This window comes from Sphingomonas endophytica (genome assembly GCF_014199415.1).
Taxonomy (GTDB): domain Bacteria; phylum Pseudomonadota; class Alphaproteobacteria; order Sphingomonadales; family Sphingomonadaceae; genus Sphingomonas; species Sphingomonas endophytica.
Genome location: NZ_JACIJN010000005.1, coordinates 225489 through 279147, shown reverse-complemented (window position 1 = coordinate 279147; position 53659 = coordinate 225489). Strand labels below are relative to the sequence as shown.

Genomic DNA, 53659 nt, shown 5'->3' with positions numbered 1-53659 from the left:
CCGGCGCGCCGCGCGGCGGCGTGCGCCTCGGCACGGGTCAGCAGCGCGTCGAGATCCTCGGGCGCGATGTCGAACGTCTCGTGCAGATCGGCGAGCGCCGCGTCGATATCGGCGGCGTGCAGCCCCGGGGCGGGCGCGGTGCCCGGTGCGGCGGCGCGGTGCGGATAGCTGTGGCGGGTCATGCGATGATAGAGGATGCCCAGCGCGACCAGCGCGACCGAGTTGACCCCGACCGGCGCGAACGCGAAGGTCCAGCCGGCGGCATGGATGCCGGGGCTGCCGATCACCGCGGTCAGCGCCGCCGCGCCGCCCGGCGGGTGCAGGCAGCGCAACAGCGACATCGCGAGGATCGCGCCGCCCACCGCGACGCCCGCCGCCAGCGCGGTCTGCGGGATCAGGTGATAGGCGGCGACTCCGACCAGCGCCGAGACGACATTGCCGCCGATCACCGACCACGGCTGCGCCAGCGGGCTGGCGGGCACCGCGAAGACCAGCACCGCCGAGGCGCCGAGCGGCGCGACGATGATCGGCAGATCGGCCTGGCTCAGCGGCAGCCGTGCGCAGACGAGAAAGGTCAGCGCGAGGCACAAAGCCGCGCCGAGACAGGCCAGCAACCGGGCCGGCCAATGCGCGCCGGCGAGCAGGAGCGAGAAGAACGGCGTCATGTGCGCGCCCGTAGCGCAGCGCCGCCGCGTCGTCACCGCCGACGGAGCATCATGGACGCGCGGAAACGCGAAAGGTCCCCGAAGGGGAAACGCATCTGTCTGTCGGAAAACTGGAGCGGGCGAAGGGATTCGAACCCTCGACCCCAACCTTGGCAAGGTTGTGCTCTACCCCTGAGCTACGCCCGCTCTGGCGCCGTGACCGGAAGCATTTGGCTGCTCCCGCCGGGTGAGGTGGCGCCACTAGCAGCGGTGTCCGTACCCCGCAACAGCTTTTTTCGCGGCGGTCGCGTTTTTCGAGCTTCGATTGACCGGGTCCGGTACGGTCCCTACGTCCTAAGGCCATGACCGCCCCTACGATCCTGCTTGTCGAGGACGATCCGTCGCTCCGGATGCTCACCGCGCGCGCGCTGCAGGAGAATGGCTTTGCCGTCCGTCCCGCCTCGGCCGCGCCGGAAATGTGGCTGGCGCTCGAATCGGGGCCGGTCGATCTGGTGCTGCTCGACATCATGTTGCCGGGGACGAGCGGGATCGACCTGTGCCGCTCGCTGCGACAGAAGAGCGACGTGCCGATCATCTTCATGTCGGCGCGCGCCAGCGAGACCGATCGGGTCGTCGGGCTCGAGCTGGGTGCGGACGATTATATCGCCAAGCCGTTCGGGACGCGCGAACTGGTGGCGCGGGTCCGCGCGGTGCTGCGCCGCCCGGCGCTCGACCGGCGCGCGGGGGCGGGCGATCAGGGCATGCTGACCTTCGACGGCTGGACGGTGAACCTGCCGCGTCGCGAACTCGCCTCGCCGAGTGGGGCGATCGTCGATCTGACCGGGGCGGAATTCGATCTGCTGGTGGTGCTCGCCGACCATGCGCAGCGCGTGATCGCGCGCGAGCGGCTGATCGAGCTGAGCCGGACACGGCTCGGCGACAGCTCGGACCGCTCGATCGACGTGTTGGTCAGCCGCTTGCGCCGCAAGCTGGGCAGCGCGGGCGCGCCGGCGCCGATCGTAACGGTGCGGGGCGTGGGCTATATGCTCAACGCCCCGGTCGAGCGCAGCTGAGCGCATGACCTTCCTGCGCCGCCCGGCAGTCGGCCTGCTGGGGCAGGTGCTGGGTATCCTGTTGCTGACGCTGGTGATCGAGTTCGGCGCCAGCACCTTGCTGTACGAGCGGGCGAGCGGGTTTGCGGTGCGCGACGACGAGGCCAATCGCCTCGCAGAGCATCTGGTCATCAGCCGCCGATTGATCGCCGAGCGTCCGCAGCTCGAACGTCCGGCGATGGCGGCGGAACTGACCACCGATCGCTATGCGCTGCAATGGAGTGCGACGTTGCCGGCGGTTCCGGCGATCGCGCCGGCGCTCGACGAGATGCACCGGCAGGTGCTCGAATGGGAGCCGTCGCTGGCCGCGACCGAGCTGTGGCTGCGGCTGCAATCGCCGGGGCGCCGTTCGGTGGTGACCGGCGGATTGCGGCTAGACGACGGAAGCTGGCTGTTTTTCCGGACGCGCCAGCCGATCGCGAACCTCAATTTGTCGGTCGAGCGGATCGCGTTGGCGATGGTGCCGGCGATCGCATTGATGCTGCTCGGCGCGCTGCTGCTGCGGCGCGTGCTGCTGCCGTTGCGGCGGCTGGCGACCGCGGCCGATCGCGTCGGGCATGGACTTGTCGAGCATGTCGAGGAGGATGGGCCGGGCGAGGTGCGGCGGGTGATTACCGCGTTCAACCGGATGCAGGATCGCATCCAGGCGCTGATCGCGGGGCGGACGCAGGCGCTCGCCGCGGTCGGACACGACCTGCGCACCCCGCTCGCGCGGCTTCACCTGCGGACCGAGGCGTTGCCCGATATCGACACACGCGACGCGATCGTCCGCGATGTCAGCGAGATGGAGGCGATGATTACCTCGCTGCTCGCCTTTCTCGGCGGGTCGGCGGAGCCGGAGCCGACCAGCGTCGTCGATCTGGCGGTGCTGTGCGCGACGCTGGCCGACGATGCCGAAGATCGCGGGCGGGTGGCGCATTATGACGGACCGGATCACTGCGAATGGCGGCTGCGGCGCGTCGGATTCAAGCGCGCGTTGGTCAATCTGGTCGAAAATGCCCTTCATTATGGCGACACGGTCACGATCCGGCTCGTCACCGACCGGCCCGGTGCCGTGATTCGCATCGAAGACGACGGACCGGGAATCCCGGACGATGAGCTGGAGCATGTGCTGGAGCCGTTCGTGCGGCTCGACCCGGCGCGGTCGCGCGACACGGTCGGGTTCGGGCTAGGGCTGTCGATCGTCCAGCTCGCGGTGGCGGAGGAGGGCGGGCGGTTGACGCTGGCCAACCGCACCGGCGGCGGGCTGTGCGCGGAGATCGCGCTGCCGCCGCAGGAAACGAAATGACACGCACCCGCCGCACGCGGGCAAGAAGCCGACCGTAGGACCTGAACGATTGGCATCAGGAGAGTCGACGTGGCTATCGCAGGCGAACGCCCCCATGTGATCGCCGCGCGATCATGCCGGCTGGCCGCGTGATGGCCGGCGCGGTCCCCCCGCCGGACGCGGCGATGACCCGTCCGGGTGTTTCGGTGCCGTCGGTCGCGCTGCTCGGGCGCGACCTGACCGCCTCGATCGTCGTGTTCCTCGTCGCGATGCCGTTGTGCATGGGGATCGCGATCGCCTCGGGCGTTCCCGCCGAGAAGGGGCTCATCACCGGCATCATCGGCGGGATCATCGTCGGCGCGATCGCGGGATCGCCGTTGCAGGTGAGCGGCCCGGCGGCCGGCCTCGCGGTGATCGTCTACGAGCTGGTGCGCGATCAGGGACTCGCGGCGCTGGGGCCGATCCTCGTGCTGGCCGGCGCGGTGCAGGTCGTGGCCGGCGTGTTCCGGCTCGGCGGGTGGTTCAAGGCGATCTCGCCGGCGGTGGTGCACGGGATGCTGGCGGGAATCGGCGTGCTGATCGTCGTCGGTCAGTTTCACGTCCTGTTCGATCACCGCCCGTTGCCGAGCGGGCTCCAGAATCTCGCCGCGATGCCGACCCGCCTGTTCGGCCTGTCGCCGACCAACCTGCAGGCGACGGAGTTCGCGTTCGCGATCGGCGTGGTGACGATCGCGGCGATGATCGGCTGGGAGAAGTTCCGGCCCGCCGCGCTGCGGCTGCTGCCGGGCGCGCTGGTCGGGGTGCTGTTCGGCACGATCGTGTCGCTGCTGTTCGGGCTGGAGGTCGCGCGGGTACAGGTGCCCGACTCGATCGTCGCGGCGATCACCCCGCCTGGTGGCGACGGCTTTGCGCGGCTGCTCGATCCGGCGGTGATCGCCGCGGCGACTGCGATCGCGTTCATCGCCTCGGCCGAGACGTTGCTGTCGGCAGCCGCGGTCGACAAGATGCACAACGGCGTCCGCACTGATTACAACAAGGAGCTGCGCGCGCAGGGGGTTGGCAATCTGCTGTGCGGCTTTGCCGGCGCGCTGCCGATGACCGGGGTGATCGTGCGCAGTTCCGCCAACGTGCAGGCGGGCGCGGCGACGCGGCTGTCGGCGATGCTGCACGGCGTGTGGATCCTCGCCTTCGTCGCGGCGCTGCCGTTCGTGCTCAAGCTGATCCCGATGGCCGCGCTCGGCGCGATCCTCGTCGTCACCGGCTTTCGGCTGGTCAGCGTCAAGCACGCCACGCACCTGTTCCGCGATTACGGGGTGTTGCCGGTGCTGATCTGGGCGGCGACGCTGGTGACGGTGGTGTCGACCGACCTGCTGACCGGCGTGCTGGTCGGGATCGGGCTGACGATGCTCGAGCTGATCCCCAACCTGCACCGGCTGCGGTTGCGCGTCTACGAGGGGCAGGAGGCGGACACCCATGCGATCACGCTGGACGGCACCGCGACGTTCGTGACGTTGCCCAAGCTCTCCGAGACGCTCGACCGCGTGCCGGCCGGCACGCCGGTGCGGATCGACGCGACGCGGCTCAGCGCGGTCGATCATACCAGCGCCGAGATGCTGCGCGACTGGTTCCAGCGCCGCCGTGCCGCGGGACAGTCGGTCAAGGTGACCGGCGCGCGTGGCCGGATCGCCACACTGAACGACGATCCCCACTGACGGCCTGACACAGCAATCTTTTGATGCATTATCGAAACATTGCTGCAATGCGGTGTAAATAGGTTAGGAGGGTGGGCCAGCCATCGCCCTCCCGTCGCATGCGCCGGGGGAGAGCGAAGCGGACCGCAAGCAGGAGGAGCCTCTACCATCAGGAGGTTCCATGAAGTACGCATTCCTTCTTCCCGCCGCCATGCTGGCGCTGGCCGCCGTTCCTGCCGCCGCGCAGGAAGAGGCGCCGCCCAAGCCGGTGACCGTCTCCGGCTCGGTCGGTCTGGTCAGCGACTATCGCTTTCGCGGCGTCTCGCAGTCCGACGAAAATCTCGCCGTGCAGGGCGGCTTCACGATCGCGCATGAAAGCGGCGTCTATATCGGCACCTGGGGGTCGAACCTCGCCGGCTGGGGCACGTTCGGCGGCGCGAACATGGAGCTGGACCTGATCGCCGGGTTCAAGACCCCGATCGGCGACGGCGGCACGCTCGATATCGGCGCGACCTGGTACATGTATCCGGGCGGGTTCGATAACACCGACTTCATCGAGCCCTATGCGAAGCTGTCGGGCACCGCCGGGCCGGTCAGCCTGACCGCGGGCGTCGCCTATGCGCCCAAGCAAGAAGCACTCGGTGCGTGGTATGCCAATGGTACGTCGGCGGCGAACGGCGTCTACGACCGGCCCGGCGCGAAGGGCGACAATCTCTACGTCTGGGGCGATGCCGCCGCGGGCATCCCGGGCACCGGGCTGACCGCCAAGGCGCATATCGGCGCGTCGAGCGGCAACAAGGGGCTCGGCCCGTTCGCGACCAGCGTCGCGCCGACCGGTGCCTATGCCGACTGGCTGCTGGGCGTCGACTATACGATCCCGAGCACGCCGCTGACGGTCGGGGTCGCCTATGTCGACACCAATATCTCCGACCGGGAGGCGGCGTACCTCCAGCCGAGCTTCAGCCGCGGGCAGGACGGCACGGGCTCGATCGCGGGCGCCAAGGTAGTGTTTGCGCTGACGGCGGCGTTCTAGGGGCGATCGACTCCCCGTTCGTCGCCCCGGACTTGATCCGGGGCCTCGCTTCCTCACGACCGTGGAAGAAGAAGCGGGATCCCGGATCAAGTCCGGGATGACGGATGATGAGTGGCTATCAGTCTGATCGCGTTCCGACCAAAGCGGGTGGGGCGGGGGGTTTGTATCCCCCGCCGCCATCCCACATAAGGGGGCAAGCAATTTCAGGAGTGCCCCCTTGGCCACGTTAGGCATGTCACCCGCCGAGAAGGAAGCCGTCCAGCGGTTCCGCGCCGACGTCGTCGACCCGTCGATGACGCAGCTCGTGATCGTCGATTTCTGGGCGGAATGGTGCGGGCCGTGCAAGGCGCTGACGCCGGTGCTGGAAAAGGTCGCCGCCGACTATGCCGACAAGGGCGTGGTGCTGGCCAAGGTCGATACCGACAAGGACCAGTTCATCGCGGCGCAGTTCCAGATCCGCTCGATCCCGACCGTCTATGCGATGTTCCAGGGGCAGCTGGTCGCCGACCTGACCAGCGCGCGCACCGAATCGCAGCTCAAGGCGATGCTCGACCAGTTGCTGCGCCAGCTGCCGATCAGCGGCGAGGCGCAGTCGCAGGAGGCCGAGCTGGAGCCGTTGATCGCGATGGGCGAGCAGGTGCTGGCCGAGGGCGACGCCGAGCGGGCGCTGTCGATCTTCGACCAGCTGGCCGAAATGGCGCCCGAGCATCATGCGGTGCTGTCGGGCCGTATCCGGGCGCTGGTCGCGGCGGGGCAGGTCGAGGAAGCGGAGGCGGCGATCGCCGCGCTGCCCGAGGATGTCGCGAAGCTGCCGGACGTGCAGCGCGCGGCGGCGGCGCTGGCGCTCGCCAGATCGGCCCCGGCGGTCGACGATCTCGCCCCGCTCGAGGCGGCGGTGGCGGCGAACCCCGACGACCTTCAGGCGCGCTTCGATCTCGCCAATGCGCGGATGGCGGCGGGGGATCGCGAGGCGGCGGCGAGCGGCTTCCTGTCGATCGTCGCGGCCGATCGCGCGTGGAACGACGATGCGGCGCGGCAGCAATTGCTCAAGCTGTTCGAGGTCGTCGGGCTGGAGGATCCGTGGGTGTCGGCGCAGCGGCGCAAGCTGTCGGCGATCCTGTTCGGATGACCGAGACGACGCGGCTCTCGATCTTCCCGCTGCCGGGCGCGTTGCTGTTCCCGCAGCTGCACCTGCCGCTGCACATCTTCGAGCCGCGCTATCGGGCGATGGTGTCCGACGCGATGGCGCGCGACCGGCGGATCGCGATGATCCAGCCGCGTCCCGACAGCGAGGATGCGGACACGCCCGACCTGTTCGAGATCGGCTGCGTCGGGCGGATCGCCGAGGTCGAGGCGCTCGACGACGGGCGCTATAATCTGATCCTGCAAGGGCTCTCGCTGTTCCGTGTGCGGCGCGAACTGGTGGTGACGACGCCGTTCCGGCAGGTCGAGGCCGAGCTGTTGCCGGTGGCCGAGGACGAAACGCTGTCGCTGGGCGCGCGCGCCTCGCTGGAGATGGAGTCGCGACGGTTCGCGGAGGCGCATGGCTATAGCGTCGACTGGAAATCGGTCGGGCGGCTCGATGACGTGAGTCTGGTCAACGGCGTGGCGCAGATCGCGCCGTTCGACGTCGCGGCCAAGCAGGCGCTGCTGGAGGCGCCCGATCTGGCGACCCGCGCCGAAATGCTGGTGCAGTTGATGCAATTCTTCGGCCGCCACGACGGCGAGGACCGGGTGACGCTGCAATGACGATCGACGCATGGTTGCTCGAACGATTGGTGTGTCCGGCGACGCGCACGCCGCTGCGATACGACGCCGAGCGGGAGGAGCTGGTGTCGGAGGCGGCGGGGGTCGCCTATCCGGTGCGCGACGGCGTGCCGGTGTTGCTGGTCGAGGCAGCGCGGCCGCTGGACACCGCGTCATCCCGGACTTGATCCGGGCTCCCGGTTCTTTTCCGCCGAAGTAAGAAGCGTTGCTCCGGATCAAGCCCTGGCGACGGCGACCTACCGCATCGCCAATTGCGGGAAGGCGGCGCGAAAGCCGGCGACCTTCGGCTTGTCCCAGTGCACGATATAGGGATGCGTCGGGTTCCGGCGGAAGAAATCCTGATGGTAGGATTCGGCCGGGTAGAAGCGCCCCGCCTCCAGCCGCGTCACGATCGGCTGCGCGAACGCATGGGCCTGTCCGAGCTGCGCGATATAGGCGGCGGCGACCGCGCGCTGTTCCGGAGTCTGCGGGAAGATCGCCGAGCGATAGCTGGTGCCGCTGTCCGGCCCCTGCCGGTTCAGCTGCGTCGGGTCGTGCGCGATCGAGAAGTAGACGCGCAGCAACGTCGCGTAGCTGACCACGCGCGGATCGTAGCTGATGCGGATCGCCTCGGCATGGCGGGTCGTCTCGCTGCTGACCGCCTGATAATTGGCGGTCTGCGGGGTGCCGCCGGCATAGCCCGCCACGACGTCGCGGACGCCCTTCACCTGCTGGAACACCGCTTCCATGCCCCAGAAGCAGCCGCCCGCGAGCACGGCGGTCTGCATCCCGGCGGTCGCGGGCACGTCGCGCGCCGCAGCGGGGATCGGGACGGCGCGCTCGGCCTGGGCGGTGCCGCAGCCGGCGAGCAGGAGCGGCAAGGCCGCGGTGAAGGCGAGAAAGCGCGTCATGCGCCTGATATGGGTCGGAAAGGGCCGCTCCGCCAGAGCGACCCGCCGCGGATCAGCGCGTGGCGTGGGTCGCCGCATAGGGGTTGGTCGGCAGCTCGGGCTGGGTGGCATGGATCGCCAGCATCCCGGCGGCGCCGATCAGGAAACCACCCGCGAACTGCCATGCGAAGCTGGACTTGATGAAGCGGATCATCAGTTGCTCTCTTTTCCTTGGCCGCCCATGCGGCATGTCGCTCGATCGTCGTCACGTCATTGCCGCGGGGCAGCAGCGGTGACGACCACCGCAACATCGGCTCCGACGCCTGAACGGCGGCTTGGCCGGCCGTTCATCTGGCGTCGATATACGGACAGCAAGGCTGACGTTCCATCGCAGGGTGCGAAAGCGATCGTTTCGCAAAAGCGCCTATTTGAGCGCGGCGCAGGCCGCCTGGATGCGCTGGCACGCCTCGGTCAGCAGCGCCTCCGAGGTGGCGTAGCTGATCCGCATCGCCGGCGAGACGCCGAACGCCACACCCTGCACCGCCGCGACCTTGGCGTCGTCGAGCACATAGCCGACGAAATCGCTGTCGGTCGCGATCCGCTTGCCCGCCGGGGTCGACTTGCCGATTACGCCTGCCACGCTGGGATAGACGTAGAAGGCGCCCTCGGGCTTCGGGCAGGTGATCCCCTCGGCGGCGTTGAGCATGTCCACGACCAGATCGCGGCGGACCTGGAACGCCTGCGCACGCTCCTTGAGGAACGACTGGTCGCCGGTCAGCGCCGCGGTGGCCGCGGCCTGCGCGATCGAGCACGGGTTGCTGGTCGACTGCGACTGGAGCTTGGCCATCGCCTTGATGAGCCAGGTCGCGCCGGCCGCAAAGCCGATCCGCCAGCCCGTCATCGCATAGGCCTTGGAACAGCCGTTGACGGTCAGCGTCCGCTCGTAGAGCGACGGGCAGACCTCGGCGATCGTCGCGAAGCGGAAATCGTCATAGACGATATGCTCGTACATATCGTCCGCGAAGATCCACACGTGCGGATGCCGCTCGAGCACCGCGCCGAGCGCCTTCAGCTCGTCGACCGTGTACGCCGCGCCGGTCGGGTTCGACGGCGAGTTGAGGATCAGCCACTTGGTCTTCGGCGTGATCGCCGCCTCGAGCATCGCCGGGGTCAGCTTGTAGCCGACGTCCGCGCCGGCCGCGACGATCACCGGGGTCGCGCCCGCGAACTGCACGACATCGGGGTAGCTGACCCAATATGGCGCGGGGACGATCACCTCGTCGCCCGCATCGAGCGTCGCGACCAAAGCGTTGAAGAGCGTGTGCTTGCCGCCGACGTTCACGCTGATCTGCGCCGGGGTATAGTCGAGGCGGTTGTCGCGCCTGAACTTGGCGACGATCGCGTCCTTCAACTCGGCGGTGCCGTCGACGTTGGTGTACTTCGTCTTGCCGGCGCGGATCGCCTCGATCGCGGCCTCCTTCACGAAGTCGGGCGTATCGAAATCGGGTTCGCCCGCGCCCAGACCGATCACGTCGACGCCGGCCCGCTTCAGCTCCAGCACGCGGCTGGTGATCGCCAGCGTCGGCGAGGGATTGATGCGGTCGAGCGCGGCGGAGGTCTGCATGATGAGCGCCTTTGACTAGGAAGCGCTGCGCCTATGCGACGGTCGGCCTCATTGTGCAACCGCGAGCGTGGCACGCATTAGTCCGCGCAACGCATTCCCCACGAACAGCCCGTCGCGCAGGTCCGCCGCGACCAGATCGCCCTCGACCGCCTTGCCGGTGTCGAGCAGCTCGCCGCGCAGGACTCCGGGCAACAGCGGACCGGCGCGGGGGGTGACCAACGTGTCGCCGCGCGGCACGAACAGGCTGGTGAAACTCCCCTCGGTCAACCGTCCGTCGGGGGTGAAGAACAGCACCTCGTCAGCGCCGCTCGCCGCGCGCGCATCGTCGTAGAAGCGCCGGTCGCTGGTCTTGTGGCGCAGCCGCCAGTCGCGCTCGCCGACCGGGAGCGGCGCGAGCGCGACGCGCAGCGGGCGGTCGGGCGCCGGCGGCGCGGCGGCGATCTCGATCGCGGTCACCCCGCTTTGCGCCATCAGCAACCGGACGCGCGCGGCGGCGCTCAACCGGAAGGTCGCGGCCTGCAACTCGTTGCGCGCACTGTGGCGATCGAAGACGAAGCCGAGCGCGACCGCGCTGGCGCGCAGCCGTTCGAGATGCCGCTCGATCCGCAGCACCCCCTCGTCGGGGTCGAAGGCCATCGTCTCCAGCAGGTCGACGCAGCGGCGGGCCCCGGCGAGGAACGCGGCCTTGGCCATCGCCTCGTCCCATTCGTCGTCGACGCGCGAATCGGCGACGATCCCGCCACCGATCCCCACCACCGCATGATCCGCGCCCTCGTCGATCGTCAGCGTGCGAATCGCGACGTTGAACGCCGCGCTGCCGTCCGCGTCGATCCGCCCGATCGCGCCGGTATAGGCGCCGCGCGGGCTGCCGCGCTCGACCGCGGCGATCGCCTGCATCGCGCGGACCTTGGGCGCACCGGTGATCGAGCCGCACGGAAACAGCGCGGACAGGACGTCGACCGCGTCACGCGCCGGCGCCAGCGTCGCGGTGACCTTCGAGGTGAGCTGATGCACGGTCGGGTAACGTTCGACCGCGAACAGCTCGGGCACCGCGACGCTCCCGGGGACCGCGACGCGCGACAGATCGTTGCGCATCAGATCGACGATCATCAGATTCTCGGCGCGCTGCTTGGCGTCGGCGGCGAGCGCGCGCCCGACCGCAAGGTCGATCGCGGGATCGGCGTGACGGCGCGCGGTGCCCTTCATCGGGCGGCTGACGAGCGCGTCGCCGTCGCGGGTGAAGAACAATTCGGGGGAGAGCGACAGGATCGTCTGCGTGCCGGTGGCGACCAGCGCGCTCCAGCCGGCGGCGGACGCGCGGCGCAGGCCGGCGTAGAGCGCGAGCGGATCGCCGAGGAACGGCACGCGCGCGCGGAAGGTGAGGTTGAGCTGGTACAGGTCGCCGGCGCGGATCAGCGCCTGCGCCGCATCGAACATCGCGCGATATTCCGCGCGCGACGCCTCGGGCTCGGGCGCGCCGGTCCAGGCGCCGGCCGGATCGGGGAGCAGCGCGGCGACGTCCTCGATCTCCTCATGTCCGTCGAACAGCCCGAACCACGCCAGCGGCGTCGGGGAGGCGGGTTCGCCCGCCGCGGCCGGCTCGAACGCCGCACCCGCACCATAGGAAAGAAAGCCCGCCGCCGCGCCGGGCCAGGCGCGGATCGCCGCCAGCAGCGCCGGCACCTCCGCCGGGCGATGTGCGGTGAGCACGCGGCGCGGCGCGCGATACAGCCGCGCGCGATCCAGTCCGGCGCGGGCATCATGGAGCAGGACAAAGGGGGCGGCGAGGCGCATCGGCTCCCGTGATGCCCGCCCGTCGTTACGCCTGCAAGTCGCGTTGCGTCCGACCAAGGTCGAAGTTAATCCGCCGAACACCGGCGATCCGGCATCCCGGCAGGAGTTTACGATGACCGACACCCCGTTGCGCGCCGCGATCGTTCCCGTCACCGCGATCGAACAGAATTGCACGCTGATCTGGTGCACCGCGACGATGAAGGCGGCGGTGGTCGATCCCGGCGGCGACCTGCCGCTCATTCTGTCCGCCATCGAGCAGGCCGGGGTGACGGTCGAGAAGATCCTGCTGACCCATGGCCATATCGATCATGCCGGCGAGGCCAAACCGCTCGCCGAGCAACTGGGCGTTCCGATCGAGGGGCCGCACGAGGACGACCGTTTCTGGTTGGCGCGGCTCGACGAGGACGGGCGCAACTGGGGGATTCGCGGCGTGGTGTTCGAGCCCGACCGCTGGCTGGCGGACGGCGACACGGTGATGGTCGGCGACCTGACGCTCGACGTCTATCACACGCCGGGCCACACCGCGGGCCATGTGATCTTCCACCATGCCCCGTCGCGATTCGCGCAGGTCGGCGACGTGCTGTTCCAGGGGTCGGTCGGGCGCACCGATCTGCCGCAGGGCAACCACAAGCAATTGCTCGAATCGATTGTCGCCAAGCTGTGGCCGCTCGGCGACGACACCGCCTTCATCCCCGGCCATGGCAAGCCCAGCACCTTCGCGCACGAGCGCGCGCACAATATGTTCGTCAGCGACCGCGCGCTCTCGGCGTGAGAGGGACACCTCGGCAGCCGCGAAGCGTTGATCGCGCGGAGGACGTGTGACGGGCTTTACTTGCAACCGCCGGGGAATTCGCTATAGGCGCGGGGCTTCGCGATGCGAGCCGATGCCCGGCTGTCTGCCGCGGCCGGTGCTTGCATCGTCCGCGCGGCACCGTGCACCGGTTCGTCGCTCTTATGAAATACTAGACAAATCAAGGTGCCACGATGGCCGTCCCCAAGCGAAAGACTTCTCCCTCCCGCCGTGGCATGCGCCGCGCGCACGACGCTCTCTCGGTCGAGGCGTTCCAGGAATGCCCGAACTGCGGCGAGTTGAAGCGTCCGCACAACCTGTGCACCGCCTGCGGTCACTACAACGGTCGCGAGGTCATCGCGGTCGACGCCTGAGCCTGACCGGGTGCAGGCACAGCTTCGGGAGCGAGGTCCAGTGATGTCCGACAGGTCCCGGATCGCCGTCGATGCGATGGGCGGTGACGAGGGGCTGGCGGTGATGCTGGCCGGGGTGGCGCGCGCGTGCCGCCGCTACGACGACGTCAACTATCTGTTGGTCGGCGACGAGGCGGCGATTCGCGACGGGCTGTCGCAGCACCCGAATCTCGCCCAGCATTCCGAGATCGTCCACGCCCCCGACGTGATCGCGGGCGACGAGAAGCCGAGCCAGGCGATCCGTCGCGCGAAGACGACCTCGATGGGGGTCGCGATCGACTGCGTGAAGCAGGGGCGTGCCGCCGCGGCGGTGTCCGCCGGCAACACCGGCGCGCTGATGGCGATGGCCAAACTGTCGCTGCGGACGATGCGCGGCATCGACCGCCCGGCGCTGGCGGCGTTGCTGCCGACGCTCGGCGACAATGACTGCGTGATGCTCGACCTCGGCGCCAACACCGAGTGCGACGCGCGCAACCTCGTGCAATTCGCGGTGATGGGCGCGGCTTATGCGCGCACCACGCTGGAGCTGGAAGCGCCGCGCGTCGCGCTGCTCAACATCGGCAGCGAGGACCAGAAGGGCACCGGCGAGATCCGCGACGCCGCGCAGATGCTGCGCGCCGCCCCGCACCTGCCGATGAAGTTCACCGGCTTCGTCGAGGGCGACCGGCTGTCGCGTGGCGAGCATGACGTGATCGTCTGCGACGGCTTCTCGGGCAATATCGCGCTCAAGACCGCCGAGGGTACCGCGCGCTTCGTCGCCGACCTGCTCAAGCGCGCGTTCCGCAGTTCGGTGCGCTCGAAGGTCGGCTTCCTGATCTCGCGCCCGGCGACCGAGCTGCTGCGCGATCACCTCGACCCCAACAATCACAATGGCGCGGTCTTCCTCGGGCTCAACGGGCTGGTGGTCAAAAGCCACGGCAGCGCGAACGAGCGCGGCGTGGCGACCGCGATCGGCAACGCCGCCAAGATGGTGCGCGCCGACCTGACGCGCCGGATCGTCGAGGATCTGCGCCATTTCGAAGCGAAGGCGGCTGCATGATCCGTGCCGTGCTGACGGGAACGGGCAGTGCGCTGCCCGCCCGCCGCGTCTCCAATGCCGAGCTGGCCGAGCGGGTCGACACGTCCGACGAATGGATCGTCGAGCGCACCGGCATTCGCTTCCGCCATATCGCGGGTGAGGGCGAGACGACCGCCACGCTGGCGCGCGATGCCGCCGCCGCCGCGCTGATTTCGGCCGGGCTGGCGCCGGGTGACATCGACCTGCTCGTGCTGGCCACCGCCACCCCCGACAACACCTTCCCGGCCACCGCCACCAAGGTGCAGGCGATGCTGGCGATCGACGATTGCGTCGCGTTCGACGTCGCGGCGGTCTGCTCGGGGTTCCTCTATGCGGTGCAGGTCGCCGACAGCATGATCCGCGCCGGCGCGCACCGCCGTGCGCTGGTGATCGGGGCCGAGACGTTCAGCCGCATCCTCGACTGGGAGGATCGCACCACCTGCGTCCTGTTCGGCGACGGGGCGGGTGCGATCGTACTGGAAGCGCGCGACTCCGTCGCCGATGTCAACGATCCGGGCGCGCGCGGCGTGCTTGCCACCCGGCTCCACGCCGATGGCCGCCATAATGGGTTGCTTTTTGTGGATGGTGGTCCGTCCACGACCGGCACCGTCGGCAAGCTGCGGATGAAGGGGCGGGAGGTTTTTCGCCATGCCGTCGTCAATCTGGCGGCGGTGATGGAGGAGGCGCTGCACGCCGCCGGACTGCCCACCGACGCGGTCGACTGGGTGGTGCCGCACCAGGCGAACGCTCGCATTCTCGACGCCACGGCGCGCAAACTTTCCCTGCCGTCTGAAAAGGTTGTGGTCACCGTCGACCAGCACGCCAACACGTCGGCCGCCTCCGTTCCGCTGGCGCTCGACCAGGCGATGCGCGACGGCCGGATCCAGCCCGGACACATCGTCGTGCTGGAGGCGATGGGCGGCGGATTCACCTGGGGCGCGGCGGTCATCCGCGTCTGACCCGCGACGGGCGGCTGCATCGACAATTCGCGCGCTTCGTTCTAAGCGGGACGTGAATTGTGCAACCTTTCCGGGGGGTAGAGGGAAGTCGATGACTGAAGCAGGTACGTTGACCCGCGCCGATCTGGCGGAGTCGCTCCACAAGCAGGTGGGGCTCTCACGCGCGGATTCGTCGCGGCTGGTCGAGCAGATCCTCGACAATATGTGCGGCGCGCTCGCGAAGGGCGAGAACGTCAAGATCTCGGGCTTCGGCACGTTCGTGCTGCGGGACAAGGGCGAGCGGATCGGCCGCAATCCGAAGACCGGCGTCGAGGTGCCGATCGCGCCGCGCCGCGTGCTGACCTTCCGTGCGAGCCAGATGATGCGCGACCGCATCGTCGCGGGCTGAGCTTTTGGCGTCGGACGCCAAATCCGCCGCCGCGTTTCGCACCATCGGCGAGGTCGCCCAGGCGACCGGCCTCGCGCCGCATATCCTGCGGTATTGGGAAAGTCGCTTTCCGCAACTCCGGCCGGTGACGCGCGCGGGCAACCGCCGTTATTATCGACCGGAGGACGTGGCGCTGGTCGAGCGGATCGACCGGCTGCTCAATCGCGAGGGCTATACGATCAAGGGCGTGCAGCAATTGCTCGCCCGCGAACCGGCCCCCGCGCCGGCGGCAGTCGCCGCCACGCCGACGCTGATCGCGATCCGCGACCTGCTCGCCCGCGCGATCGCCGACGACTGAGACTTGCGCCCGCGCGGCCGGGTGCGCATGTGCTGGCGGCCATGAAGCGCCTGCTCGCCTCCATCCACGATGTCTCGCCGCGCTTCGAGCGCGAGGTCGACCAATTGCTCGACCGGCTCGCGCCCTATGTCGGCGAGCGGCTGGCGATGCTGGTCGTCCCCGATCATTGGGGCAGCGCGCCCTGGACCCCGGCGTTCACCGCGCGGCTGCGACGCTGGTCCGATGCGGGCGTCGAGATGTTCGTCCATGGCTGGTTCCATCGCGACGACAGCACGCACAATGGCGTCGCGGCGCTCAAGGCCAGGCGGATGACCGCCGGCGAGGGCGAGTTCCTCGGGCTCGGTCATGACGAGGCGCTGGCGCGGATGCGGCGCGGCAAGACGCTGCTGGAAGACGCGACCGGTCGCGCGGCGGCGGGGTTCATCGCGCCGGCGTGGCTTTATTCGGACGGCGCGCGCGCCGCGCTCGGCGACGCCGGCTTCGCGCTTGCCGAGGATCATGCGCGCGTCTGGGCACCGGGCGGCGGGGTCGTGGCGCGCGGCCCGGTCATCACCTGGGCGAGTCGCAGCGAGGCGCGCGCGCTCAGCTCGCTCGCCGCGGCGGCGGTGCTGCGCCATGCGCTCCAGCCGTTGCCGACGGTGCGGATCGCGGTGCATCCCGGCGACGTGACGCGCCCGGCATTGCTGCGCAGCATCGACCGCACCTTCGCCGCGTTCACGCGCGGCGGGCGCCGCCCGGCGGCCTATGCCGATCTGCTGACCGTAGCGCGCGCGTCGATCAGCGCCTGATAATGCGCAATCAGCGCCTGCGCATGTTCGCGGTCGCTCCACACCTTCGGCGCGGCGATCGCGGCCGCACGGTGCAGCAACTTCTTGTCGCGTGACGCCAGCGCGACGATCGCGCGCGCGCAGTCATAGGCGTCGCCGCTGCGGAACCATGCGCCATATTCGGGCTTCGGCACCGCCGCCGCGCCGCCGCGGTCGGGCACGATCAGCGGCAGCCCCGAGGCGAGCGCTTCCGAGGCGACCAGTCCGAACGTCTCGGTGTCGCAGCCATGGACCAGCGCGTCGGCGCTGGCCATGATCGAGGCGAGCTGGCCGCGGTGATAGATCGGCTGAAACATGCGGACGTGCGGGCTTTCGGCGATGTGCCGCTCCAGCGTCCGCGTGTCCGGCCCGAGCCCGAGCAGCACCAGCCCGACCGGCAGCTTCGCCCCGGCGCGGCGCACCGCGTCGATGACCATCGGCCAGCGCTTCTCGGGATGATGCCGCCCGACCCCGATCAGCAGGAACGCATCCTCGGGCAGCCCGCATTGTTCGAGCATCGCCGCGCGGAGCGTGGCGCTGCGCAACGCGGGCGAGAAATGCTCGCGCTCGATCCCCAATGTCATCGTCTCGTCGACGCGGATGCCGCGCGCGCGCAGTCGCTCGGTCAGCACCGGACCATTGGTGACGACGGTATCGAACTTGTCGAGCCAGCGGTTCATGTAGCGATCGTACCAGCCGAACGCGCGCTCGATCGTCGCCTCCGACGCGACCCGTGCGAACCAGCGCTTGGGATAGGTCTCGAGATTGTCGTTGTGCATGAACCATGAGCGCAGGGCATCGCCCTGCCACTCGGCGACGATCGCCGCTGACCGCCACGGCGCGCAATTCTCGACCACGTCGGGGCGGTAATGATCGAGGAGCGCGTGAACCGGCGCCGCGTCCCAGAACAGCCCGTAGTTCGAGTCGAACGGGATGCCCGGCGACTTGACGTAGTGGATGCGCGCGCCGCCGGGGCGCTCCTCGACGAGATCCTCGCGCCCGGGCGCGATCACGATCTGCTGGTGCCCCAGTTCGGACATCAGCGCCATTTTCCGGTCGAGGTACGAGCGTACCCCGCCGCCGGTCGGCGAGTAGAATTCGTTGACGTCGACGATCCGCATGGTCCGTCTCCCGATCAGCGCATGAAGCCGAAGCCGCCCAACCCGCGCAGATATTGCGCGCGGATCGTGGTGCGGGTGAGGCCGGGGCCGACGTCGATCAGCGCGTCGACCAGCTTGGGGCGCGCGCGCCCGATCTTGTGATTGCTGGGGAAGCCCGCGCCGTCGCTCCAGAAGTTGAACTTGCGCTTGCCGTCGCGATCATGGCCGAGGAACAAGGCATAGCGGCCCGGCCGCGGCACGCGGATGCAGATCGCGGCATCGCCCGACGCGGGCGGGGCGATCGAGACGCGGCGGAAGAACTTGCCCTCGCGCGCCAGATCGTCGTCGCCCGCCAGAAAGTCCTTCTCATTGGGTGGGTACAGCTCCAGCTTCAGCGTGCCGGTGCGGTCCTTCAGCCCGGTGACCGTGGCGAGGATCGCCGGGCCCGGCGCGGTGCCGGTGCAGGCGGCGGCGTCGCTGCCCAGCACCTGCGCCCCGGCGGCCGGCGCGGCGAGCGTCAGCAGACCGGCCAGGGCGATCGTCAGCGTTCCTCGCGCCATCTGCGCATCCTTTCCGTCACATATACCGCGCCGAACAGCAGCAGCAGCAGCCCATGCATCACCACGGTTGACGCTGCGGTGAACGCCATCAGGTCCGACAACGACCGGTCATGCCCGATGACCAGGATCGCGAAATTGGCGAAAAGCAGGTCTTTGTTGGGCAGGAACGGCAAACGCGACACCAATTGCCGCCCCGCGATCAGAAACAGCCACATGCCGACCGAGACGCTGGGGATCGCCCAGGCCCAGGCGAGCGCGATCGTGACGCAGGTGCCGCCGATCCGCAGCAGATCGATCCAGAAGATGAACCACAGATCGCGCCGCGGCAGCGAGAAGACGCGTTTGGAGAAGAGGATCAGCCCCAGCGACAGCGCAGTGGCAAACACCAGCGACCAGATCATCGCCGCCACCACCTCGGGCGCGATCAGCTGATAGCCGAGCGGCAGCGCGATCGCCGCGAGCAGCAGCGCGGTGACGTTGCCGGTGATGCCGGAGACGATCGTGACGTCCTTCACCGCCCCGAACGGCGCGGCGACCATGTCGAGCCGTGCGCGCGCCCAGGCGTAGAAATAGGCGTCGCCCGAATAGCCGATCAGGATGTCGTTCGCGATCCGCTTGCGGTTGAGCGCCGGGAAGGCGGCGGCGGGGACGTTCCACAGCCGCCGGAAAATGACGAAGTCACAGACCGGCAGGGTGAAATAGGACGCCAGGAAGAAGAGATAGAAGCCCCATGACACCGGGGTCACGCGCCGGACGCCGGCGAGGCCGTCGTCGAACAGCTCATAGCCGACCCCGATCAGCATCGCGATGCTCAGCACCGTCGCCAGCAGCATCGGCCAGCGCCGGCGCAGCGTCTGGACCGGCTTCAGCGCGACCAGCGGCGCGGCATCGGCGGCAGACATGGTCGAGGGAGTTGAAGCTGGCTCGTCGACGCGCAATCGGTTCTTCCTGCGCCCGTTCCTACACGGGACGCGGGCTTTAGCAGCGTCCGGCGGGGCGCGCCAGCCGTGCCGCGCAACGGTCAGTCGTGCGGCTGGCTGTCCTCGACGTTTTCGGAGCGGCGCTCCATTGCGGTCTTGAGGATCGCGGTCATCGGATCGGCGAGCGCCAGCCCCATGATCCCGAACAGCGCGCTGGCGAGGATCTGCGCGCCGAGCGTCAGCGCCGGGGGCAGGTCGACGGTGCGCTTGGCGACCATCGGGATCACGACATAGCCGTCGAAGGTCTGCACGACGATATAGACGACGATCGCCAGCACCCCGGTGTGCACGCCCGCCGAAAAGCCGACCGCGACCATCAGCGCGCCAGAGATGAACGCGCCGATATTGGGGATGAAGGCGAGCAGGCCGGTGAGAATGCCGAGGATCATCGCCATCGGCACCCCGACGATCCACAAGGCGATCGCGGTCAGCACGCCTTCGAACGCCATGCCGAGCAGGCGTCCGGCGAGCAGCCGGCGCAGCGTCTGCGCCATGCGCTTGACCGTTACGGCGAACTCGATGCGGTGGCGCTCGGGCACCATCCATTGCATCCCGCGCTCATAGCCGTGCGGGTCGATCGCGATGAACAGCCCGAGCACGACGATCATGAAGCCGCTGGTCAGCGCGCCCGCGGCGGTGCCCAGCCAGCTGGTGACGCGGCCCAGCGACGCCATCGCCTGTCGGGCGACGCCGCCCAGGTCACTGACGCCCGGCATCAGCCCCTGCGCGCTCAGCCAGCCGCTGACGCGCAGCACCTGCACCTCGACGGTCGAGCGGAGTTGCTGTGCCTGGGCGGTGATCTGGACGCCGGCGAGATAGAAGGTGCCGAGCAGGAAGGCGATGGTCAGCAGGCAGACGATCAGCAACCGCCAGCTGCGCCCGATCGGCAGCACGCGCCCGAGCAGCCGCACCCCACCGTCGAGCAGCGCGGCGAAGACGAGCGCCGCGAAGATGATGAGCAGCGGCTGGATCAGCAGGACCACCAGCGCGATCGCGCCGGCCATCCCGAGCCAGACCGCGGCGCGGCGGATTTCGTGGCGCGTCGATTCGTCCCGCACCTCGGTGGGACTGGCGCCGGCGCGGACGCGGACCCGCTCGCCACCGGCGTCGATCCGCACCTCGGGCGTGTCGCTCATGGGACGCGCGTCGGGTGGAGCGAGGTGCCCGCGCGACCGCCGCGCAGCGCGCGCGGCCAGCTCAGCGGGTTCCAGCCGGCGCTGCCGTCGACCGAGAAGGTGATGAACTCGGCGCGGCCGCCGATATTCTCATAGGGCACCGGCCCGCCCAACCCGCGCTCGAACCCGCCGAGCGCGAAGCGGCTGTCGGCGGAGCGATCGCGATTGTCGCCCATCAGGAAGACGTGGTTTGCCGGGATCGTCACCGGGCCATAATTGTCGCCGACACTGTCCGGTTCCAGATCGACCGTGTCGTAGCGGCGGCCGTTGGGCAGCGTCTCGGTGACGATCGGCAGGTGGCAGACCGCGCTGCCGTCGGCGCGCTCCTGCCGTGCGCCGGGATATTGCGCCGGATCGCAGGTCGCGTTCGCGTCGACGGGCAGGTCGCGATAATGGAGCGGGCCGCGCGGCACCGGCACGCCGTTGAGGATCACGACGCCGCCGCGCACCGCCAGCGTATCGCCCGGCAGCCCGATCACGCGCTTGATATAGTCGCTCGACTGGCCCGGCGGCGTGACGATCACCACGTCGCCGCGCTCGGGCAGGCTGCCCCAGATGCGGCCATGGACGAACGGCACCTGCACCGACCAGCTGTCGACCGGCTGGTGGAGCAACGTGCCGCGGACGATCGCGACCGGATCGGGGATCGTCGGCGAAACGAACGACCAGCCATACGCAAATTTCGACACCACCAGCCGATCGCCGACCAGCAAGCCGGGGAGCATCGATTCGCTCGGGATGTAGAAAGGCTTGGCGATGAAGCTGTGGAAGCCGAGCACCGCCAGCAACAGCCAGAACAATCCCTTGATCTCGCCCCACCAGTCGAAGCCGGTGCGCGGCGCGGCCGCCTCGGCCGTGGCGGGCGGGGGCGTGCGGTCGCCGGTCAATGCGATATCCTCTGCCACGCGGTCACTCGGCTCCTGCATGTCGGTCGGCAATGGCCTCGATGATGACGAATGCCTGCGCCCAGGGATGGTCGTCGGTCAATGTCAGATGGATGCGCGCGCTGTGCCCGGCGGGGATCATGGCATCGAGCCGCGCCTTCGCGCCGCCGGTCAGCGCCAGCGTCGGCGCGCCGGAGGGGGCGTTGACGACGCCGATGTCCTTCATGAACACGCCCGACTTGAAACCGGTGCCGACCGCCTTGGAAAACGCCTCCTTCGCGGCGAAGCGCTTGGCGAGCGTGCCGGCCTTGGTGAACGGGCGGCGATCGGCCCTGGCGCGCTCGACGTCGGTGAAGACGCGCGCCTCGAAGCGGTCGCCGAAGCGTTCGAGCGAATGCGCGATCCGCTCGATGTTGCACAGGTCGGAGCCGAGCCCGACGATCATGCCGCCATTCCGGGCAGGATCAAGATCCACATGGGCAAAGCGGCAAGCGTCCACGCCAGGCCCTTCTCCGTGCGGGACGCCTTCACGATGGCGACGCCGTGGAGCGCCGCTGCGATCGCCGATGCCAGCGTCACGACACCCATGCCGGCGTCGAAGCCGTCCCCGACGTTCACCAGCAACGCCATTACCAGCAACCCGAGCGCCGCGGCCCCGCACCCGGCGACGTTGACGGCGACGAGCGTGAACGCCTTCGCCGTCGGCAGACGCGCGGCCGGGCCGGTCACCGCGCCTCGTCCATCAACGCCTTCATGCGCCGCACGCTGTCCTCCAGCCCGGTGAAGATCGCCTCGCCGATCAGAAAATGGCCGATGTTCAGTTCGCGGACTTGCGGGATCGCCGCCACGGGCGTGACATTGTCGAAAGTCAGGCCGTGCCCGGCGTGGACCTCGATTCCGTTCTTGGCCGCCAGCGCCGCGGCATCGGCGAGCCGGCGCAGCTCGGCAGTTCGGGCGTCGCCGTCCAGCTCGGCATAGCGGCCGGTGTGCAGCTCGACGACCGGCGCGCCGAGCGCGACCGCCGCGGCGATCTGGCGCGGGTCGGGCTCGATGAACAGCGAGACGCGGATCTGCGCCGCGCCGAGTTCGCGGACCATCGGCGCGAGGCGGTCGTGCTGCCCGGCGGCGTCGATCCCGCCCTCGGTGGTGCGCTCCTCGCGCTTTTCGGGGACGATGCAGGCGGCGTGCGGGCGATGGCGCAAGGCGATCGCCAGCATCTCGTCGGTCGCCGCCATCTCCAGATTGAGCGGAATCGCCAGTTCGGCGGAGAGCCGCGCGATGTCCGCATCGGTGATGTGGCGGCGATCCTCGCGCAGATGCGCGGTGATGCCATCGGCGCCAGCCTGCGCGGCGAGCAGCGCGGCGCGCACCGGATCGGGCAGCCCGCCGCCCCGCGCGTTCCGCACGGTCGCGACATGGTCGATATTGACCCCGAGGCGCAACGGGCCGCCCATCGTCACGCCGCCGCCCGGCTGCCCGGTTTGATCGCCGGGATCGCCTGAAGTTCAGGCGGCAGATCGTCGGGCTGGTAGGTCGGCACCTCCAGCCGGATCAGCGGGAAGAACGGCACGCCGATATCCGCGGTGCCGTTCGAGCGGTCGACCAGCGCCGCGCCCGCGATCACGCGCCCGCCAGCCGCCTCGATCGCCTTGATCGCCTCGCGGCTCGACAGGCCGGTGGTGACGACATCCTCCATCATCAGCACCTCCTGCCCGGGCTCCAGCCGGAAGCCGCGACGCAGCTCGAAGGTGCCGGTCGGGCGCTCGACGAACATCGCGTCGACGTCGAGCGCGCGCGCCATCTCCTGCCCGGCGATCACCCCGCCCATCGCCGGGGCGACCACCGCGGTGATCCGCGCGCGCAGCGCGGCGGGGATTCGCGCCGCCACGCCCTCGGCGAGTCGCGCGGCGCGGCGCGGGTTCATCAGCACGCGCGCGCATTGCAGGTAACGCGGGCTGCGCAACCCCGAGGAAAGGATGAAATGCCCTTCCAGCAGCGCGTCGGCGGCGCGGAATTCGGCGAGCACGTCGTCGTCGGTCATCGTGTGCTTGGTCTCCTGCGCGCGCCATAGAAGCCCGCCTGCGCCCGCGCAACGCGCCTCGGGCGAGAAAAGCCCGGACGCACGCCCCCTTGAGGCGAGGGGATGCCATGCTATAGGCAGATGCAGGAGGGGCGCTTCGATACGCCCGGTACGCGAATGCGCACCACCACAGGGGTGACGATAAAGAGATGCTGAGAACCGGGATCAAGGGTTGGGTATTGGCAGCGGGCTTCGCGCTGACCGCCCTGACGGGCGCGGGTAGCGCAGGCGCGCAGGCGCCGGCTGGTGCCGCGACGTCCCCCGCCACCGCGGCCACCGCCGCGCCGAGCGGGCTGCGCCCCGCCGACTCGAATCAGGGTCAGGCCGGCGGCACCGTGCAAAAGGCGGATGCCGCACCGCAATCGTCCGCGCTGGCGATGGACGGCGCACCGGCCTTCAACGCCACCACCTCGGCGCCCGGTGTCGGGCAGCCGCTCGACGGCGTGATCCACATCCAGCCGCAGGTCACCAAGAACGGCCTGCGCGCGCACTGGTTTCACGATCGCATCCTCTTCCCGCTGATCACGATCATCTCGATCCTGGTGCTGGTGCTGCTGGTGGTCGTGATCGTGAAGTTCCGCGCCAGCGCCAATCCGACGCCGTCGCGGACCAGCCACAACACCGCCATCGAGGTGGCGTGGACGCTGATCCCGGTGTTGATCCTCGTCGCGATCGCGGTGCCGTCGATCGGGCTGCTGCAGGCGCAGTTCAAGCCCGCGCCAGCCGGCGCGGTGACGCTGAAGGCGATCGGCAACCAGTGGTTCTGGAGCTATCAATATCCGGATCACGGCGGGATCGAGATCACCGCCAACATGCTGAAGGAAGGCAATCAGGTCGCGGCCGGCGAGCGCGCGCGCACCGCCGCCGACGGCCCGCGCCTGCTGGCGACCGACAATCGCGTCGTGCTGCCGGTCGGCGTGCCGATCCGCCTCATCACCACCGCCAATGACGTCATCCACAGTTGGGCGGTGCCGGCGTTCTGGATCAAGCTCGACGCGATCCCGGGCCGGCTGAACGAGACCAGCTTCACGATCGACAAGCCCGGCCTCTATTTCGGCCAGTGCAGCGAATTGTGCGGCGCGCGCCACGCCTTCATGCCGATCGCGGTCGAGGCGGTCACCCCGGCGCAGTTCGCGGCCTGGGTGCGAGCCAAGGGCGGCTCGATGCCGGCACCGGGCAAGGCGTCCGATGCCGTGATCCCGCAGCCGGGCGCGGACAATTCCGCCGCCGCGATGGACGAGGCGGCGGTCGCCAATGCGATCACCGGACCGACCGAGAACGGGACCGACACTCCCCCCACTTCCCCGCAGGGCGCCACCGGCAATCCGGGCGGCGTCGGCGAAGCCGGACGCTAAGATCATGACCGACACCGCGCTCCACCCGTCCGCCTTCGTCTCGCACGACGATCACCACCATCACGCGGACGCCGATCACAAGCCGGCGTTCTTCGCGCGCTGGTTCATGTCGACCAACCACAAGGACATCGGCACGCTCTACCTGATCTTCGCGATCGTCGCGGGGATCATCGGCGGCGCGATCTCGGGGCTGATGCGCGCCGAGCTGATGCATCCCGGCATCCAGTATCTGCCGCACTGGGCATCGATGCTGCACGGCGGCGAGGAACAGTCGTTCGACCAGGCGCTGCACCTGTGGAACGTGCTCGTCACCGCGCACGGCCTGATCATGGTGTTCTTCATGGTAATGCCGGCGATGGTCGGCGGGTTCGGCAACTGGTTCGTGCCGCTGATGATCGGCGCGCCCGACATGGCGTTCCCGCGCATGAACAACATCAGCTTCTGGCTGCTGGTGCCGGCGTTCCTGCTGCTGCTCGCCTCGCCGTTCTTCGGCGGTGCCGGCACCGGCTGGACCGTGTACGCGCCGCTCTCCACCTATGGCGAGCCGGGGCCGTCGGTCGACATGGCGATCCTGTCGCTCCACCTCGCGGGCGCCAGCTCGATCCTGGGTGCGATCAACTTCATCACCACGATCTTCAACATGCGTGCGCCGGGCATGACGCTGCACAAGATGCCGCTGTTCGCCTGGTCGGTGCTGGTCACCGCCTTCCTGCTGCTGCTCGCGCTGCCGGTGCTCGCGGCGGCGATCACGATGCTGCTGACCGATCGTAACTTCGGCACCACCTTCTACGATCCCGCCGGCGGCGGCGACCCGGTGCTGTACCAGCATCTGTTCTGGTTCTTCGGCCACCCCGAAGTGTACATCATGATCCTGCCGGGCTTCGGCATCATCAGCCACATCGTCGCGACGTTCAGCCGCAAGCCGGTATTCGGTTATCTCGGCATGGCCTATGCCATGGTCGCGATCGGCGTGGTCGGCTTCGTCGTCTGGGCGCACCACATGTTCACGACCGGCATGAGCGTGAACGTGAAGATGTACTTCACCGCCGCGACGATGGTCATCGCGGTGCCGACCGGCATCAAGATCTTCTCGTGGATCGCGACGATGTGGGGCGGTAGCTTGCGCTTCCCGACGCCGATGGTCTGGGCGATCGGCTTCATCTTCATGTTCACCGTCGGCGGCGTCACCGGCGTCGTGCTCGCCAACGGCGGCGTCGACGATTACATGCAGGACACCTATTACGTCGTCGCGCACTTCCACTATGTGCTCAGCCTCGGCGCGGTGTTCTCGCTGTTCGCGGGCTTCTATTACTGGTTCCCGAAGATGTCCGGGAAGATGTATTCGGAGCTGCTCGGCCAGTTGCACTTCTGGGTGTTCTTCGTCGGCGTCAACCTGATGTTCTTCCCGATGCACTTCCTCGGGTTGCAGGGGATGCCGCGTCGCTACCCCGATTATCCGGACGGCTTCGCGCATTGGAACAATGTCGCGACGATCGGTTACATGATCATGGCGACCGGCATGGCGATCTTCTTCGTCAACCTGATCTGGTCGCTGATCGCGGGCAAGAAGGCGCCCGACAATCCGTGGGGCGAAGGCGCGACGACGCTGGAGTGGACGCTGTCCAGCCCGCCGCCGTTCCACCAGTTCGAGACGCTGCCCAAGATCGACTGACGATCGCGGCGATGCGCATGCAGGACGGCGGGGGAGCATCGGCTCCTCCGCCGTTCTCGTTTGTGGGGCAGGCGTTTGGCGCGGGCGGCGGCACGGCGCTGGATAACCGCGCGCCGCGCGGCGGGCATGGCAGCGGGCGAACGTGGGACGGACGTCCGGTGGTTATGGCTAAGCCTGATCCGGCAAAACCGGATCAGCGGCAGCACCGGCCCGCTCTCACGTCAGTGGGCCGAACTCTTTCGGTCGGGGCAGGGGCCAGTGCGGGGCAAGTCGGCCGTGTGGCGGGGCGTCCGGCCGATCCCGACCGGCCCCGCGCTTCCGCTTCCTTTCCGCGCGGCCTGCTTACGCCGCCGCGCGCATCCGTGCGGCGGCGCTGACCACCCAGCCCAGCGCGATCAGCAGCACCGCGGCCGAGCTCAGCGCGATCGTCTCGGTCAGGGCGTCGAGACCGAAGAGCCGCCCCATTTGGTCGACCCGCCAGAGCAGCAGGTAGCCGGCCAGCCCGATCCACAAGGACGCGCCGCGCTCGCGGAGCAACAGTGGCAGCGGGACGAGCAGCACCGTCAGATCATAGGTATGAACGCCGACGAGGCCCGAGACGACCAGCGCCGCGGCGGCCGTCACATAGGTCGTCTTGTCGACCGCGGTCAGCCGCGTGGTGCGACGGAGCGCGAGACCGAGCGCCAGCGCGACGACGCTCGCGACCAGCAGCCCGGCGCCGACCGACAGGTCGACCCCGGCCAGCAACGCCATCAGGTTCGGGAGCCCCACCATCGAGATCGGACGGTTCACCAGCACGTCGCCATAGCCGGCGGTGGCGTTGCCGATCATTCCCACGATCTGTCCGGCGACGCCGCTGATGAGCAGCGGCGGCCCGGCCAGCGCCGCGGTGAGCACGCCGCCGATCACGCACAGCCGCAACCCGCCGGGGGTGGTCGCGAACAGCAGCAGGATCGGGATGCCGAATTGCGGTTTGAGCGCGAGCAGCACGACGCCGGCCAGCTTCACGCCATCGCGTCCCGCCGCTATGCCATAGACCAGAACCGTAAAGCCGAAGACCGACAGCAGCACCGGTTGCCCGAGTTGCACCAGCCCGGCCAGCGGGGTGAAGGAGCTGGCATAGACCGCCAGCAGCCCGATCGTCAGCCAGCCTGCCCGCGCGCCCAGCAACGTCGCCGCGCGCAGCGTCAGCACGCTGCCTGCCGCCAGCAGCAGAAAGCTCGCGACCTGCCAGACCCGCAGCGCGGCGAGCGGCGGAAGCAGCGCCAGCGGCCGCGCTATCCAATACCATTGGAAGGGATAGACCCAGACGGACACCCGTCCGGCTTCCCCGAACTTAGCAACGCTGCGCGGGATGTAATCCGCGCCATACGGGTTCAGCCCCGAGGCCCAGAAATCACCCGCCAGCCAGACGTAGCGCAGATCGGTGATCACGAGCGGGCGCACCGCCACCTTGAAGATCTGGAACGCCAGCAGCGCCGCCGCGAGCAGTCCCAGGGCGACGAGCGCCGCCTTCCCCGATCGCTGACGTTCGTCCGGCCGCATGGTCCCCCCCCTCGCTGTCTCGCGATCCGCTTAGGCGGCAGAGGGTTAAGCGTCTATATCGCCATGATGAGGATCGCGCCGCGATGATACAGGCGAGGCTTCCCACGCCCGCCGGTCGGGAGTAGACGGGCGCGTGCCGATGACCCCCGCCGCCCCCCTGCTGCCGCCCGCCGACTGGCGTGATTTCCTGGCGTTGACCAAGCCGCGGGTGATGACGCTCGTCGTGTTCACGGGGCTGTGCGGGATGCTGGCCGCGCCGGTCGCGATCGATCCGGTGCTCGGCTTCACCGCGATCCTGTGCATCGCGCTCGGCGCGGGTGCGGCAGGGGCGCTCAACCAATGGTATGAGGCCGATCTCGACGCGGCGATGAAGCGCACCGCGCAGCGTCCGTTGCCCGCGGGGCGGATGGACCGCCAGTCGGCGCTGCATTTCGGCGTCGGACTCGGCGCCTTCTCGGTGATCCTGATGGGGCTGGCGGTCAATCTCGCCGCCGCGGCGATCCTGACCGTCTCGATCCTGTTCTACGTCCTGATCTACACCGTATGGCTCAAGCGCCGCACCCCGCAGAATATCGTGATCGGCGGCGCGGCGGGCGCGTTTCCGCCGCTGATCGGCTGGGCCGCCGCGACCGGGCAGATCGCGCTGCTGCCGTTCCTGCTGTTCGCGCTGGTCTTCCTGTGGACGCCGCCGCATTTCTGGGCGCTCGCGCTGTTCGTGAAGACCGATTACGCCAATGCCGGCGTGCCGATGCTGCCGGTGGTGGCCGGCGAGGCGGCGACGCGGCGGCAGATCGGGCTGTACACGATCCCGATGGCGGCTGTGGCGATCGCGCCCTGGCCGCTCGGGCTGACCGGCAGCGTCTATGGCGTGGTGGCCGTGGCGATGACCGCGGCGTTCGCGGTGCTGGCGGCGCTGGTCACGGTCGGCGCGAAGCGCGCCGCGACGCCGATGTTCTACGAGAAGCGCCTGTTCGCTTACTCGATCCTGTATCTTTTCGTGATGTTCGGCGCTTTGGTCGTCGACCGGTGGGTGGCATGACCGAAGACGAGCAAAATCTGATCCGCCGCCGGCAGAAGGCGCGCGCGATCGTCGTCGCTTTGTTGCTCGGCGCGTTCGTGGTGCTGGTGTTCTTCATCACCATCGCGCGCATCAAGCAGGGCATGGCGCATTGAGCACGCCTGATCGGACGGGGCCGCGCCCGCGGACGCTGCGCACCGCGTTGCTCGCCGTGGCGGGGATCTGCTTCATGACCGGGCTCGCCTTCGCCAGCGTGCCGCTCTACCGGATGTTCTGTCAGGCGACCGGGTTGAACGGCACCACCGGGCGCGGCGTCGCGGCGCCGGGCGGGGTGCACCGGAAGATCGAGATCGCGTTCGACGCCAATACCAGCCCCAAGCTGCCGTGGCGGTTCGTGCCGGAGCAGGAGCAGGAAACGGTCGAGATCGGCGCGCGCGACATGGCGTTCTTCACTGCCACCAACCGCGGCGCGCAGGCGGTGACGGGCACCGCCACCTATAACGTCACCCCCGCGATCGCCGGCAAATATTTCACGAAGATCCAGTGCTTCTGCTTCACGCAGCAGACGCTGAAGCCCGGCGAGACGCAGCGGATGCCGGTGATCTTCTACGTCGACCCCAAGATCCTGAGCGATCCGGACACGCGCGACGTGCAGACGATCACGCTCAGCTACACCTTTTACCCGGTGGATTCCGCGAAAACGAACAGCTAAGACCACCGCAATAAGCGAATTGGGGAGAGCCGCGCATGGCGGGTGCCAAGAACCACGAATATCACATCCTGCCCCCCAGCCCGTGGCCGCTGCTCAGCAGCTTCGCGGCGTTGATCATGGCGGCCGGCGGCATCATGTACATGCATCAGGGCACCGGCGGCGGCTGGGTGTTCCTGATCGGCTTCGCATCGGTGCTGTTCTGTATGTACGGCTGGTGGCATCAGGTGATCCGTGAGGCGCATGCCGGCGATCATACGCCGGTGGTGCAGCTCCATTTCCGCTACGGGATGATCCTGTTCATCGCCTCCGAGGTGATGTTCTTCGTCGGCTGGTTCTGGGCGTTCTTCGATTTCTCGCTGTTCCCGACCGCGATGCAGGTCGTCGACGGGCAGGTCGAGCGCGCCGCCGAGGGCGCCGCGGCGATCGCCGCGCAATGGCCCCCCAAGGGGCTGGAGGTCATCAACGCCTTCGAACTGCCGCTGCTCAACACGCTGATCCTGCTGCTCTCGGGCACCACCGTCACCTGGGCGCACCACGCGCTGATCCACAACCAGCGCGGCGGCGAGAAGCGCGGTTTCTGGGGGGCGCTGGGCGTCGGCGATCGCGACGGCGTGCTCAAGGGACTGTGGCTGACCGTGGTGCTGGGTCTGCTGTTCAGCAGCATCCAGGCCTATGAGTACATGCACGCGCCGTTCCCGTTCAAGGGGATCAACTATGGCGCGGCGTTCTTCATGGCGACCGGCTTCCACGGCTTCCACGTGATCGTCGGCACGATCTTCCTGATCGTCTGCCTGATTCGTGCCTATAAGGGCGACTTCACGCCGAAGCAGCATTTCGGCTTCGAGGCGGCGGCCTGGTACTGGCATTTCGTCGACGTGGTGTGGCTGTTCCTGTTCGTCACCGTCTATGTATGGGGCGGCTGGGGCGCACCGGTCCACGGCGGATGAGCGACGCCGGTCGGTCGACGGTCGGGGCGCCGCCCCGGCCGATCGATTGTGGAATCAAGGGGTTATGTCCCCGATGTGGCGCCCGCAGCTTGTTTGCGGGCGTCCTTCGTTTCGCCGACCGCTGTTCGGCATGCGGGCTGTCGATCGCGGGCTTCAACGTCGGCGACGGCCCGGCGGCGTTGCTGGTGCTGGCATGGGGCGCGATCGTCGTCGCGCTGGCGATCGTCGTCGAACTCTCCTTCTCTCCGCCGTGGTGGCTCCACGTGTTGTTGTGGGTGCCGCTGAGCACCGTTGCGATCGTCTGGTCGCTGCGCGTCGCCAAGGGGTGGCTGCTCGCCGCCGAATACCGCCATGCGGCGGGTGAGGGGCGGCTGGTACAGTGAAGCGCATTCCGCTGCTCCCGACGATCGTCGTCGGCATCGCGATCGCGGCGATGATCGCGCTCGGGCTGTGGCAGCTGCTCGATCGACGGCCGCAAAAGGAAGCGTTTCTTGCGCAGCTTGCCGCCAACCCGACGCGGCCGGCGGTCGCCTTTCCGCGGGTCTCGGACGAGACCTTGCTGTTCCGGCGCAGCAGCGCCTTCTGCCTCGAGCCGGTGTCGATCACCCGCGCCGGGGCGGGGGCGGCGGGGTATCGCGTCATCGCCTTGTGCCGGACGGGCGCGGAAGGGCCGGGGCTGCGCGTCCAGATCGGCACGACCCGCGATCCGGTCGGAAAGGTCGCGTGGGGTGGCGGCAAGGTCAGCGGCTGGATCGCGCACGCGCCCGATCCGCGGCCGTTGATCGCAGAGGTGACGCAGCCGCACGCGCCGCGCGAGCTGATGCTGGTCGCCGCGACGCCGGCCGCCGGGCTGGCACCGAACAATCCCCCGTCGATCGAGTCGATCCCGAACAACCATCTCGCCTATGCGGTGCAGTGGTTCCTGTTCGCGAGCGTGGCGGCGATCATTTATGTCGTCGCGCTGCGGCGGCGATCGCGCAAGGCCGAGAAGGCGGCGGATCCGCTGCCGCCCCCGCCCCAAGCCTGATCCCACGCCGCGCCGGTCGGCCGGCGCGGAAAGAGGCGGAAAGCCTGATCATGTCCGGGCGAGCCCGGTCAGATCCCCGCCCACCAGTCGTAATCGACATTGTCTTCCCAATAGCCGCCGCGCCCTTTGCCGATCCCGGCGAGGCTGGCGACCGCGGTGACCTGCATCAGATATTTGGCGTGCTTGTAGCCGAGCTGGCGCTCGACCCGCAGCCGCAGCGGCGCGCCGTGGCCGACGTCGAGGAAGCGGTCGTTCATCGCCCAGGCGAGGATCGTCTGCGGGTGGAAGGCGTCGATCAGATCGATCGATTCGTAATAAGGCGCGCCGCCGTACAGGTCGGCGCAGCGGAACACGATGTAGCGTGCCGCGTCGCGCAGCCCCGCCGCCTTGAGCACGTCGCCGAGCGGCGGTCCCTGCCATTTGCCGATCGCGCTCCACCCCTCGACGCAATCGTGACGGGTGATCTGCGCGCGCTGCGGGAAGCGGCCGAGGTCGGCGAGCGACAGCGACAGCGGCCGCGCGACGAGTCCGTCGACGGTCAGCCGCCAGTCGGCGAAGCGCCCGGCGCGCAGCGCGGCATAGGCTGGCGTGCTCGGATCGCGCGTGCCGTTGGTGCGGAAGCGCGGCGACATCTGCTCGGGCGTGAACTCGGGGGCGAGCGCGTCGCGATTCGACAGCGCGCGTTGCAGCGCGCGGTGCATGTCCTCGCCCTTGAAGACGATCGAGCGCACCGTCGGCTGCTGGATGACGCGGTCGCAGCCGGCGAGCATCAGCCCCGCGCCGCCGCCGAGCAGGGTCCGCCGCCGGATCATTCGGGCACCCGCCACCAGCCGGTCAGCATCGAGCGCAGCTCGTTGCGCCAGCCGGCGAGGATCACCAGCGCGAGATGGACGATCGTGAACAGAGCGATCACCGCCATCGCGACGAAGTGCAGCGACCGCGCCGATTGCCGACCGCCGAACAGGTCGAGCAGCCACGGCCAGGCCGCATCCATGCCGGGCGACAGCGCCAGCCCGGTAAAGATCACAAGCGGGAGCGCGAAAAAGATCACGGCGACATAGCTGAGCTTCTGCAGCGCATTGTACTCGCCGGGCGCCTCGGGATCGTGGAAGCGCAGCGCGAGATGCGCGCGGACGTCGGCGCGCAGATGCGCCGTGCCGACATCGCGCCGCCGCACGCGCAGGTCGCGCTGAAAATGGCGATTGAGCAGGCTGACGATCATATAGGCGAGCAGCGAGAAGCCGAGCACCAGCGCGAAGAACAGATGCCAGCGCCGCGAGATCGCGAGATTGTAGCTCGCCGGTATCGTCAGCCACGCAGGAAAGCGCGGGAGCTGCGCCCAGGCGTGGTCGAAATTGGCGCCGTACCGCCCCCAATAAAGCCGCGGATGCGCGTTCGAGATGCCGAGCCCGGACCCGATCAGGATGAAGATCGCCACCGCGTTGAGCCAGTGCCACACGCGGGTGGCGAGCCGGTGACGGTGGATCATGGTTGCAGCCATCCGCGCTTCCTAGCAGAAGCCGCGGCATGACCGAATGGCATTTCTACGAGCCGGCGCAGGGACATGGTCTTGCGCACGATCCCCTCAACGCGATCGTCGGCCCACGCCCGATCGGCTGGATCGCGACCGTTTCGGCGGATGGCCGGCGCAACCTCGCACCCTACAGCTTCTTCAATCTCTTCTCCTACCGCCCGCCGATCATCGGCTTCTGCTCGAACGGCGCGAAGGACTCGCTGGCGAACGCGCGCGAGACGGGCGAGTTCGTCTGGAATCTGGCGACCCGCGATCTCGCCGCGGCGATGAACGAGACCTCGGCAATGACCGACGAGGACGAGTTCACGCGCGCCGGGCTGGCGGCGCTGCCCTCGGAGCGGGTCGCGCCGCCGCGCGTCGCGCTGAGCCCGGTGCAGTTCGAGTGCAAGGTGACGCAGATCGTCCAGCTGCAGGACCGCCACGGCGCCGGCGTGCCGGGCTGGCTGGTGCTCGGCGAGGCGGTCGCGATCCATATCGACACCGCCATGCTGGAGGACGGCGTCTACCAGACCGCCCGCGCGCGCCCGATCCTGCGCGGTGGTGGCCCGGCCGATTATTTCGAGCTGGGCGAAACGTTCGCGATGACCCGGCCCGGCTGAGCCGTCACCCGTAGGCGTGCGCGAAGAACACCGCCGTCGTCGCGCCGGTGACGAGGATCGTCCACCACCGCACCACGAGCGCGGGCAGCCGCTTGCCGACGATCGCGCCCAGCCAGCCGCCGACCACGCCGCCCGCCAGCATCGGCAGGCACGCGTCCCAGCGGATCATCCCGCACGCGACGAACACGATCGCGGCGGCGAAATTGGCGACGGTCAGCATCAATGTGCGCGGCGCGAACATCGCGCGCGGCGTCGTGCCCGCCAGCAGGCCGTAGGTGGCGGTGGTCATGATCCCGACCCCGCCGCCGAAATAGCCGCCATAGGTGCCGAGCACCGCCTGCACCGCCATCAGCGTGCGCGGCTTGATCGTCACCCGCGTCGCCAGCCAGTCCGCGGCGCGCGCGCCGAACACGATCGCGACGAACGCGACCAGCAGCAGCCACGGGACGATCAGGTCGAATGCCGCGCCGGGCGTGACCACCAGCAGGACACTGCCGAGCAGCCCGCCGACGAAGGTGATCGCCGCCAGCACGCGCACTGGGACGCCGCCGACCGGCTGCAATTCGTGGCGGAAGCTCCACGCGCTGGTCGCGCCCCCCGGCATCAGCCCGAGGTTGGAGGTGGCATTGGCGATATTGGCCGGCGTACCGAGCCCGAGCAGCGCCGGCATCGTCGCGAAGGTGCCGCCGCCCGCCAGCGCGTTCATCATCCCGCCGAGGACGCCCGCCCCACCGGCGAGCGCCAGCCCGGTCGCATCAACCAAGCGCGGCCTGCTTCTCCGCTGCCAGCCGATCGAGTTCGGCGCGGCTCTTCTTCTCCGCCGCGGTCTTCAACTGCCCGCACGCCGCGTCGATGTCGCGCCCGCGCGGGGTGCGGACCGGGGCGGAGATGCCGCCCTCGAACACGATCTCGCTGAAGCGCCGCACCCGCTCGGGCGTCGAGGTCTCGTAATCCGCGCCCGGCCACGGGTTGAACGGAATCAGATTGACCTTGGCGGGCAACTTGTACTGCTTGAGCAGCCGGACCAGCTCATGCGCCTCGGCATCCGAGTCGTTCTTGTCCTTCAGCATCACATATTCGAACGTGATGCGGCGGGCGTTGTTCGCACCGGGATAGTCGGCGCACGCCTGCAGCAACTCCTCGATGCCGTATTTGCGGTTGAGCGGGACGATCTCGTCGCGGACGTCCTTGGTCACCGCGTGGAGCGACACCGCGAGATTGACGCCGATCTCCTCGCCGGCGCGCGCCATCATCGGCACCACGCCGCTGGTCGACAGCGTGATGCGGCGCTTGCTGAGCGCGAGCCCGTCGCCGTCCATCACCAGCTTGAGCGCGTCGCGCACCGCGTCGAAATTGTAGAGCGGCTCGCCCATGCCCATCATCACGATGTTGGTGAGCATCCGCCCTTCGGGCTGGCTCGGCCACTCACCAAGCGCGTCGCGCGCCAGCATCACCTGCCCGACGATCTCGCCCGCGGTCAGGTTGCGGACCAGCCGCATCGTGCCCGTATGGCAGAAGCGGCAGTTGAGCGTGCAGCCGACCTGGCTCGACACGCACAACGTCCCGCGATCCGCGTCCGGGATGAACACCGCCTCGTAATCCTGCCCGTCCTCAGAGCGGAGCAGCCATTTGCGCGTGCCGTCGGTCGACACCTGCGCCTCGACCACCTGCGGGCGCCCGATCACGAAGCGCTCGGACAGCCACGGGTGCTGCGCCTTGGCGATGTCGGTCATCACCGCAAAGTCGGTCGCGCCGCGATTGTAGATCCAGTGCCAGATCTGCTTGGCGCGCAACTTGGCCTGGCGCGGCTCCAGCCCGGACTCTTCGAGCACGCGGCGCAAGTCGTCGCGCGGCAGCCCGATCAGGTCGATGCGGCCGTCGGTGCGCGGCGCGCTGGCACGCGGCACGGTCACGGGGTCGATGTGCCCGGGGATGGGCATGGGGGCGGCCGAGGCTGTGAGCATCGCGCGCACATAGGCCAAGTCGGCGCATTTTTCCAGCGTTACCGCCGGGCGCATCCCAGCTGCGCGGCGTCGATCGCGGTCGCGGCGCCGGCCAGCGGATAGGTGTCGCCGAGCGGACGGCCCGCCGCGTCCAGCGTGGTGAGCGTCATCCCGGTCGCGCCGCGCATCGCGCCGACGATCGCGCGATCGGTCTCCGGGTCGGCGGCGCGCGCCGACTCGCGATCGCCCGCCAGCGCGAACCGCCGGTCGCCGATCACCAGCGTCAGCGGTGCGCCGTCGCCACGCGGGCGGGTCAGGCGAAAGCGGATCGACGGCGCGCGCGTTGCGCCCTGCCGCGCCGCGACCAGTGCATAGCCGCCGCGCCGGTCGGTCGTGCCGTCACGGCGGAGCGGTTGCGCCACCGCGACGCAGCGCGGCCCGGCCGTGTCGCGCAACGCCGCCCAGCGTTGCCAGACGCCCAACGGCTCACGTTCACCGATCAGCATTAACAAGGCGATGGAAAAGATCATCACTTGGTGCTCGTGGAAGGTTCTCCGCCGTTAACTGCAATCTATTTCGGAAGCAAACGCCGAACTCCCGCGATGTTCTCTAAAAATAGCCGAGGCGTTCCAAGGAGGCGCCTTCCGCCTGAACTTCAAGGGCGGTCGAAAGGGAGTGATTGATGACCAAGTTTTCTTTTTTCGTTCCGGCCGTTGCGCTCGGTCTTGCCGCGGCGACCCCGGCGGTTGCGCAGGATAACGGCTTCCAGGGCGCGCGCGCCGAGGCGCTGATCGGCTTCGACCATGTCAGCATCAAGGACTTCGGCATGAGCGGTCTCGGGCTGGGCGGTCTGGTCGGCTATGACTGGCAGGACGGCAACATCGTCTACGGTTTCGAGGGCGAGGTGGACGGCAACACCACCAGGAAGACGTCGGTCGACCAGGACGAGCGTCGCGCGATCAAGGCCAACCTCGATCTCTCGGCCGGTGCCCGCGTCGGCTACGTGCTTTCGCCGAAGGCGCTGGTCTACGGCAAGGCCGGCTACACCGTCGCCCGGTTCCGTAGCGACTGGCGGGATGAGGAAAGCAAGGGCTATGCGCGCCTCGTCACCACCGGGTTCCGCGTCGGCGCAGGCGTGGAATACAAGCTGTCCGACGCCGCGTTCGTGAAGGGTGAAGTGCGTCTGTCGCATTACGGCAAGGACGGCGATCTGGAGCAGGGTCTCTGGCGCGAGCAGGCGCTGGCGGGCGTCGGCATCCGCTTCTGATCGGTCCGATGCGGGGAGGGGGTCGGGGCCGGTGCTCCGGCCCCTTTTTCCGGTCGCGGTCTCACGTCGATGCCCGCGCCCGGCTGTGGCGTAAATACCACGATCGCCGCTGTTTAGGTGAGGTTCATGCAACAATGGCGCGAGCGCGTATTTGTCCCTCCACGCCCTGCGTTTCGGGGCGAGTGAGATGGAGTGAGACATGCGTAAGCTTGCAATGGCGATCCCGGCGACGGTGATGGCGATCGCGGTAGCGGCCCCGGCGACCGCGCAGGACGGCCCGTTCGCGGGCGGCCGCGTCGAGGTGCTGGCCGGCTACGACAACGTGCAGGACGGCGGCGACGGCGATTCGGAGGGGCAGCAGGGCTTCGGCTATGGCGGCCGGGTCGGCTATGACTTCCAGCGCGGCAACATCGTCTACGGCATCGACGGTGAATATACCGACGCGACCACCAAGACGCGCAGCTACAATGCGCTGACCGCGGGGGATCGCTTCTCGGTCGAGGCGGGCCGCGATCTGTATGTCGGCGGACGGCTGGGCTATGTGATCTCGCCGCAGGCGATGATCTACGGCAAGGGCGGTTACACCAATGCGCGCGTCGAGAATCGCTATCAGGCGACCACCAGCTCGGAGAATGAGCTGATCGACAAGACCAACCTCGGTGGTTTCCGGCTTGGCGCCGGGCTCGAATACAAGCTGACGCCGACCTCGTTCGTCACCGCCGAATATCGCTACTCGCATTACGGCGACATCGATGGTTACGACATCGACCTCGACCGGCACCAGTTGATGGCGGGGCTGGGCATCCGCTTCTGATTTCTCCACCATCGTGGAACAGGAAAGGGCTGGGGCGCTTGCTCCGGCCCTTTCATTTTGGCGAAAGCCCTAACTCTCTCAGAACAAGGATCGTGATCGCCAGTGGAGGACCGCCGGCGAGGAGCGCAGCGCAATCGGGTAGCAGAGCTACCCGTAAGCAAGCGCCGATGACCGGCGGTCCTCCCCTGGCGACCGCCGCGCGGCGGCTTTTAGCACCATGAACGGCTTGTATTGTCCCCCGGACAATACAAGCCATGTCCGGAGAACATGGCGACCTGTTCATCGTCGCGCGTCGGTCACGATGCTTTGGCATCGCTTCCTCCTTGCCCCTGGCCTGGTGCCAAAATCCGCTTCGTCACAACCTTGTTCTGAGAGAGTTTGGACCTTAGGGAGACTTGGCCAATTGCCCCTGGTGAGTGACCTGCGGGCCGGGGGAAGTGACGATGAAGGCGACGATTGAACGCGCGACGCTGCTGAAGGGGCTGAGCCACGTCCAGTCGGTGGTGGAGCGGCGCAACACCATCCCGATCCTGTCGAACGTGCTGCTGGAGGCGACCGCCGAGGGACAGCTGCGGCTGATGGCGACCGACCTCGATCTGCAGATCAACGAAAGCGTCGCCGCCGCGGTCGACCAGCCGGGCGCGACCACCGTCTCCGCGCACACCTTGTTCGACATCGCGCGCAAGCTGCCCGAGGGCGCGCAGGTCTCGCTGACCGCCGCCGAGGGGCGGATGACGATCGTGGCGGGGCGCGCGCGCTTCTCGCTGGGCACGCTGCCGCGCGACGATTTCCCGGTGATCGCCGAGGGTGAGCTGCCGACGCAGTTCGAGCTGCCCGCCGAGACGCTCAAGCAGATCATCGACAAGACCCGCTTCGCGATCTCGACCGAAGAGACGCGTTACTATCTCAACGGCATCTTCCTGCATGTCGCGGAGGGGGTGCTGAAGGCCGCCGCGACCGACGGCCACCGCCTTGCGCGCGTGACGGTCGACCAGCCCGAGGGCGCGGCAGGGATGCCCGACGTGATCGTGCCGCGGAAGTGCATTGCCGAGCTGCGCAAGCTGCTCGACGAGGTCGACGGGTCGGTCGGCGTGTCGCTGTCGGGGACCAAGATCCGCTTCGACCTGGGGCAGGCGATCCTGACCTCGAAGCTGATCGACGGCACCTTCCCCGATTACAGCCGCGTGATCCCGACCGGCAACGACAAGATCCTCAAGCTCGATCCGAAGAGCTTCATGGAGGGCGTCGACCGCGTCTCGACGATCGCCACCGAGAAGACGCGTGCGGTCAAGATGGCGCTGGACCGCGACAAGATCACGCTGTCGGTCACCAGCCCCGAGAACGGCACCGCCGCCGAGGAAGTGCCGGGCGAATATGCCGCATCGCCGTTCGAGATCGGCTTCAACAGCCGGTATCTGATGGACATTCTCGGGCAGATCGGCACCGATCTGGTCGAGGTCCACCTCGCCGACGCCGCGGCGCCGACGCTGATCCGCGAGAACGACAAGAGCCCGGCGCTCTACGTGCTGATGCCGATGCGGGTGTGATTCCTTTATCGGGGGAGCATGAACTCCCCCGTCATTCCCGCGCAGGCGGGAATCCAGACGCGCAGGTTTTCGCGAGGCCCACTGACGGCAGAGGTTCTGGACTCCCGCCTGCGCGGGAATGACGGCACTGGCCTACCGCCCCCGCATCATCGCGCGCAGCCGGCCGGGCATCCAGCGTGCCGCGAACGCCATCCGCTCGGCGGTCTTGCCGACCACCGTGTGCACGCGATCACCGTGCACCGCGGCCCACGCCTTTTCGGCGACCGTCTCGACCGGCGTGAACTCCAGCTTGCGACGCACGACCAGATCGCGCGCGGTGTATTTGGTGCCGGGGATCGGCGCCGACAGCAGGTTGGTGTCGATGAAGCTCGGCATCAGCGAGCGGACCCGGATGCCCTCCGCCGCCCATTCGCCGTCGAGCGCTTCGGTCAGCCCGCGCACCGCGAACTTGGTCGCCGAATAGATCGCGAGCCCCGCCGAGCCGTAGATCGCCGACGCCGAAGCGGTGTTGAGCAGGCACGCGCCCGGCGTCGCCTTCAGATATGGATAGGCCATGCGCGCGCCATAGGTCAGCCCGCGGAAGTTGATGTCGATCACGCGGTCGATCGCGTCGAGCCCGATCTCGGCGAACGGCCCGCCCGCCGCGATCCCGGCATTGTTGAACAGCAGGTCGAGCCGTCCGTCGCTGACGTGCGCGAAATCGGCGAGCACTTCCTCCCATTCCGAGGGGTCGCGCACGTCCATGACATGCGTGCTGGTGCGATCCGCGGGGAGCAGCGCGGCGGTGTCGCGCAGCCCCTGCGCGTCGATATCCGCCAGCCCGACCCGCCAGCCGCGCGCGCTGAACACTTGCGCCACCGCGCGCCCGATGCCCGAGCCGCCGCCCGTGACCAGCATCGCCTTCATCCCGCTCTCCCGCGTTAATGCTTGTTACCCACGCACGCTTCCCGCATCACCGGCGGCGATGCCAGCACTTTCGTCCGGACCGGCGGTCGCCTTCGAGCAGGTCGGCAAGCATTACGGCGATGCCGCGGCGATCGATGGCGTGTCGCTGACGATCGCGGCGGGGACGTTCGTCGCGCTGGTCGGCGCCTCCGGGTCGGGCAAGTCGACGTTGCTCAAGACCGTCAACCGGCTGGTGGTGCCCGATCGCGGCCGGGTGCTGCTCGACGCGCGCGACGTCGCCGACGGGCCCGCGCCCGCGCTGCGTCGGCGGATCGGCTATGTGTTCCAGGACGTCGGCCTGTTCCCGCATCTGAGCGTCGCGGAGAATATCGCGCTGCCGCTGCGGCTGGCGGGCACGCCCGATGCCGCGCACGCGATGGCGATGCTCGACCTTGTCGAACTGCCGCGCGCTGTCGCGACGCGGATGCCGGCGGAGCTGTCGGGCGGGCAGCGCCAGCGCGTCGGCGTGGCGCGCGCGCTGGTGACGCGGCCGGGACTGTTGCTGATGGACGAGCCGTTCGGCGCGCTCGATCCGGTGACGCGCGAGTCGCTCGCGGGGGCGGTAAAGCGGCTCCACGACGAACTGGCGCTGACCACGATCATGGTGACGCACGACATGGCCGAGGCGCTGCTGCTCGCCACGCGCGTGATCGTCATGGCGGCCGGGCGGGTGGTCGCCGACGAACCGCCGGCCGCCTTGCTGGCCGGGGCGGGCGGGACGGCGGCGCAGGCGCTGGTGGCGGTGCCGCGCGCGCAGGCGACGCGGCTGGCGGCGCTGTCGACATGAGCGACGCCTTCGCCCGTGTGCCGGCGCTCGCCGCGCAGCATCTGTTGCTCGCGATGGCCGCGCTCGCGCTGGCGCTGGTGATCGGCGTGCCGGTCGCGATCCGCGCCGCGCGCGCACCGCGGCTGGCGGGGGCGGTGCTGGGGTTCGCCAGCCTGGTGCAGACGATTCCTAGCCTTGCGCTGCTGGCGCTTTTCTATCCGGCGTTGCTGTGGATCGGGCATGGCGTGCCGGCGCTGGGCTTCCTGCCGGCCTTGCTCGCGCTGACGCTCTATGCGCTGCTGCCGATCGCGCGCAACATCGTCACCGGCTTGCGCGGGCTCGATCCGGCGGTGCTGGAGGCGGCGGACGGGATCGGGATGACGCGCGCGCAGAAGCTGCGGCTGGTCGAGCTGCCGTTGGTGCTGCCGATCGCGATGGCGGGGGTGCGCACCGCGGCGGTGTGGACGATCGGCGCGGCGACGCTGTCGACCACGGTCGGGCAGCCGAGTCTCGGCGACCTGATCTTCGCGGGGCTTCAGACGCAGGCTTGGACGCTGGTGATCGCGGGCTGCGTCGGCGCGGCGGGGCTGGCGTTGGGGGTCGACCTGTTGCTCGGCGTCGCGGAGCGGGCGGCGGGGGAGCGGCGCTGGAAACGCGCGGGGGCCGCGTTGCTGCTGCTGGTCGCAGCGACGGCGGCGGCGAGCACGCCGTTGTGGCGCGGCGGCGGCGAGCGGCGGGTCGTGGTGGGGGCAAAAAACTTTTCCGAACAATATATCCTGGCGCGGCTGATCGGTGATCGGCTGACGCGCGCCGGCTACGCGGTCACGTACCGCGATGGGCTAGGCTCGGCAGTGGCGTTCGGCGCGGTCGCGGGCGGCGAGGTCGACGTCTATGTCGACTATGCGGGAACGATATGGACCGCCGAAATGCACCGCGCCGATACGCCGCCGCACGCCGAGCAGCTAAGCGCGATCGCGGATTGGGTGCAAAAGTCGCGCGGCGTCACTTTGCTCGGCGCGCTTGGATTTGAGAATGCCTATGCCTTCGCGATGCGCGGTGATGATGCGCAGCGGCGTGGCATTGGAACGCTCGACGATCTGGTTCGCGTCGCGCCGCAATTGCGCTTCGGGGCCGATCTCGAATTCCTCGACCGGCCGGAATGGGCGGCGATCCGGCGCGCCAATCCGCTGCGCTTCGCCAGTGCGACGCCTTACGCCCCGACCTTCATGTACCGCGCGCTGGAGAGCGGGCGTGCCGATGTCATCAGCGCCTTCTCCTCGGACGGGCGGATCGCCGCCGACCGGCTGACGGTGCTTGCCGATCCGCGGCATGCGATCCCGGGCTATGACGCGATCGTGCTGGTCGCGCCAGCGCACCGGAAGGATGCGCGGTTCCTCGACGCGCTGCGGCCGTTGATCGGGCGCATCCCGGTCGCGGCGATGCGCGAGGCCAATTACCGCGTCGACCGGGATCGCGACAAGCAGAGCCCCGAGGCGGCGGCGCGGTGGCTGGCGGCGCGGATCGGGTTGTGAGCGACACAGCGGCGTCGGCCTCGGGTCGGCCAACCGTGACACGTGACAGACATGGGCCCCTGCCTGCGCAGGGGCGACGGGTTAGAAGAACAGCTTGCGGAACGAGACGCGGATCGTGCGGCCGACCGGGTCGAGATAATCGGGCTGGAAGCCGATCGGGACGGTGCCGTTCTGGTCGCGGACGTCGCGGCGGGTGTTGAAGAGATTGTCGAACTGGACGCTGACTCGCGCGCCGCGCATCCACGGGTGCGCGCGCACCCAGTCGATGTTGCCGCCGAGATCCGCGAACAGCCGCAGGTTGGCGGTGGCCAGCCCGCCGAATTCGAGCGTCTCGGGCGTGGCGGCGGTGCCGCCGTTGACGCGCGTGCCGCTCTGGTAATTGACCGACAGCCGCGCGCCGAGGCCGTTGTTGGTATAGCCGGCCTGCCCCTCCAGCTCGTGCCGCGCCTGCCCGCCCGCCGCGCCGATCGCATCGCCGTTGAGCAGGTCGAGCACGCGCCCGCCGTCGGCGATCGTCACGCGCTCGGTAAGGTGCCAGGTGTGGTAGAGCGCGAACTGGACGCGCCCGCCGGCCTGACCGCCACCACCACGACCGCGGAAGCCGCCGCCGCCGCCGGGCGGGCCGCCCGGGCCGCCGCCGCCCGCGTCGGGGCGGCCACCGTTCATCGCGCTGCCGTCCGGCCGGGTGCGATCCTGAGGCGGGCGATCGGGGCGCCGCTCGCCACCGGGCGGACGCAGCCCCTCGAACGGGTTCGGTCCGGTGCCGGCGCGGAATGCCTCAATCTTTTTCTGCAGCTCGGACTTGATGCGGAACGACAGGTTGACGCCGTAGCGGAGCTGCGACGTCTCGCTGCGCGCGAAATTGATCGGGCGCGAGTCGATCCGCAGCAGATTGCCGCCGGCGTCGCGGGTGAAGCGGTCGGGGAAGGCAGCCTCGATCGCGGCGGTCGCGCTCGGGAAGGCGGCGATCGGATCGTCGGTGGTCTGGCGCGTGTAATCGGCGCGGAAGTTGATCTGCTGATTGCTCCACGGCTTGATGTCGAGCCCGGCCTTCAGCGCGTGGCGATTGTCGGCGATCAGGTTCGGGTTGCCGCCGGTGACGGTGGTGACGGTCGCGGTGGTGCCGCGCACGTAATCGAACACGCGCACGCCGGGTGTGGTGACGGTCGGGTTGCCGAGCTGTTGCGCCGAGGGTGCCTCATCCTGATCGGTGACCGAGACGAGCAGCCGGATACCGTCGACCGGCGTCCAGTTGGCGCCATAGCCGAGTGTCCACAATGTCCCGAAGTCGGAAAGCTGGTCGACCGCGAGATTGCCGTTGATCGACAGCCGCCCGAGCGCGCTGAGCACGCCCTGCGCCTTGTTGGCGATCGGCAAATCGAGGTTGATCTGCGCATTGGCGAGATCGCGCCCGATGTCGGCGCTGCTGGCGACGCCGCGCCGGAACGAGTCGCTGGTGAAGTCGCTGGTCGAGGCGCCGACGCGGATGCTGGTGTTGGCGTAACCGGCCGGTAGCAGGAACAACGGCCCGGCGACCAAGGCGTCGAGCCCGGCGCTGGTCGCGATCGAGCGGCCGCGATCGGCGGGCAGCGCGCCAAGCGACAGCGGCGCATAGGGACTGGCGAGCGGATCGAAGGCGTCGATGCCTGCCTGCAACGCACTGGCGTCGAGCCCGGTGGTCGTCACCGTATTGCTCTCGTCGCGGTCGACGTTGCCGGTCAGCGACCAGCGCCACTGCCCGCGATCGCCGTTGAGCGTGCCGCCGAGGTGGAGATCGGTGGTCTCGGCGCGCTGCGTCAGCGCGGGGACGTCGTCGAAGGCGCGGGTCACGCGCACCGGCACCGCGAACGGTGAGTACGGACTGCCGACCGGCAGGTCGAGATCGACCTCGGCCAGCCCACGCAGCGCGCGCGTGACATTGTGGTCGACGGTCGCGTTCAGCGAGGCCGAGACGTTGCCGAAGATCGTCGTCGCATAGGTGCCATTGGCGCTGAACGTCTGCTGCTGCGGCAGGAGCGTGCGGTATGCGCCCTGATCGGTGACGTTGCGGGTGGTCGTGAAGTCGCCGAGCAGCGGTGCCTGCGTGGCGGCGAGCGCCGGGATGCCGAGCGTGGTGGCGTTGCCGAACAATGGGTCGATCGCGCCGCGGTTGAGCGACGCGACGTTGCCGCCGACCGCCGCGGCATTGGGCGCCTGGATGATGTCGCGCTCGGATTCGGTCAGCGCGCCGGGGCGGCTGTATTCGAGATGCAGGTTGACGCGCTTGTCGTTGCGGATCCGCAGCAGGTCGAGTTCGCCGCCAGGGGTGTTGCGGCCGCCCTCGGTCGCGAACCGGTCCTCGACCTCGGCGGTGACCGCCTTGAAGCGGCGGCGCAGCACGAAGTTCACGACGCGCTGGTCGGCGCGATAGCCGTATTTGAGCGCGACTTCCTCGGGCAGGATGTCGACGCGCTGGATCGCCTCGGTCGGCAGGTCGCGGATTTCCTGAAAGCCCGAGATGCGCCGCCCGTTGAGCAGCACCACCGGCGCGCCGCCCGCGCCGCGCCCGGAGCGGGTCTGCGGCGACAGTTCGTTGAGCAATTCGGTGACCGAGCTGACGCCGTAGCTGCGGATGTCGGCGGGGGACAATTGCTCCTCGGGCGTGACGTCGCCGATCACCGCGCCGCGTTGCGCGCGCGAGCCGGTGACGACGATGTCCTCGCTGCCTTCCTCGTCGTTTTCTGGTTCGGCGGGGGGCGTCGTCGGAGCCTGCACGCCGGCCTGCGCGGGTGGCGGCGGCGCTGCGGCTTGCTGCGCGTAGGCGGGTAGGGCCGCGGTGGAAGCCAACAGAAGGAACGAGAGACGCATGTGTTACCCCAGCCGCGCGTGACGTTCGGCGGCAGTCGTGGCGCTATCGCCGGTTTGTCGCATAATTATGCCGGTTGGGTACTCCCTCTCCCCGCCGGGGGCATGGAGGGTCGGGTCGTCCATGCTCCAGCATGGAATGAACAATGCGGGGCATTGTTCACCCGACACTGGTGAGGGGTCGGGGTATCACCGAGACTGACGCTCTCTGCGAGGCACCTACCCCTCACCCAACCAGTTCCGGGTCTACATCGCCTCGCGATATCGAGAATGTGCCGGGGGCACATCCGACCCGTAACTCCCCGGAGGGGAGAGGGCTATATGACGATCTTTACCGGCACCGACTTCGCCGCCGGGACATGGCTTTCCTCCGCGTGGTGCGACAGCGGGATCAGCGGGTTGCATTCCGGGTAATAGGCCGCGATGCAGCCGTCGGGGACGTCATATTCGACGACGATCAGGTCTCCGACCCGGCGATCATGGTTGTCCTCCGCATCGGTGGCGAGCGTCACCTTCTGACCGGCGGTGAGCCCGGCGCGCGCGATGTCGGCGCGGTTCATCAGCACCACCTGACGCGTGCCGTTGATGCCACGGAAGCGGTCCGAATAGCCGTAGATCGTGGTGTTGAACTGGTCGTTGGAGCGCAGCGTCAGCAGGCGGAAGCGGCCCTCCGCCTCGGTGAAGCCGGTCGCGTTGAGCGTATCGGGCACGAGGAACTCGGCCTTGCCGCTCTCGGTGTCCCATTCGCGCCCGGACGCCTTGTTGCCCTTCCAGAAGCCGCCCTTCTCCTGCAACCGCTCGTTGAAGCGCGCGAAGAAGTGCGGGAACACCGCGGCGATCTCGTCGCGGATCAGGCTGTAGTCGCCGACCCATGCGTCCCAGTCGATCGCCGGGTTGGGCGGCAGGAACGATTGCGCAATCCCGGCGACGATCGCGGGCTCGGACAGCAGATGCGGGCTGGCCGGCTCGACCTTGCCGAGCGATGGGTGGATGACGCTGGTCGAATCCTCGACCGTCACGCGTTGCGGTCCGGTCGCCTGCAGGTCGCGCTCGATCCGGCCGAGGCACGGCAGCAGCCAGGTGTCGCCGGCGGCGGGGATCAGGTGGCTGCGGTTGAGCTTGGTCGCGATCTGCACCGACAGGTCCATCCGCGCCCAGCCGTCCTCGACCAGTTCGGTTTCCGGCACCGCGCGCGCGAAATTGCCGCCGAGCGACAAGAACGCCTTGACCGTGCCGTCGATGATCCCGCGACACGCCTCGACCGTATCCAGCCCCTTTTCGTTCGGCGGCGAGAAGCCGTAGCGCTCCTTGAGCTTCTCGACGGGCGCGAGTTCGGTCTTCTCGGTGATGCCGACGGTGCGCTGCCCCTGGACGTTGCTGTGGCCGCGCACCGGGCACAGGCCGGCGCCCGGCTTGCCGATGTTGCCGCGCATCAGCATCAAATTGACGAGCATCCGGACGTTGTCGACGCCCTTCACATGCTGGGTCAGCCCCATGCCGTAGATCGCCATCGCGGTCTTCGCGCGGCCGTAGGCGGCGGCGGCGCGTTCGATCGCGGCGCGGGTCAGGCCCGACTCGCGCTCGATCTCGTCCCAGCCGGTCGCCTGCACCTTGGCGGCGAAGGGCGCGAAATCGTGGGTGTGTTCGGCGATGAAGTCATGGTCGATCGCGTCGTTGGCGAGCAGCCATTTGGCGATGCCCATCATCACCGCAATGTCGCCGCCGGCCTTCACCTGATGATATTGGGTGGCGATCGGGGTCTCCTTGCCCGTCGCCATCTCGATCGGGTTCTGCGGATCGGTGAAGCGCTCGAGCCCGCGTTCCTTGAGCGGGTTGAAGACGATGATGTCCGCGCCGCGCTTGTGGACGTCGCGCAGCTGGTGGAGCATCCGCGGGCTGTTGGTCGCGACGTTCTGCCCGAAGTGCAGGATGCAGTCGGTGGTGTCGAAATCCTCGAGCTTGGTGGTGCCGACCGGCACGCCGATCGAGGTCTTGAGCCCGACCGAGGTCGATTCGTGGCACATGTTCGAACTGTCGGGCAGGTTCTGATTGCCGTAGAGCCGCGCCATCAGCTGCCACATGAACGACGTTTCGAGGCTGGCGCGACCGGAGGCATAGAAGACCACCGACTTGGGCGGCAGCGCCTTGAGCCGCGCGCCGATCGCCTTGAACGCTTCCTCCCAGGGCGCGACGACATATTTGTCGCTGGTCGCGTCGTACTTCATCGGATGCGTCAGGCGTCCGGCCTCCTCGAGCCGATAGTCGCTCCAGCCGCGCAGCTCGGTCAGCGTGTGTTGGCGGAAGAAGTCGGGGGTGACGCGCTGGCTGGTGATCTCCCACGCGGTCGCCTTCGCGCCATTCTCGCAGAATTCGGCCGGGTGCGGCGGATAGGGCTTCGACCAGGCGCAGCTGACGCAGGCGAAGCCGTCGTGCTTGTTCTGGCGGAGCAGCTCGGCGGTGGTCTGCGCGACGTTCTTCTCGCGCGGGATGATGTCGGCCAGCGAGCGGACCGACCCCCAGCCGCCCGAGGGGCCATCATAAGGGGTGAAATCTGGGCGATCGTCGTGCTGCTCGGTCATGCACGCGCTAACGCACGGGCCGCGAGAAAAGCACCGCATCGTCGCGCGCGAGCGACACGAGCGTCAGCCCGGCGGCGGCGGCGCGGTCGAGCGCGAGGCTGGTCGCCGCCGATACCGTCACCAGCATCGGACACCCCGCCAGCGCGGCCTTCTCGACCAGCTCGTAGGAGCAGCGCGACGAGAGCAGCGCGAACCCGCCGTCCCAGCCGAGCGCCTGCCGCGCCATTGCGCCGATCAGCTTGTCGAAGGCATTGTGCCGCCCGACATCCTCGCGCGCGACGCGGATCGTGCCGTCATGCGCGCAGAGCAGCGCGGCATGCGCGGCACCGGTGGCACGGTTGAGCGGCTGGTGCGCGCGCATCGCGGCCAACGCGGCGAAGATCGCCGCCGGTGCGACGGTCGCGGCGGGGACGCGGGGCAGGTCGCGGTGGACGGCGTCGAGATTGTCCATCCCGCACAGCCCGCACGAGCTGTCGCTGGTTCGCCGCCGCACCCGGTCGCGCACCGCGGCGGCGCGGGCGGGCGGCACCGTCAGGCGCACGATCGTGCCGCGCGGCGTGTCATGCACGTCAAGCGACTCGATCTCGCCGGCTGCGGTGACGATCCGCTCGGCAAGTGCGAAGCCGGTCGCGAAATCGGCGATGTCCTGCGGAGTCGCCATCATCACCGCATAGCCGATGCCGTTGACCTCGATCGCGATCGGCGCTTCCGCGATCACCGCGCGCGCGTGCGGGGTGGAGCGCGAGTCGCGGGTAAGGCGGTCAAAGGAACGTGTGTTCGTCATTCACCCACATCATCGGCTTTGTACGATTTCGCCACCGCGATTTGATCGAGGTGAAAGCCTCGATCCCGCGTCGGATGCACATTCGGTGCAGTTGAGCGCGTACCGTCCTTCCTCGGGTCAGGAGCATCGGTCATGTCTGGCACCAGCGATATCGCCTATTTCCGTCAACGCGTCGTCGACGAGAAGCGACGCGCGCGCGCCGCGTGCGAGGATGCGATCCGTCGGCTGCATCTCGATTTCGCCGCCCGCTACGCGCAACGTGCCGAAGAGGCGGAACGGCGCGCGCTGCAATGGGCCTCGTCGCCGCGGACCTGATCCGGGGAGGGGCGACTAGTCGATTCGATAATGGATCGGCTTGAAGCTGCCGCCGTTCGACGCCGGCGCGGAGCAGGCGGTCAATCCGATCACCAGATCCATCGCCGCGCGCAGCACGATGCGGTCGCCGGCCTTGCTGACCGGCGGCAGCACCTCAAGCCGTCCGGTCGGACCATCGACCGGCACGTTCATGAAGCAGTTGAACGCGACCGGGATCATGTCCTCTGTGATCCCCCAGGGCGCGAGCGCCTCGGCGAGATTGCCGAAACAGCCGCGATGCCGGGGCAGATCGGGATAAAAATGGTCGAAGGTCGCGTAGGAGCACGGCGTCAGCAGGAAATCGTGCCGCCCGACCGTGTCCTCGACGATCTCCAGCAGCACGTTCGAGCGGTTGGAATAGAGTTTATGCCCGGTCGTCAGTTGGATCGTCTCGGCATAATCGAGCGTCCGCCCCGACGACAGCACCTCGCGCACGTCGGCGGCGTTATAGGCGAGCAGATCGGCGACCTGCACGCCGCGCGGATCGATGACGGTCAGCGTCTGCCCGGCGGACAGCGTGAAACCCGCCCCGCTGCGGGGTGCGATCTCCTGCACGGTGCCGGTCATGGACGCGACTCACCGGCGTCCTTGCCGGCGTAATGGAACGGGCAGCGCCACGCTTCATCGACGACACGGCCGCTATATTGCCGCGCCTCGCTGGTCTCGCCGTGGCGGGCGAGCATCGGGTTGCGCGAGCCGGCGATCGCCTCGTCGCGGACCATGATCGCCTCGCGCATCGTCTCGTAACGGCCGTCGGCGCGCAGCGTTTCGAACTGATCGTGCAGGTTGAACACCAGGGTCGGACGCGCGAAGCGCCGCGCCGGGCGCGAGGCATTCGGGTGAAGCCCGACGACGAAAAACGCCTCGCCGCCGAAGCTCAGCGAGAAATGCGAATCGGCCGGATCGTGGCTGACGCGCGTGTCATAGGGCTGGCCGCGCCACACGTCCTTGTCGGACAGCGACTGGATACGCTGCCACAGGGCGCGCTCGAACGCGGGTTCGTCGAGCCCCGCCGGCCCGTCGAACACCACCGCGAAGCTGCGGAACAAGGCCGGCTGTTCGCGATAGGCGGCGGCGAATTCCACCAGGCCGTCGTGGATGCGCAGATCGTCCCACGCGCTGTCGATGCTCGTGCAGGCGAGCACGTTCATCGTGCCACGCGCCATGGCCGCCTTGGCACCGACGCACGGAAAGGCGCGGTCGGCGATATGATCGTGGAGAAGGGTTTCAAGTTCCGCCTGCGCATGATGCGTCCAGCGGAACATCGGTGTGTCGGGTGCCGGCATAAGGCAGGTTAGACGGACAGACGCGGGTTAACGTTCCTGGGAATCACATTGACGACGATCAGTGTCGGATCGGCTTTATCCTCCGAGGATCGCGTCGATCGCGGTCGCCAGCTCGATGTCGCGCCCCGAAAGCCCGCCGGCATCGTGCGTGGTCAGCAGGATTTCGACGCGATTCCAGACGTTGCTCCATTCGGGATGATGGTCGGCGCGTTCGGCGAGCAGCGCGACTTGCGTCATGAACCCGAATGCTTCGGCAAAGTCGGTGAACACGATCGAGCGCGTGATCGCGTCGCGCCCTTCGTCATAATCCCAGTCGGGCAGCGCATCGAGCGCATCGACCCGCTCGGCCTCGCTCAACGGTTCGATCGTCTCGGGCATGAATCCGCTCCCTTCCGCTACTTCGCCCGGAGCGGTATGGCCGGCGGGATGGACGGGCAAGAGGCAATGGGCATCGCGCCCTCCGCAGATGCGATCGAGGCGCATGCCCGCGACGTGATCGCGCGGCTGCCCGCCGAATTTCGCGCGCATCTGGGCGACGTGGTGCTGCTGGTAGAGGAAGAGGCGGATGCCGAAACGCTCGCCGCGCTGGAACTCGAGCACCCGCTCGACTTGACCGGCCTGTACCACGGGCAGCCGATCGGCGAGAAAAGCGCGTTCGACAGTGGTGCGCTGCCCGATCGCATCCATTTGTACCGACAGGCGATCCTCGCCGAATGGTGCGAGACCGGGGTGCGGCTCGACGCGCTGGTCGCGCATGTCACGATCCACGAGATCGGCCACCATTTCGGGCTGTCGGACGACGACATGCACGCGCTGGAAGAGGCGGTGGCGGACGACGCGTGCTGAGCGCGCAGGGCCTGACGGTCGCGCGCGGGGGCCGGTTACTGATCGAGGCGCTGGATCTCGCAGTGCCGCGCGGCGGCGCGCTGCTGGTGCGCGGACCGAACGGCGCGGGCAAGTCGAGCCTGTTGCGCGTGCTGGCCGGGCTACTCCCCCCGGTCGCGGGCGCGGTGACGCGCGAGGGGACGCTGGCGTGGATGGGGGAGGCGACCGCGCTCGACAGCGAGCGGCGGCTCGGCGCGGCGTTGCGCTTCTGGGCGACGCTCGACCGTGCCGCAGGGGCGGCGCTGCGCGTGTCGGCGGCGCTGGCCGCGGTCGGGCTCGACGAACTCGACGACGTGCCGGTGCGGCTGTTGTCGACCGGGCAGCGCCGCCGCGCCGCGCTGGCGCGGGTCGTCGCGGCGGGCGCTGATCTGTGGTTGCTCGATGAACCCGCCAGCGGGCTCGACGCCGCCGCGGTCGCTCGGCTGGAGGCGCTGATCGACGGCCATCGCGGTGGGGGCGGGGCGGTGGTGGTGACCACGCACCAGCCCCTGGCGCTGCCCGACGCCGCGACGGTGACCCTGTGATCGCGCTGTTCCGTCGCGACGTGCGGCGCGGTTATGCCGGGGGCGGCGCGACGCTGGTGATCGCGTTCTTCCTGTTGGTGGCGGTGCTGTTCCCGTTCGCGATCGGGCCGGACGCGACGTTGCTGGCGCGGGTCGGCGGCGGGGTGATCTGGGCGGCGGCGTTGCTCGCGGCCTTGCTGCCGGTCGAGCGGCTGGTGCAGCCCGATCTCGAGGCGGGGGTGCTCGACCAGCTGACGGTACGCGGCGTGTCGCCGGCGATGGTCGCGGCGGTGAAGATCGCGGCGCATTGGTGCGCGTTCGCACCGCCGCTGATGCTCGCGGCGGTGATCGCGGCGGGGCTGCTCGATCTGTCGGCGGAGCGGTTGCTGCTGGTCGAGGCGGGGCTGCTGCTGGGCACGCCAGGGCTCGCCGCGCTGGCGGTTGCGACCGGGGCGCTGGTCGCGGGGTTGCGCGGGGCAGGGGCGGTGGCGGGGCTGGTGATGCTGCCGCTCGCGGTGCCGCTGCTGATCTTCGGCGCGGGCGCGATCGAGGGCGGGGCGAGCGGGTTGAAGCTGCTGGCGGCGGTCAGTCTGGTGCTGGTGGCCGGCGCGCCGGTCGTCGCGGGCGCGGCGATGCGGGCGGGGGTGGAATAAAGGTAAGCAGCGCGGCCCCGGATCAGGTCCGCGAGCACGGCGGCGTCACCGCGACCATCGCGCCCAGATCGCGGTCGGCAGCGCCAGCCCGCGCGCTTCCTCGCGCACCGCCAGTTCGCCGGCCTCGACGGTGCCGGGCAGGTCCGCGAACGCCTGCCGCAGCATCTCGCCGATCGCCAGCGCCGACATCCGCACCGCATAGACGGTCAGGAACAGATAGCGCGACTCGGCATCGAGCAAGCGCCGGCAATCCGCGACCAGCGCGGGCAGATGCTCTTCCAGCCGCCACACCTCGCCATCCGGCCCGCGCCCGTATTTGGGCGGGTCGAGCAGGATGCCGTCATAGCGCCGCCCGCGCCGCACCTCGCGCGCGACGAACTTGGCGGCGTCGTCGATGATCCAGCGCACTGGCGCGTCGGCGAGCCCGGAGAGCGCCGCATTGCCGCGCGCCGCCTCGACCGACTTCTTCGAGGCATCGACATGCACCATCTTCGCGCCGACCGCCGACAGCGCCAGCGTGCCGACCCCGGTATAGCCGAACAGATTCAGGCATTCCGGCTCGGCCATGCCGGCGATCCGTCCGCGCATCCACGACCAGACCGGCGCCATGTCGGGGAAGAAGCCGAGGTGGCGGAACGGTGTGGTCTGCGCGGTGAAGCGAACGCGCGCGTCGCCCTCGCTCCACGCGAGCGGCCAGCCGTCCCGCGGGACCGGCTCGGCGAAATGCCATTGCCCGCCACCGTCCTCGTCGCTGCCCGGCACGAACTCGCCCTGCGCGCGCCAGTCGGCGTTGGCCGGGGCCCAGAGCGCCTGCGGCTCGGGGCGGATAAAGCGGAAGCGGCCGTAGCGTTCGAGCTTGCGGCCGTGGCCCGAATCGACCAGCCCGTAGTCGGCCCATGGCTCGCCGATGAGAGTCGACAACTGCATCAGCCGCGCGGCACCGCGTGCTCGGCGACATAGCCGCTCACCGCCTCATAGGTGGCGTCGAGCGTGACGAAGCGCTCCTCGCGCTCGAACAGGTCGCCGACGCGCGGCGGCAGCGGCGGGCGGACGCCGGTGGCGCGCTCGACCGCGTCGCCGAACTTCGCAGGGTGCGCGGTCGCCAGCGTGACCATCGGCACGCCCTCCGTCGCGTGGCGGTGCGCCGCGGCGAGCGCGATCGCAGTATGCGGATCGACGATCTGCCCGGCGCGCTCGTGCGCGTGGCGCATCGCCAGC

At 69.1% G+C, this 53659-nt stretch carries 61 protein-coding genes and 1 tRNA gene (2 of these 62 only partly in view); 32 read left to right on the top strand and 30 right to left on the bottom strand.

Annotated elements, in window-relative coordinates; translation table 11 throughout:
• Both FHS97_RS09770 and FHS97_RS09765 read right to left on the bottom strand, forming a co-directional pair.
• A protein-coding gene (locus FHS97_RS09770; protein ID WP_184036475.1) for an HPP family protein crosses the window boundary here: on the bottom strand, positions 1-665 show its 5' portion. Its footprint begins 40 nt before the window's first position; 665 of the gene's 705 nt are visible here — the first part of the coding sequence; it begins with the start codon at positions 663-665; its stop codon lies beyond the left edge, outside the window.
• Between the two features lie 111 nt (positions 666-776).
• Positions 777-851: transfer RNA gene (locus FHS97_RS09765), tRNA-Gly, on the bottom strand.
• Between the two features lie 155 nt (positions 852-1006).
• On the opposite strand from FHS97_RS09765, the gene FHS97_RS09760 reads away from it, so the two are divergent.
• From FHS97_RS09760 to FHS97_RS09730, 7 genes are all read left to right on the top strand, one after another.
• The gene (locus FHS97_RS09760; RefSeq protein ID WP_184036473.1) at positions 1007-1717 is read left to right on the top strand and encodes a response regulator transcription factor; all 711 of its coding nucleotides are present in this window, start codon (positions 1007-1009) and stop codon (positions 1715-1717) included.
• A 4-nt stretch (positions 1718-1721) separates the two neighbouring features.
• Positions 1722-3044, top strand: a complete 1323-nt coding sequence (locus FHS97_RS09755) for an ATP-binding protein (protein WP_184036470.1) — start codon at positions 1722-1724, stop codon at positions 3042-3044.
• Between the two features lie 164 nt (positions 3045-3208).
• Positions 3209-4735: a SulP family inorganic anion transporter gene (locus FHS97_RS09750; protein WP_184036467.1), complete on the top strand. Its 1527-nt coding sequence runs from the start codon at positions 3209-3211 to the stop codon at positions 4733-4735.
• Between the two features lie 160 nt (positions 4736-4895).
• Positions 4896-5747, top strand: a complete 852-nt coding sequence (locus FHS97_RS09745) for a TorF family putative porin (protein WP_184036465.1) — start codon at positions 4896-4898, stop codon at positions 5745-5747.
• Between the two features lie 232 nt (positions 5748-5979).
• A complete protein-coding gene (locus FHS97_RS09740; protein ID WP_184036533.1) occupies positions 5980-6876 on the top strand; it encodes a tetratricopeptide repeat protein in 897 nt (298 codons plus the stop codon).
• On the top strand, positions 6873-7496 hold the full coding sequence (locus FHS97_RS09735) for an LON peptidase substrate-binding domain-containing protein (RefSeq protein WP_184036463.1): 624 nt from the start codon (positions 6873-6875) through the stop codon (positions 7494-7496). The genes FHS97_RS09740 and FHS97_RS09735 overlap by 4 nt, the downstream gene beginning before the upstream one ends.
• Positions 7493-7681 (top strand): Trm112 family protein, encoded by a 189-nt coding sequence (locus FHS97_RS09730; protein WP_184036455.1) that lies wholly within the window; start codon positions 7493-7495, stop codon positions 7679-7681. The genes FHS97_RS09735 and FHS97_RS09730 overlap by 4 nt, the downstream gene beginning before the upstream one ends.
• A 69-nt stretch (positions 7682-7750) precedes the next feature.
• Here FHS97_RS09730 and msrA read toward each other — a convergent pair whose 3' ends face one another.
• The 4 genes from msrA to pabB all read right to left on the bottom strand — a co-directional run bounded on the left by msrA (position 7751) and on the right by pabB (position 11801).
• A complete protein-coding gene (gene msrA / locus FHS97_RS09725; protein ID WP_184036453.1) occupies positions 7751-8404 on the bottom strand; it encodes a peptide-methionine (S)-S-oxide reductase MsrA in 654 nt (217 codons plus the stop codon).
• Between the two features lie 52 nt (positions 8405-8456).
• Entirely contained in the window at positions 8457-8597 is a 141-nt protein-coding gene (locus tag FHS97_RS09720) for a hypothetical protein (RefSeq protein ID WP_184036540.1), read from the bottom strand.
• Between the two features lie 210 nt (positions 8598-8807).
• Entirely contained in the window at positions 8808-10007 is a 1200-nt protein-coding gene (locus tag FHS97_RS09715) for a pyridoxal phosphate-dependent aminotransferase (protein ID WP_184036451.1), read from the bottom strand.
• A gap of 48 nt (positions 10008-10055) precedes the next feature.
• The gene (gene pabB / locus FHS97_RS09710; protein WP_184036448.1) at positions 10056-11801 is read right to left on the bottom strand and encodes an aminodeoxychorismate synthase component I; all 1746 of its coding nucleotides are present in this window, start codon (positions 11799-11801) and stop codon (positions 10056-10058) included.
• 112 nt (positions 11802-11913) lie between these two features.
• On the opposite strand from pabB, the gene FHS97_RS09705 reads away from it, so the two are divergent.
• The 7 genes from FHS97_RS09705 (at position 11914) to FHS97_RS09675 (ending at position 16533) form a co-directional block, all read left to right on the top strand.
• Positions 11914-12573, top strand: a complete 660-nt coding sequence (locus FHS97_RS09705) for an MBL fold metallo-hydrolase (protein WP_281391706.1) — start codon at positions 11914-11916, stop codon at positions 12571-12573.
• Positions 12574-12785: 212 nt separating this feature from the next.
• A complete protein-coding gene (gene rpmF, locus FHS97_RS09700; protein ID WP_028967316.1) occupies positions 12786-12965 on the top strand; it encodes a 50S ribosomal protein L32 in 180 nt (59 codons plus the stop codon).
• 43 nt (positions 12966-13008) lie between these two features.
• Positions 13009-14043 (top strand): phosphate acyltransferase PlsX, encoded by a 1035-nt coding sequence (gene plsX, locus FHS97_RS09695; protein WP_184036446.1) that lies wholly within the window; start codon positions 13009-13011, stop codon positions 14041-14043.
• Positions 14040-15020 carry a beta-ketoacyl-ACP synthase III gene (locus tag FHS97_RS09690; protein WP_184036444.1) on the top strand — a complete coding sequence of 327 codons (981 nt, stop codon included), beginning with the start codon at positions 14040-14042 and terminating at the stop codon, positions 15018-15020. The genes plsX and FHS97_RS09690 overlap by 4 nt, the downstream gene beginning before the upstream one ends.
• A gap of 91 nt (positions 15021-15111) precedes the next feature.
• Entirely contained in the window at positions 15112-15408 is a 297-nt protein-coding gene (locus FHS97_RS09685) for an integration host factor subunit alpha (protein ID WP_184036442.1), read from the top strand.
• Between the two features lie 4 nt (positions 15409-15412).
• Positions 15413-15745: a MerR family transcriptional regulator gene (locus FHS97_RS09680; protein WP_184036440.1), complete on the top strand. Its 333-nt coding sequence runs from the start codon at positions 15413-15415 to the stop codon at positions 15743-15745.
• A gap of 41 nt (positions 15746-15786) precedes the next feature.
• Positions 15787-16533 carry a DUF2334 domain-containing protein gene (locus tag FHS97_RS09675; protein WP_184036437.1) on the top strand — a complete coding sequence of 249 codons (747 nt, stop codon included), beginning with the start codon at positions 15787-15789 and terminating at the stop codon, positions 16531-16533.
• On the opposite strand, the gene FHS97_RS09670 is transcribed toward FHS97_RS09675, so the two are convergent.
• The 9 genes from FHS97_RS09670 to pyrE all read right to left on the bottom strand — a co-directional run bounded on the left by FHS97_RS09670 (position 16488) and on the right by pyrE (position 23291).
• Positions 16488-17672: a glycosyltransferase gene (locus tag FHS97_RS09670; protein ID WP_184036434.1), complete on the bottom strand. Its 1185-nt coding sequence runs from the start codon at positions 17670-17672 to the stop codon at positions 16488-16490. The genes FHS97_RS09675 and FHS97_RS09670 overlap by 46 nt on opposite strands.
• Before the next feature lie 14 nt (positions 17673-17686).
• Positions 17687-18211: a DUF2141 domain-containing protein gene (locus FHS97_RS09665; RefSeq protein WP_184036430.1), complete on the bottom strand. Its 525-nt coding sequence runs from the start codon at positions 18209-18211 to the stop codon at positions 17687-17689.
• Entirely contained in the window at positions 18193-19113 is a 921-nt protein-coding gene (locus FHS97_RS09660; RefSeq protein ID WP_184036427.1) for a hypothetical protein, read from the bottom strand. Before FHS97_RS09660 ends, FHS97_RS09665 begins: the two co-directional genes overlap by 19 nt.
• Positions 19114-19232: 119 nt before the next feature.
• Positions 19233-20327, bottom strand: a complete 1095-nt coding sequence (locus tag FHS97_RS09655) for an AI-2E family transporter (protein WP_184036424.1) — start codon at positions 20325-20327, stop codon at positions 19233-19235.
• Positions 20324-21271 carry a signal peptidase I gene (gene lepB / locus FHS97_RS09650; RefSeq protein ID WP_311770360.1) on the bottom strand — a complete coding sequence of 316 codons (948 nt, stop codon included), beginning with the start codon at positions 21269-21271 and terminating at the stop codon, positions 20324-20326. The genes FHS97_RS09655 and lepB overlap by 4 nt, the downstream gene beginning before the upstream one ends.
• A 4-nt stretch (positions 21272-21275) precedes the next feature.
• Positions 21276-21695, bottom strand: a complete 420-nt coding sequence (acpS, locus tag FHS97_RS09645; RefSeq protein WP_184036418.1) for a holo-ACP synthase — start codon at positions 21693-21695, stop codon at positions 21276-21278.
• Entirely contained in the window at positions 21692-21979 is a 288-nt protein-coding gene (locus FHS97_RS09640; protein WP_184036415.1) for a hypothetical protein, read from the bottom strand. The genes acpS and FHS97_RS09640 overlap by 4 nt, the downstream gene beginning before the upstream one ends.
• The gene (locus tag FHS97_RS09635) at positions 21976-22704 is read right to left on the bottom strand and encodes a pyridoxine 5'-phosphate synthase (protein WP_184036529.1); all 729 of its coding nucleotides are present in this window, start codon (positions 22702-22704) and stop codon (positions 21976-21978) included. Before FHS97_RS09635 ends, FHS97_RS09640 begins: the two co-directional genes overlap by 4 nt.
• Positions 22705-22706: 2 nt before the next feature.
• Positions 22707-23291, bottom strand: a complete 585-nt coding sequence (pyrE, locus tag FHS97_RS09630) for an orotate phosphoribosyltransferase (protein ID WP_184036412.1) — start codon at positions 23289-23291, stop codon at positions 22707-22709.
• Positions 23292-23479: 188 nt separating this feature from the next.
• On the opposite strand from pyrE, the gene coxB reads away from it, so the two are divergent.
• Positions 23480-24685 (top strand): cytochrome c oxidase subunit II, encoded by a 1206-nt coding sequence (gene coxB, locus FHS97_RS09625; protein WP_184036409.1) that lies wholly within the window; start codon positions 23480-23482, stop codon positions 24683-24685.
• Between the two features lie 4 nt (positions 24686-24689).
• Positions 24690-26357, top strand: coding sequence for a cytochrome c oxidase subunit I (gene ctaD, locus FHS97_RS09620; protein WP_184036405.1), 1668 nt, complete (start codon positions 24690-24692; stop codon positions 26355-26357).
• Positions 26358-26699: 342 nt separating this feature from the next.
• Here the strand turns inward: ctaD and FHS97_RS09615 are convergent, their stop codons facing one another.
• On the bottom strand, positions 26700-27902 hold the full coding sequence (locus FHS97_RS09615; RefSeq protein WP_184036402.1) for a hypothetical protein: 1203 nt from the start codon (positions 27900-27902) through the stop codon (positions 26700-26702).
• A gap of 139 nt (positions 27903-28041) precedes the next feature.
• Here FHS97_RS09615 and FHS97_RS09610 point away from each other — a divergent pair, with 139 nt between their 5' ends.
• The 6 genes from FHS97_RS09610 (at position 28042) to FHS97_RS09585 (ending at position 31606) form a co-directional block, all read left to right on the top strand.
• On the top strand, positions 28042-28941 hold the full coding sequence (locus FHS97_RS09610) for a heme o synthase (RefSeq protein ID WP_184036399.1): 900 nt from the start codon (positions 28042-28044) through the stop codon (positions 28939-28941).
• Entirely contained in the window at positions 28938-29075 is a 138-nt protein-coding gene (locus FHS97_RS09605) for a hypothetical protein (protein ID WP_184036396.1), read from the top strand. The genes FHS97_RS09610 and FHS97_RS09605 overlap by 4 nt, the downstream gene beginning before the upstream one ends.
• Positions 29072-29632: a cytochrome c oxidase assembly protein gene (locus tag FHS97_RS09600; protein WP_260396680.1), complete on the top strand. Its 561-nt coding sequence runs from the start codon at positions 29072-29074 to the stop codon at positions 29630-29632. Before FHS97_RS09605 ends, FHS97_RS09600 begins: the two co-directional genes overlap by 4 nt.
• Positions 29633-29667: 35 nt before the next feature.
• The gene (locus tag FHS97_RS09595; protein ID WP_184036393.1) at positions 29668-30579 is read left to right on the top strand and encodes a cytochrome c oxidase subunit 3; all 912 of its coding nucleotides are present in this window, start codon (positions 29668-29670) and stop codon (positions 30577-30579) included.
• A gap of 89 nt (positions 30580-30668) precedes the next feature.
• Positions 30669-30962 carry a DUF983 domain-containing protein gene (locus FHS97_RS09590; protein ID WP_343053416.1) on the top strand — a complete coding sequence of 98 codons (294 nt, stop codon included), beginning with the start codon at positions 30669-30671 and terminating at the stop codon, positions 30960-30962.
• Complete coding sequence (locus tag FHS97_RS09585; RefSeq protein WP_184036385.1) at positions 30959-31606, top strand: SURF1 family cytochrome oxidase biogenesis protein; 648 nt, start codon at positions 30959-30961, stop codon at positions 31604-31606. Before FHS97_RS09590 ends, FHS97_RS09585 begins: the two co-directional genes overlap by 4 nt.
• A 68-nt stretch (positions 31607-31674) precedes the next feature.
• Here the strand turns inward: FHS97_RS09585 and FHS97_RS09580 are convergent, their stop codons facing one another.
• On the bottom strand, positions 31675-32418 hold the full coding sequence (locus FHS97_RS09580) for a molybdopterin-dependent oxidoreductase (RefSeq protein WP_184036382.1): 744 nt from the start codon (positions 32416-32418) through the stop codon (positions 31675-31677).
• Complete coding sequence (locus FHS97_RS09575; RefSeq protein ID WP_184036379.1) at positions 32415-33107, bottom strand: cytochrome b/b6 domain-containing protein; 693 nt, start codon at positions 33105-33107, stop codon at positions 32415-32417. The genes FHS97_RS09580 and FHS97_RS09575 overlap by 4 nt, the downstream gene beginning before the upstream one ends.
• Positions 33108-33133: 26 nt before the next feature.
• On the opposite strand from FHS97_RS09575, the gene FHS97_RS09570 reads away from it, so the two are divergent.
• Positions 33134-33739 (top strand): flavin reductase family protein, encoded by a 606-nt coding sequence (locus FHS97_RS09570; protein ID WP_184036376.1) that lies wholly within the window; start codon positions 33134-33136, stop codon positions 33737-33739.
• 4 nt (positions 33740-33743) lie between these two features.
• Here FHS97_RS09570 and FHS97_RS09565 read toward each other — a convergent pair whose 3' ends face one another.
• From FHS97_RS09565 to FHS97_RS09555, 3 genes are all read right to left on the bottom strand, one after another.
• Positions 33744-34502: a sulfite exporter TauE/SafE family protein gene (locus FHS97_RS09565; protein ID WP_184036373.1), complete on the bottom strand. Its 759-nt coding sequence runs from the start codon at positions 34500-34502 to the stop codon at positions 33744-33746.
• On the bottom strand, positions 34495-35679 hold the full coding sequence (rlmN, locus tag FHS97_RS09560; RefSeq protein ID WP_425506305.1) for a dual-specificity RNA methyltransferase RlmN: 1185 nt from the start codon (positions 35677-35679) through the stop codon (positions 34495-34497). Before rlmN ends, FHS97_RS09565 begins: the two co-directional genes overlap by 8 nt.
• Positions 35680-35741: 62 nt before the next feature.
• Positions 35742-36212 (bottom strand): hypothetical protein, encoded by a 471-nt coding sequence (locus FHS97_RS09555; protein ID WP_184036527.1) that lies wholly within the window; start codon positions 36210-36212, stop codon positions 35742-35744.
• A 152-nt stretch (positions 36213-36364) separates the two neighbouring features.
• Here FHS97_RS09555 and FHS97_RS09550 point away from each other — a divergent pair, with 152 nt between their 5' ends.
• The 3 genes from FHS97_RS09550 (at position 36365) to dnaN (ending at position 39310) form a co-directional block, all read left to right on the top strand.
• Positions 36365-36949 carry an outer membrane protein gene (locus FHS97_RS09550; RefSeq protein ID WP_184036366.1) on the top strand — a complete coding sequence of 195 codons (585 nt, stop codon included), beginning with the start codon at positions 36365-36367 and terminating at the stop codon, positions 36947-36949.
• 199 nt (positions 36950-37148) lie between these two features.
• The gene (locus tag FHS97_RS09545) at positions 37149-37763 is read left to right on the top strand and encodes an outer membrane protein (RefSeq protein ID WP_184036364.1); all 615 of its coding nucleotides are present in this window, start codon (positions 37149-37151) and stop codon (positions 37761-37763) included.
• Between the two features lie 443 nt (positions 37764-38206).
• Positions 38207-39310, top strand: a complete 1104-nt coding sequence (dnaN, locus tag FHS97_RS09540) for a DNA polymerase III subunit beta (protein ID WP_184036362.1) — start codon at positions 38207-38209, stop codon at positions 39308-39310.
• A gap of 132 nt (positions 39311-39442) precedes the next feature.
• Here dnaN and FHS97_RS09535 read toward each other — a convergent pair whose 3' ends face one another.
• Positions 39443-40216 carry an SDR family oxidoreductase gene (locus tag FHS97_RS09535; protein ID WP_184036360.1) on the bottom strand — a complete coding sequence of 258 codons (774 nt, stop codon included), beginning with the start codon at positions 40214-40216 and terminating at the stop codon, positions 39443-39445.
• Between the two features lie 58 nt (positions 40217-40274).
• On the opposite strand from FHS97_RS09535, the gene FHS97_RS09530 reads away from it, so the two are divergent.
• Positions 40275-41042 carry an ATP-binding cassette domain-containing protein gene (locus FHS97_RS09530; RefSeq protein WP_184036358.1) on the top strand — a complete coding sequence of 256 codons (768 nt, stop codon included), beginning with the start codon at positions 40275-40277 and terminating at the stop codon, positions 41040-41042.
• Complete coding sequence (locus tag FHS97_RS09525; protein ID WP_184036342.1) at positions 41039-42553, top strand: ABC transporter permease/substrate-binding protein; 1515 nt, start codon at positions 41039-41041, stop codon at positions 42551-42553. Before FHS97_RS09530 ends, FHS97_RS09525 begins: the two co-directional genes overlap by 4 nt.
• A gap of 81 nt (positions 42554-42634) precedes the next feature.
• Here the strand turns inward: FHS97_RS09525 and FHS97_RS09520 are convergent, their stop codons facing one another.
• From FHS97_RS09520 to fdhD, 3 genes are all read right to left on the bottom strand, one after another.
• Positions 42635-45307 carry a TonB-dependent receptor gene (locus FHS97_RS09520; protein WP_343053415.1) on the bottom strand — a complete coding sequence of 891 codons (2673 nt, stop codon included), beginning with the start codon at positions 45305-45307 and terminating at the stop codon, positions 42635-42637.
• A gap of 407 nt (positions 45308-45714) precedes the next feature.
• Positions 45715-47976, bottom strand: a complete 2262-nt coding sequence (locus FHS97_RS09515; protein WP_184036334.1) for an FdhF/YdeP family oxidoreductase — start codon at positions 47974-47976, stop codon at positions 45715-45717.
• Between the two features lie 7 nt (positions 47977-47983).
• A complete protein-coding gene (gene fdhD / locus FHS97_RS09510) occupies positions 47984-48760 on the bottom strand; it encodes a formate dehydrogenase accessory sulfurtransferase FdhD (RefSeq protein WP_184036331.1) in 777 nt (258 codons plus the stop codon).
• Positions 48761-48892: 132 nt separating this feature from the next.
• Between fdhD and FHS97_RS09505 the strand changes: the two genes are divergently transcribed.
• A complete protein-coding gene (locus tag FHS97_RS09505; protein ID WP_184036328.1) occupies positions 48893-49075 on the top strand; it encodes a hypothetical protein in 183 nt (60 codons plus the stop codon).
• Between the two features lie 15 nt (positions 49076-49090).
• On the opposite strand, the gene FHS97_RS09500 is transcribed toward FHS97_RS09505, so the two are convergent.
• The 3 genes from FHS97_RS09500 to FHS97_RS09490 all read right to left on the bottom strand — a co-directional run bounded on the left by FHS97_RS09500 (position 49091) and on the right by FHS97_RS09490 (position 50778).
• Positions 49091-49681 (bottom strand): DUF1989 domain-containing protein, encoded by a 591-nt coding sequence (locus FHS97_RS09500; RefSeq protein WP_184036326.1) that lies wholly within the window; start codon positions 49679-49681, stop codon positions 49091-49093.
• Positions 49678-50400, bottom strand: a complete 723-nt coding sequence (gene gntA / locus FHS97_RS09495; protein ID WP_184036323.1) for a guanitoxin biosynthesis heme-dependent pre-guanitoxin N-hydroxylase GntA — start codon at positions 50398-50400, stop codon at positions 49678-49680. The genes FHS97_RS09500 and gntA overlap by 4 nt, the downstream gene beginning before the upstream one ends.
• 75 nt (positions 50401-50475) lie before the next feature.
• The gene (locus tag FHS97_RS09490; protein ID WP_184036320.1) at positions 50476-50778 is read right to left on the bottom strand and encodes a 4a-hydroxytetrahydrobiopterin dehydratase; all 303 of its coding nucleotides are present in this window, start codon (positions 50776-50778) and stop codon (positions 50476-50478) included.
• Between the two features lie 48 nt (positions 50779-50826).
• On the opposite strand from FHS97_RS09490, the gene FHS97_RS09485 reads away from it, so the two are divergent.
• Genes FHS97_RS09485 through FHS97_RS09475 form a run of 3 tightly spaced genes read left to right on the top strand, consistent with a single transcriptional unit; the run spans position 50827 to position 52441 of the window.
• Positions 50827-51246: a metallopeptidase family protein gene (locus FHS97_RS09485; RefSeq protein WP_246346567.1), complete on the top strand. Its 420-nt coding sequence runs from the start codon at positions 50827-50829 to the stop codon at positions 51244-51246.
• Positions 51240-51809 (top strand): heme ABC exporter ATP-binding protein CcmA, encoded by a 570-nt coding sequence (gene ccmA, locus FHS97_RS09480; protein ID WP_184036314.1) that lies wholly within the window; start codon positions 51240-51242, stop codon positions 51807-51809. The genes FHS97_RS09485 and ccmA overlap by 7 nt, the downstream gene beginning before the upstream one ends.
• Positions 51806-52441 (top strand): heme exporter protein CcmB, encoded by a 636-nt coding sequence (locus FHS97_RS09475; RefSeq protein WP_184036311.1) that lies wholly within the window; start codon positions 51806-51808, stop codon positions 52439-52441. The genes ccmA and FHS97_RS09475 overlap by 4 nt, the downstream gene beginning before the upstream one ends.
• A 45-nt stretch (positions 52442-52486) precedes the next feature.
• Here FHS97_RS09475 and FHS97_RS09470 read toward each other — a convergent pair whose 3' ends face one another.
• Complete coding sequence (locus tag FHS97_RS09470; protein WP_184036308.1) at positions 52487-53368, bottom strand: RsmD family RNA methyltransferase; 882 nt, start codon at positions 53366-53368, stop codon at positions 52487-52489.
• On the bottom strand, positions 53368-53659 hold the final stretch of the coding sequence (thrC, locus tag FHS97_RS09465) for a threonine synthase (protein WP_184036305.1). 1106 nt of this gene lie beyond the right edge of the window; only the last 292 of its 1398 coding nucleotides appear in the window; its start codon lies off the right edge, out of view; it ends in the stop codon at positions 53368-53370. Before thrC ends, FHS97_RS09470 begins: the two co-directional genes overlap by 1 nt.

What these genes read in the sequence shown, in the direction of transcription:
- FHS97_RS09760 (WP_184036473.1), top strand. Translation starts at nt 1,007, where the DNA reads ATGACCGCCCCTACGATCCTGCTTGTCGAGGACGATCCGTCGCTCCGG.
- FHS97_RS09755 (WP_184036470.1), top strand. Translation starts at nt 1,722, where the DNA reads ATGACCTTCCTGCGCCGCCCGGCAGTCGGCCTGCTGGGGCAGGTGCTG.
- FHS97_RS09750 (WP_184036467.1), top strand. Translation starts at nt 3,209, where the DNA reads ATGACCCGTCCGGGTGTTTCGGTGCCGTCGGTCGCGCTGCTCGGGCGC.
- FHS97_RS09745 (WP_184036465.1), top strand. Translation starts at nt 4,896, where the DNA reads ATGAAGTACGCATTCCTTCTTCCCGCCGCCATGCTGGCGCTGGCCGCC.
- FHS97_RS09740 (WP_184036533.1), top strand. Translation starts at nt 5,980, where the DNA reads ATGTCACCCGCCGAGAAGGAAGCCGTCCAGCGGTTCCGCGCCGACGTC.
- FHS97_RS09735 (WP_184036463.1), top strand. Translation starts at nt 6,873, where the DNA reads ATGACCGAGACGACGCGGCTCTCGATCTTCCCGCTGCCGGGCGCGTTG.
- FHS97_RS09730 (WP_184036455.1), top strand. Translation starts at nt 7,493, where the DNA reads ATGACGATCGACGCATGGTTGCTCGAACGATTGGTGTGTCCGGCGACG.
- msrA (WP_184036453.1), bottom strand. Translation starts at nt 8,404, where the DNA reads ATGACGCGCTTTCTCGCCTTCACCGCGGCCTTGCCGCTCCTGCTCGCC.
- FHS97_RS09720 (WP_184036540.1), bottom strand. Translation starts at nt 8,597, where the DNA reads ATGATCCGCTTCATCAAGTCCAGCTTCGCATGGCAGTTCGCGGGTGGT.
- FHS97_RS09715 (WP_184036451.1), bottom strand. Translation starts at nt 10,007, where the DNA reads ATGCAGACCTCCGCCGCGCTCGACCGCATCAATCCCTCGCCGACGCTG.
- pabB (WP_184036448.1), bottom strand. Translation starts at nt 11,801, where the DNA reads ATGCGCCTCGCCGCCCCCTTTGTCCTGCTCCATGATGCCCGCGCCGGA.
- FHS97_RS09705 (WP_281391706.1), top strand. Translation starts at nt 11,914, where the DNA reads ATGACCGACACCCCGTTGCGCGCCGCGATCGTTCCCGTCACCGCGATC.
- rpmF (WP_028967316.1), top strand. Translation starts at nt 12,786, where the DNA reads ATGGCCGTCCCCAAGCGAAAGACTTCTCCCTCCCGCCGTGGCATGCGC.
- plsX (WP_184036446.1), top strand. Translation starts at nt 13,009, where the DNA reads ATGTCCGACAGGTCCCGGATCGCCGTCGATGCGATGGGCGGTGACGAG.
- FHS97_RS09690 (WP_184036444.1), top strand. Translation starts at nt 14,040, where the DNA reads ATGATCCGTGCCGTGCTGACGGGAACGGGCAGTGCGCTGCCCGCCCGC.
- FHS97_RS09685 (WP_184036442.1), top strand. Translation starts at nt 15,112, where the DNA reads ATGACTGAAGCAGGTACGTTGACCCGCGCCGATCTGGCGGAGTCGCTC.
- FHS97_RS09675 (WP_184036437.1), top strand. Translation starts at nt 15,787, where the DNA reads ATGAAGCGCCTGCTCGCCTCCATCCACGATGTCTCGCCGCGCTTCGAG.
- FHS97_RS09670 (WP_184036434.1), bottom strand. Translation starts at nt 17,672, where the DNA reads ATGCGGATCGTCGACGTCAACGAATTCTACTCGCCGACCGGCGGCGGG.
- FHS97_RS09665 (WP_184036430.1), bottom strand. Translation starts at nt 18,211, where the DNA reads ATGGCGCGAGGAACGCTGACGATCGCCCTGGCCGGTCTGCTGACGCTC.
- FHS97_RS09660 (WP_184036427.1), bottom strand. Translation starts at nt 19,113, where the DNA reads ATGTCTGCCGCCGATGCCGCGCCGCTGGTCGCGCTGAAGCCGGTCCAG.
- FHS97_RS09655 (WP_184036424.1), bottom strand. Translation starts at nt 20,327, where the DNA reads ATGAGCGACACGCCCGAGGTGCGGATCGACGCCGGTGGCGAGCGGGTC.
- acpS (WP_184036418.1), bottom strand. Translation starts at nt 21,695, where the DNA reads ATGATCGTCGGGCTCGGCTCCGACCTGTGCAACATCGAGCGGATCGCG.
- FHS97_RS09635 (WP_184036529.1), bottom strand. Translation starts at nt 22,704, where the DNA reads ATGGGCGGCCCGTTGCGCCTCGGGGTCAATATCGACCATGTCGCGACC.
- pyrE (WP_184036412.1), bottom strand. Translation starts at nt 23,291, where the DNA reads ATGACCGACGACGACGTGCTCGCCGAATTCCGCGCCGCCGACGCGCTG.
- coxB (WP_184036409.1), top strand. Translation starts at nt 23,480, where the DNA reads ATGCTGAGAACCGGGATCAAGGGTTGGGTATTGGCAGCGGGCTTCGCG.
- ctaD (WP_184036405.1), top strand. Translation starts at nt 24,690, where the DNA reads ATGACCGACACCGCGCTCCACCCGTCCGCCTTCGTCTCGCACGACGAT.
- FHS97_RS09615 (WP_184036402.1), bottom strand. Translation starts at nt 27,902, where the DNA reads ATGCGGCCGGACGAACGTCAGCGATCGGGGAAGGCGGCGCTCGTCGCC.
- FHS97_RS09610 (WP_184036399.1), top strand. Translation starts at nt 28,042, where the DNA reads ATGACCCCCGCCGCCCCCCTGCTGCCGCCCGCCGACTGGCGTGATTTC.
- FHS97_RS09605 (WP_184036396.1), top strand. Translation starts at nt 28,938, where the DNA reads ATGACCGAAGACGAGCAAAATCTGATCCGCCGCCGGCAGAAGGCGCGC.
- FHS97_RS09595 (WP_184036393.1), top strand. Translation starts at nt 29,668, where the DNA reads ATGGCGGGTGCCAAGAACCACGAATATCACATCCTGCCCCCCAGCCCG.
- FHS97_RS09580 (WP_184036382.1), bottom strand. Translation starts at nt 32,418, where the DNA reads ATGATCCGGCGGCGGACCCTGCTCGGCGGCGGCGCGGGGCTGATGCTC.
- FHS97_RS09575 (WP_184036379.1), bottom strand. Translation starts at nt 33,107, where the DNA reads ATGGCTGCAACCATGATCCACCGTCACCGGCTCGCCACCCGCGTGTGG.
- FHS97_RS09570 (WP_184036376.1), top strand. Translation starts at nt 33,134, where the DNA reads ATGACCGAATGGCATTTCTACGAGCCGGCGCAGGGACATGGTCTTGCG.
- rlmN (WP_425506305.1), bottom strand. Translation starts at nt 35,679, where the DNA reads ATGCCCATCCCCGGGCACATCGACCCCGTGACCGTGCCGCGTGCCAGC.
- FHS97_RS09555 (WP_184036527.1), bottom strand. Translation starts at nt 36,212, where the DNA reads ATGATCTTTTCCATCGCCTTGTTAATGCTGATCGGTGAACGTGAGCCG.
- FHS97_RS09550 (WP_184036366.1), top strand. Translation starts at nt 36,365, where the DNA reads ATGACCAAGTTTTCTTTTTTCGTTCCGGCCGTTGCGCTCGGTCTTGCC.
- FHS97_RS09545 (WP_184036364.1), top strand. Translation starts at nt 37,149, where the DNA reads ATGCGTAAGCTTGCAATGGCGATCCCGGCGACGGTGATGGCGATCGCG.
- dnaN (WP_184036362.1), top strand. Translation starts at nt 38,207, where the DNA reads ATGAAGGCGACGATTGAACGCGCGACGCTGCTGAAGGGGCTGAGCCAC.
- FHS97_RS09535 (WP_184036360.1), bottom strand. Translation starts at nt 40,216, where the DNA reads ATGAAGGCGATGCTGGTCACGGGCGGCGGCTCGGGCATCGGGCGCGCG.
- FHS97_RS09530 (WP_184036358.1), top strand. Translation starts at nt 40,275, where the DNA reads ATGCCAGCACTTTCGTCCGGACCGGCGGTCGCCTTCGAGCAGGTCGGC.
- FHS97_RS09525 (WP_184036342.1), top strand. Translation starts at nt 41,039, where the DNA reads ATGAGCGACGCCTTCGCCCGTGTGCCGGCGCTCGCCGCGCAGCATCTG.
- FHS97_RS09515 (WP_184036334.1), bottom strand. Translation starts at nt 47,976, where the DNA reads ATGACCGAGCAGCACGACGATCGCCCAGATTTCACCCCTTATGATGGC.
- fdhD (WP_184036331.1), bottom strand. Translation starts at nt 48,760, where the DNA reads ATGACGAACACACGTTCCTTTGACCGCCTTACCCGCGACTCGCGCTCC.
- FHS97_RS09505 (WP_184036328.1), top strand. Translation starts at nt 48,893, where the DNA reads ATGTCTGGCACCAGCGATATCGCCTATTTCCGTCAACGCGTCGTCGAC.
- FHS97_RS09500 (WP_184036326.1), bottom strand. Translation starts at nt 49,681, where the DNA reads ATGACCGGCACCGTGCAGGAGATCGCACCCCGCAGCGGGGCGGGTTTC.
- gntA (WP_184036323.1), bottom strand. Translation starts at nt 50,400, where the DNA reads ATGCCGGCACCCGACACACCGATGTTCCGCTGGACGCATCATGCGCAG.
- FHS97_RS09490 (WP_184036320.1), bottom strand. Translation starts at nt 50,778, where the DNA reads ATGCCCGAGACGATCGAACCGTTGAGCGAGGCCGAGCGGGTCGATGCG.
- FHS97_RS09485 (WP_246346567.1), top strand. Translation starts at nt 50,827, where the DNA reads ATGGACGGGCAAGAGGCAATGGGCATCGCGCCCTCCGCAGATGCGATC.
- FHS97_RS09470 (WP_184036308.1), bottom strand. Translation starts at nt 53,368, where the DNA reads ATGCAGTTGTCGACTCTCATCGGCGAGCCATGGGCCGACTACGGGCTG.